Source organism: Limimaricola hongkongensis DSM 17492 (assembly GCF_000600975.2).
In the GTDB taxonomy this organism is placed as follows: Bacteria; Pseudomonadota; Alphaproteobacteria; order Rhodobacterales; family Rhodobacteraceae; genus Limimaricola; species Limimaricola hongkongensis.
In genome coordinates this window covers 300695-356119 of record NZ_KK088649.1, presented here as the reverse complement: position 1 = coordinate 356119, position 55425 = coordinate 300695, and the positions used below count along the sequence as shown (strand labels likewise).

Annotated in this window: 54 protein-coding genes, 1 tRNA gene and 1 pseudogene (2 of these 56 only partly in view); 22 read left to right on the top strand and 34 right to left on the bottom strand. The window is 69.4% G+C overall.

The genetic code is table 11. From position 1 onward, the window contains the following. Positions 1-2581: the 5' portion of a preprotein translocase subunit SecA gene (gene secA / locus LOKHON_RS03755; RefSeq protein ID WP_017927736.1), read on the bottom strand. It extends 233 nt beyond the left edge of the window; 2581 of the gene's 2814 nt are visible here — the first part of the coding sequence; it begins with the start codon at positions 2579-2581; its stop codon lies off the left edge, out of view. A 186-nt stretch (positions 2582-2767) separates the two neighbouring features. Between secA and LOKHON_RS03750 the strand changes: the two genes are divergently transcribed. From LOKHON_RS03750 to LOKHON_RS16290, 4 genes are all read left to right on the top strand, one after another. Continuing rightward, positions 2768-3610, top strand: coding sequence for a peptidylprolyl isomerase (locus tag LOKHON_RS03750; protein ID WP_017927737.1), 843 nt, complete (start codon positions 2768-2770; stop codon positions 3608-3610). Positions 3611-3612: 2 nt separating this feature from the next. Then, positions 3613-4830 carry a bifunctional glutamate N-acetyltransferase/amino-acid acetyltransferase ArgJ gene (argJ, locus tag LOKHON_RS03745; protein ID WP_017927738.1) on the top strand — a complete coding sequence of 406 codons (1218 nt, stop codon included), beginning with the start codon at positions 3613-3615 and terminating at the stop codon, positions 4828-4830. Further along, positions 4827-5225: a (deoxy)nucleoside triphosphate pyrophosphohydrolase gene (locus LOKHON_RS03740; protein ID WP_026147386.1), complete on the top strand. Its 399-nt coding sequence runs from the start codon at positions 4827-4829 to the stop codon at positions 5223-5225. The genes argJ and LOKHON_RS03740 overlap by 4 nt, the downstream gene beginning before the upstream one ends. A 131-nt stretch (positions 5226-5356) precedes the next feature. Continuing rightward, positions 5357-5500 carry a hypothetical protein gene (locus LOKHON_RS16290; protein ID WP_017927740.1) on the top strand — a complete coding sequence of 48 codons (144 nt, stop codon included), beginning with the start codon at positions 5357-5359 and terminating at the stop codon, positions 5498-5500. 86 nt (positions 5501-5586) lie between these two features. Here the strand turns inward: LOKHON_RS16290 and LOKHON_RS03730 are convergent, their stop codons facing one another. The 12 genes from LOKHON_RS03730 to pip form a co-directional block, all read right to left on the bottom strand. Further along, positions 5587-6132 (bottom strand): P-loop NTPase family protein, encoded by a 546-nt coding sequence (locus tag LOKHON_RS03730; protein WP_017927741.1) that lies wholly within the window; start codon positions 6130-6132, stop codon positions 5587-5589. Positions 6133-6227: 95 nt separating this feature from the next. After that, on the bottom strand, positions 6228-8729 hold the full coding sequence (gene infB / locus LOKHON_RS03725; protein WP_017927742.1) for a translation initiation factor IF-2: 2502 nt from the start codon (positions 8727-8729) through the stop codon (positions 6228-6230). Between the two features lie 5 nt (positions 8730-8734). After that, complete coding sequence (locus tag LOKHON_RS03720; RefSeq protein ID WP_026147387.1) at positions 8735-9358, bottom strand: RNA-binding protein; 624 nt, start codon at positions 9356-9358, stop codon at positions 8735-8737. Between the two features lie 7 nt (positions 9359-9365). Next, on the bottom strand, positions 9366-10988 hold the full coding sequence (gene nusA, locus LOKHON_RS03715) for a transcription termination factor NusA (protein ID WP_017927744.1): 1623 nt from the start codon (positions 10986-10988) through the stop codon (positions 9366-9368). Further along, positions 10988-11566, bottom strand: a complete 579-nt coding sequence (gene rimP / locus LOKHON_RS03710; RefSeq protein ID WP_017927745.1) for a ribosome maturation factor RimP — start codon at positions 11564-11566, stop codon at positions 10988-10990. Before rimP ends, nusA begins: the two co-directional genes overlap by 1 nt. Before the next feature lie 158 nt (positions 11567-11724). Then, entirely contained in the window at positions 11725-12219 is a 495-nt protein-coding gene (locus LOKHON_RS03705; RefSeq protein WP_017927746.1) for a DUF2165 family protein, read from the bottom strand. Positions 12220-12480: 261 nt separating this feature from the next. Continuing rightward, positions 12481-12954: a DNA starvation/stationary phase protection protein Dps gene (gene dps, locus LOKHON_RS03700; protein ID WP_017927747.1), complete on the bottom strand. Its 474-nt coding sequence runs from the start codon at positions 12952-12954 to the stop codon at positions 12481-12483. A gap of 146 nt (positions 12955-13100) precedes the next feature. Then, positions 13101-14645: an ABC transporter substrate-binding protein gene (locus LOKHON_RS03695; protein ID WP_017927748.1), complete on the bottom strand. Its 1545-nt coding sequence runs from the start codon at positions 14643-14645 to the stop codon at positions 13101-13103. Between the two features lie 47 nt (positions 14646-14692). Next, positions 14693-16336, bottom strand: a complete 1644-nt coding sequence (locus LOKHON_RS03690) for an ABC transporter ATP-binding protein (RefSeq protein WP_017927749.1) — start codon at positions 16334-16336, stop codon at positions 14693-14695. Next, positions 16333-17505, bottom strand: coding sequence for an ABC transporter permease (locus LOKHON_RS03685; RefSeq protein ID WP_017927750.1), 1173 nt, complete (start codon positions 17503-17505; stop codon positions 16333-16335). The genes LOKHON_RS03690 and LOKHON_RS03685 overlap by 4 nt, the downstream gene beginning before the upstream one ends. Next, entirely contained in the window at positions 17502-18494 is a 993-nt protein-coding gene (locus tag LOKHON_RS03680) for an ABC transporter permease (RefSeq protein ID WP_017927751.1), read from the bottom strand. The genes LOKHON_RS03685 and LOKHON_RS03680 overlap by 4 nt, the downstream gene beginning before the upstream one ends. A gap of 125 nt (positions 18495-18619) precedes the next feature. Further along, entirely contained in the window at positions 18620-19612 is a 993-nt protein-coding gene (gene pip / locus LOKHON_RS03675) for a prolyl aminopeptidase (protein WP_017927752.1), read from the bottom strand. 64 nt (positions 19613-19676) lie between these two features. On the opposite strand from pip, the gene ubiG reads away from it, so the two are divergent. After that, complete coding sequence (gene ubiG / locus LOKHON_RS03670; protein ID WP_017927753.1) at positions 19677-20444, top strand: bifunctional 2-polyprenyl-6-hydroxyphenol methylase/3-demethylubiquinol 3-O-methyltransferase UbiG; 768 nt, start codon at positions 19677-19679, stop codon at positions 20442-20444. A 24-nt stretch (positions 20445-20468) separates the two neighbouring features. Here the strand turns inward: ubiG and LOKHON_RS03665 are convergent, their stop codons facing one another. The 4 genes and pseudogenes from LOKHON_RS03665 to LOKHON_RS03650 form a co-directional block, all read right to left on the bottom strand. Further along, positions 20469-20912, bottom strand: coding sequence for a MarR family winged helix-turn-helix transcriptional regulator (locus LOKHON_RS03665; RefSeq protein WP_017927754.1), 444 nt, complete (start codon positions 20910-20912; stop codon positions 20469-20471). Further along, positions 20909-21743, bottom strand: a pseudogene (locus tag LOKHON_RS03660) (carbon-nitrogen hydrolase family protein). The gene LOKHON_RS03665 and the pseudogene LOKHON_RS03660 overlap by 4 nt, the downstream one beginning before the upstream one ends. Then, a complete protein-coding gene (grxC, locus tag LOKHON_RS03655; RefSeq protein WP_110549208.1) occupies positions 21743-22000 on the bottom strand; it encodes a glutaredoxin 3 in 258 nt (85 codons plus the stop codon). The pseudogene LOKHON_RS03660 and the gene grxC overlap by 1 nt, the downstream one beginning before the upstream one ends. Positions 22001-22048: 48 nt before the next feature. Next, complete coding sequence (locus tag LOKHON_RS03650) at positions 22049-22750, bottom strand: ComFC family protein (RefSeq protein WP_017927757.1); 702 nt, start codon at positions 22748-22750, stop codon at positions 22049-22051. Between the two features lie 37 nt (positions 22751-22787). On the opposite strand from LOKHON_RS03650, the gene LOKHON_RS03645 reads away from it, so the two are divergent. Further along, on the top strand, positions 22788-23621 hold the full coding sequence (locus tag LOKHON_RS03645) for a methyltransferase domain-containing protein (protein WP_036082294.1): 834 nt from the start codon (positions 22788-22790) through the stop codon (positions 23619-23621). Positions 23622-23736: 115 nt separating this feature from the next. Next, a complete protein-coding gene (gene hemH, locus LOKHON_RS03640) occupies positions 23737-24789 on the top strand; it encodes a ferrochelatase (protein ID WP_017927759.1) in 1053 nt (350 codons plus the stop codon). Between the two features lie 53 nt (positions 24790-24842). Here hemH and LOKHON_RS03635 read toward each other — a convergent pair whose 3' ends face one another. Next, positions 24843-25442, bottom strand: a complete 600-nt coding sequence (locus LOKHON_RS03635) for a L,D-transpeptidase (protein ID WP_017927760.1) — start codon at positions 25440-25442, stop codon at positions 24843-24845. Positions 25443-25606: 164 nt separating this feature from the next. On the opposite strand from LOKHON_RS03635, the gene dalA reads away from it, so the two are divergent. Continuing rightward, positions 25607-26116, top strand: coding sequence for a divisome-associated lipoprotein DalA (gene dalA / locus LOKHON_RS03630; RefSeq protein ID WP_017927761.1), 510 nt, complete (start codon positions 25607-25609; stop codon positions 26114-26116). A 57-nt stretch (positions 26117-26173) separates the two neighbouring features. Here dalA and LOKHON_RS03625 read toward each other — a convergent pair whose 3' ends face one another. From LOKHON_RS03625 to hslO, 7 genes are all read right to left on the bottom strand, one after another. Further along, positions 26174-26668 (bottom strand): L,D-transpeptidase family protein, encoded by a 495-nt coding sequence (locus tag LOKHON_RS03625; protein ID WP_017927762.1) that lies wholly within the window; start codon positions 26666-26668, stop codon positions 26174-26176. A gap of 89 nt (positions 26669-26757) precedes the next feature. Further along, positions 26758-28008, bottom strand: coding sequence for a class I SAM-dependent RNA methyltransferase (locus LOKHON_RS03620; protein ID WP_017927763.1), 1251 nt, complete (start codon positions 28006-28008; stop codon positions 26758-26760). A gap of 18 nt (positions 28009-28026) precedes the next feature. Then, the gene (locus LOKHON_RS03615; RefSeq protein WP_017927764.1) at positions 28027-29859 is read right to left on the bottom strand and encodes an ABC transporter ATP-binding protein; all 1833 of its coding nucleotides are present in this window, start codon (positions 29857-29859) and stop codon (positions 28027-28029) included. After that, complete coding sequence (locus LOKHON_RS03610) at positions 29856-31736, bottom strand: ABC transporter ATP-binding protein (protein WP_017927765.1); 1881 nt, start codon at positions 31734-31736, stop codon at positions 29856-29858. Before LOKHON_RS03610 ends, LOKHON_RS03615 begins: the two co-directional genes overlap by 4 nt. A gap of 81 nt (positions 31737-31817) precedes the next feature. Then, on the bottom strand, positions 31818-32975 hold the full coding sequence (locus LOKHON_RS03605) for a CCA tRNA nucleotidyltransferase (RefSeq protein ID WP_017927766.1): 1158 nt from the start codon (positions 32973-32975) through the stop codon (positions 31818-31820). Further along, complete coding sequence (locus LOKHON_RS03600; protein ID WP_017927767.1) at positions 32972-33580, bottom strand: CoA pyrophosphatase; 609 nt, start codon at positions 33578-33580, stop codon at positions 32972-32974. Before LOKHON_RS03600 ends, LOKHON_RS03605 begins: the two co-directional genes overlap by 4 nt. Then, positions 33567-34610: an Hsp33 family molecular chaperone HslO gene (gene hslO / locus LOKHON_RS03595; protein ID WP_017927768.1), complete on the bottom strand. Its 1044-nt coding sequence runs from the start codon at positions 34608-34610 to the stop codon at positions 33567-33569. Before hslO ends, LOKHON_RS03600 begins: the two co-directional genes overlap by 14 nt. A 70-nt stretch (positions 34611-34680) precedes the next feature. Here hslO and LOKHON_RS03590 point away from each other — a divergent pair, with 70 nt between their 5' ends. The 3 genes from LOKHON_RS03590 to msrA all read left to right on the top strand — a co-directional run bounded on the left by LOKHON_RS03590 (position 34681) and on the right by msrA (position 37241). Beyond that, positions 34681-35133, top strand: coding sequence for an NUDIX domain-containing protein (locus tag LOKHON_RS03590; protein ID WP_017927769.1), 453 nt, complete (start codon positions 34681-34683; stop codon positions 35131-35133). A 79-nt stretch (positions 35134-35212) separates the two neighbouring features. Further along, positions 35213-36439 carry an argininosuccinate synthase gene (locus tag LOKHON_RS03585; RefSeq protein ID WP_017927770.1) on the top strand — a complete coding sequence of 409 codons (1227 nt, stop codon included), beginning with the start codon at positions 35213-35215 and terminating at the stop codon, positions 36437-36439. Between the two features lie 163 nt (positions 36440-36602). Then, positions 36603-37241 carry a peptide-methionine (S)-S-oxide reductase MsrA gene (gene msrA / locus LOKHON_RS03580; protein WP_017927771.1) on the top strand — a complete coding sequence of 213 codons (639 nt, stop codon included), beginning with the start codon at positions 36603-36605 and terminating at the stop codon, positions 37239-37241. A gap of 4 nt (positions 37242-37245) precedes the next feature. On the opposite strand, the gene LOKHON_RS03575 is transcribed toward msrA, so the two are convergent. After that, the gene (locus LOKHON_RS03575) at positions 37246-37839 is read right to left on the bottom strand and encodes an HD domain-containing protein (RefSeq protein ID WP_081610554.1); all 594 of its coding nucleotides are present in this window, start codon (positions 37837-37839) and stop codon (positions 37246-37248) included. After that, positions 37836-38786 carry a glycosyltransferase family 8 protein gene (locus LOKHON_RS03570; RefSeq protein WP_017927773.1) on the bottom strand — a complete coding sequence of 317 codons (951 nt, stop codon included), beginning with the start codon at positions 38784-38786 and terminating at the stop codon, positions 37836-37838. The genes LOKHON_RS03575 and LOKHON_RS03570 overlap by 4 nt, the downstream gene beginning before the upstream one ends. Positions 38787-38937: 151 nt before the next feature. On the opposite strand from LOKHON_RS03570, the gene ahcY reads away from it, so the two are divergent. Beyond that, positions 38938-40329, top strand: coding sequence for an adenosylhomocysteinase (gene ahcY / locus LOKHON_RS03565; protein ID WP_017927774.1), 1392 nt, complete (start codon positions 38938-38940; stop codon positions 40327-40329). Positions 40330-40547: 218 nt separating this feature from the next. On the opposite strand, the gene LOKHON_RS03560 is transcribed toward ahcY, so the two are convergent. The 5 genes from LOKHON_RS03560 to tsaD are packed head-to-tail and all read right to left on the bottom strand — an operon-like array spanning position 40548 to position 43746. Next, positions 40548-40943 carry a DUF1761 domain-containing protein gene (locus LOKHON_RS03560; RefSeq protein WP_017927775.1) on the bottom strand — a complete coding sequence of 132 codons (396 nt, stop codon included), beginning with the start codon at positions 40941-40943 and terminating at the stop codon, positions 40548-40550. 52 nt (positions 40944-40995) lie between these two features. Beyond that, positions 40996-41421 carry an EVE domain-containing protein gene (locus LOKHON_RS03555; RefSeq protein WP_017927776.1) on the bottom strand — a complete coding sequence of 142 codons (426 nt, stop codon included), beginning with the start codon at positions 41419-41421 and terminating at the stop codon, positions 40996-40998. Beyond that, positions 41421-41693: a YciI family protein gene (locus LOKHON_RS03550; RefSeq protein WP_017927777.1), complete on the bottom strand. Its 273-nt coding sequence runs from the start codon at positions 41691-41693 to the stop codon at positions 41421-41423. The genes LOKHON_RS03555 and LOKHON_RS03550 overlap by 1 nt, the downstream gene beginning before the upstream one ends. After that, a complete protein-coding gene (locus LOKHON_RS03545; RefSeq protein ID WP_017927778.1) occupies positions 41690-42658 on the bottom strand; it encodes an NAD(P)H-dependent glycerol-3-phosphate dehydrogenase in 969 nt (322 codons plus the stop codon). Before LOKHON_RS03545 ends, LOKHON_RS03550 begins: the two co-directional genes overlap by 4 nt. Beyond that, positions 42655-43746, bottom strand: a complete 1092-nt coding sequence (gene tsaD / locus LOKHON_RS03540) for a tRNA (adenosine(37)-N6)-threonylcarbamoyltransferase complex transferase subunit TsaD (RefSeq protein WP_017927779.1) — start codon at positions 43744-43746, stop codon at positions 42655-42657. Before tsaD ends, LOKHON_RS03545 begins: the two co-directional genes overlap by 4 nt. 75 nt (positions 43747-43821) lie before the next feature. Between tsaD and LOKHON_RS03535 the strand changes: the two genes are divergently transcribed. The 4 genes from LOKHON_RS03535 (at position 43822) to LOKHON_RS03520 (ending at position 47847) form a co-directional block, all read left to right on the top strand. After that, entirely contained in the window at positions 43822-44553 is a 732-nt protein-coding gene (locus tag LOKHON_RS03535) for a uroporphyrinogen-III synthase (RefSeq protein ID WP_017927780.1), read from the top strand. Positions 44554-44638: 85 nt separating this feature from the next. Continuing rightward, positions 44639-46141 carry a hypothetical protein gene (locus tag LOKHON_RS03530; protein WP_017927781.1) on the top strand — a complete coding sequence of 501 codons (1503 nt, stop codon included), beginning with the start codon at positions 44639-44641 and terminating at the stop codon, positions 46139-46141. A gap of 10 nt (positions 46142-46151) precedes the next feature. Then, positions 46152-47729: a heme biosynthesis protein HemY gene (locus tag LOKHON_RS03525; protein WP_017927782.1), complete on the top strand. Its 1578-nt coding sequence runs from the start codon at positions 46152-46154 to the stop codon at positions 47727-47729. A 42-nt stretch (positions 47730-47771) separates the two neighbouring features. Next, positions 47772-47847, top strand: a tRNA-Thr gene (locus tag LOKHON_RS03520). Positions 47848-47919: 72 nt separating this feature from the next. Here LOKHON_RS03520 and LOKHON_RS03515 read toward each other — a convergent pair. Together LOKHON_RS03515 and LOKHON_RS03510 are read right to left on the bottom strand one after the other, a co-directional pair. Next, positions 47920-48471, bottom strand: a complete 552-nt coding sequence (locus tag LOKHON_RS03515; protein WP_017927783.1) for an ActR/PrrA/RegA family redox response regulator transcription factor — start codon at positions 48469-48471, stop codon at positions 47920-47922. A gap of 52 nt (positions 48472-48523) precedes the next feature. Further along, entirely contained in the window at positions 48524-49150 is a 627-nt protein-coding gene (locus LOKHON_RS03510; RefSeq protein WP_017927784.1) for an SCO family protein, read from the bottom strand. Positions 49151-49241: 91 nt separating this feature from the next. On the opposite strand from LOKHON_RS03510, the gene regB reads away from it, so the two are divergent. From regB to addB, 6 genes are all read left to right on the top strand, one after another. Next, positions 49242-50615, top strand: coding sequence for a sensor histidine kinase RegB (gene regB, locus LOKHON_RS03505; RefSeq protein WP_017927785.1), 1374 nt, complete (start codon positions 49242-49244; stop codon positions 50613-50615). 122 nt (positions 50616-50737) lie between these two features. After that, positions 50738-52315, top strand: coding sequence for a PAS-domain containing protein (locus tag LOKHON_RS03500; RefSeq protein WP_162561751.1), 1578 nt, complete (start codon positions 50738-50740; stop codon positions 52313-52315). 48 nt (positions 52316-52363) lie between these two features. After that, a complete protein-coding gene (gene tsaE, locus LOKHON_RS03495) occupies positions 52364-52831 on the top strand; it encodes a tRNA (adenosine(37)-N6)-threonylcarbamoyltransferase complex ATPase subunit type 1 TsaE (protein WP_017927787.1) in 468 nt (155 codons plus the stop codon). Beyond that, positions 52824-53771: an aminoglycoside phosphotransferase family protein gene (locus tag LOKHON_RS03490; RefSeq protein ID WP_017927788.1), complete on the top strand. Its 948-nt coding sequence runs from the start codon at positions 52824-52826 to the stop codon at positions 53769-53771. Before tsaE ends, LOKHON_RS03490 begins: the two co-directional genes overlap by 8 nt. After that, positions 53768-54466 (top strand): nucleotidyltransferase family protein, encoded by a 699-nt coding sequence (locus LOKHON_RS03485; RefSeq protein ID WP_017927789.1) that lies wholly within the window; start codon positions 53768-53770, stop codon positions 54464-54466. Before LOKHON_RS03490 ends, LOKHON_RS03485 begins: the two co-directional genes overlap by 4 nt. Continuing rightward, positions 54456-55425, top strand: partial view of a double-strand break repair protein AddB gene (gene addB, locus LOKHON_RS03480; RefSeq protein WP_017927790.1) — the 5' portion only. It continues 1988 nt past the right edge of the window; the window shows 970 of its 2958 coding nt (coding positions 1-970); its start codon is at positions 54456-54458; its stop codon lies off the right edge, out of view. Before LOKHON_RS03485 ends, addB begins: the two co-directional genes overlap by 11 nt.

Below are 55425 nucleotides of genomic sequence, written 5' to 3'. Positions count from 1 at the left end.
CCGTGGCGCCCGCGGCCCCGGTGGCTCCGGCAGCTCCGCCACCGGCCTTGGCCGCCTGCGCCTGCATCGCGCGCTGCAGCATCGCCTGCTGCTCTTCCTTGGAGATCGGCCGGATCTGCGCCAGCTTTTCCGTCACCTCGCTGCGCAGCCCGTCGAGCAGGCCTTCGAACAACTGGAAGCTCTCGGTCTTGTACTCGTTGAGCGGGTCGCGCTGCGCGTAGCCGCGGAAGCCCACCACCGAGCGCAGATGTTCGAGCATCAGCAAATGATCGCGCCACTTGGCGTCGATGGTCTGCAACAGCACCTGCTTCTCGATGCTCTTCATCGTCTCGGCGCCGAAGGTCTCGGTCTTTTCGGCCATCAGCTTGTCGGAGGCCTCTTCGAGCCGCTCGCGGATGTCGCCGTCGTCGACGCCCTCCTCATCGGCCCATTTCATCACCGGCACGTCGACGCCGAGCACCTGGATCGCCTGCGCGTAGAGGCCTTCGGTGTCCCACTGGTCGGCATAGGCCTTGGGCGGGATGTGGGTGGCGACGAGATCCTCGATCACTTGGTGGCGCATGTCGGCGACGATCTCGCTCAGGTCCTGCGCCTCCATGATCTCGCGGCGCTGGGAGAAGATCACCTTGCGCTGCTCGTTCATCACGTCGTCGTATTTCAGAAGCTGCTTGCGGATGTCGAAGTTGCGCCCCTCGACCTTGGCCTGCGCGCGCTCGAGCGACTTGTTCACCCAAGGGTGCACGATCGCCTCGCCTTCCTTCATGCCCAGACCCGCGAGCACCTTTTCCAGCCGCTCCGAGCCGAAGATCCGCATCAGGTCGTCTTCGAGGCTCAGGAAGAAGGACGACCGCCCCGGATCGCCCTGACGACCCGAGCGGCCGCGCAGCTGGTTGTCGATGCGCCGGCTTTCGTGCCGCTCGGTGGCCAGCACGAACAGGCCGCCCGCCTCGAGCACGGCCTTCTTCTCGTCGGCATGCTCGGCTTCGATCCGGGCGCGGATCTCGTCGGGATGGGCCTCGGGATCGGCGGCCAGCGCCTCCAGCACCTTCAGCTCGACATTGCCGCCAAGCTGGATGTCCGTGCCGCGCCCGGCCATGTTGGTGGCGATGGTCACGGCGCCGAGCTTGCCGGCATCGGCGATGATCTGCGCCTCCTGCTCGTGCTGGCGGGCGTTGAGCACGTTGTGCTTGATGCCTTCCTTTTCGAGCATCTGGCTCAGGAATTCGGATTTCTCGATCGAGGTGGTGCCGACGAGGATCGGCTGACGCTTTTCATGCGCCTCCTTGATCGACGTCACCACGCCCTCGAACTTCTCGCGCGCGGTGCGGAACACCTGGTCGTGCTCGTCGCGCCGCTGGATCGGCCGGTTGGTCGGCACCTCGACCACGCCGAGGCGGTAGATCTCGAAGAATTCGTCGGCCTCGGTCAGCGCGGTGCCGGTCATGCCCGCGAGCTTGTCATAAAGCCGGAAATAGTTCTGGAAGGTGACGCTGGCCAGCGTCACGTTCTCGGGCTGGATGTCGAGCTCTTCCTTGGCCTCGATCGCCTGGTGCAGCCCGTCCGACAGGCGGCGGCCATGCATCATGCGGCCGGTGAACTCGTCGATCAGCACCGCCTGCCCGTCGCGGATGATGTAATCCTTGTCGCGGGTGAACAGCTTGTGCGCGCGCAGGCCCTGGTTGACGTGGTGCACGATGGTCGTGCTCTCGGGGTCATAGAGCGTCTGGCCCTCGGGCAGGATGCCCGCCGCCTGCAGCCGCTCCTCGAGGAACTCGTTGCCCTCGTCGGTATAGGTGACCGAGCGGGTCTTCTCGTCGAGGGTATAGTGCTCCTCGGTCAGCTCGGGGATCACCCGGTCGATCTGGCGATAGAGCTCCGAGCGGTCCTGCGACGGCCCCGAGATGATCAGCGGCGTGCGCGCCTCGTCGATCAGGATGCTGTCGGTCTCGTCGACGATCGCGAAGTTGTGGCCGCGCTGGTTCATCTGCGCCAGCTCCGACTTCATGTTGTCGCGCAGGTAGTCGAAGCCCAACTCGTTGTTGGTGGCATAGGTGATGTCGGCGGCGTAGGCGCCCTTCTTCTCGGCCTCGGGCTGCTGCGGATAGACCACGCCCGTGCTCAGGCCGAGCGCGCCATAGACCTTGCTCATCCATTCGGCATCGCGCTTGGCGAGGTAGTCGTTGACGGTGACGACATGCACGCCCTTGCCCGACAGCCCGTTGAGATAGGCCGGGAAGGTCGCGACCAGCGTCTTGCCCTCGCCAGTCTTCATCTCGGCGATGTTGCCCTGATGCAGGAAGATGCCGCCCATCAGCTGCGTGTCGAAGGCGCGCAAACCGAGCGCCCGGCGCGCCGCCTCGCGGCAGTTGGCAAAGGCCTCGGGCAGCAGGTGATCGAGGCTTTCGCCCTTTTCGATCCTGTCCTTGAATTCCGCGGTCTTGGCCTTGAGGCCCTCATCGTCCAACGCCTGGAACTCCGGCTCCAGCGCGTTGATCTTCTCGATCAGCGGTCGCGTGGACTTGATCTTGCGGTCGTTCGGCGTGCCGAAGACCTTCTTGGCCAGCGATCCGATACCCAGCATTGGCGATTGTCTCCTGCCGTCGTTCTTTGATCTGCAAGGAGGTCGCTTGTCGCCCCCGCATGTGGGGCATAGATAGGGCGCAAGTGCCGCCCTTTGCCAGCCCATCAGGCGATGTAAGGGGCGGGGGACCGAGTGTCAACGTCGCGCCCGGGACGCGTTCCCCGCGCGGCAAGGGAAGGAAACCACATGATCCGCACGCTGCCCGCCGCCGCCCTGATGGCCGGCCTGTCCACCATGGCCTCCGCGCAGCAGGCCTCGGATGTCGTCGCCACCGTCAACGGCACCGAGATCACGCTGGGCGAGATGATCATCACCCGCAGCCAGCTGCCGCAGCAATACCAGCAATTGCCGCCCGAGACGCTGTTTCAGGGCATTCTCGACCAGCTGATCCAGCAGCAGGTGCTGGCCGACACGCTCGACGAGACCCCCGCGCGCGTCGAATACGCGCTCGAGAACCAGCGCCGGTCGCTGATGGCGGGCGAGGCGATCAACATGATGATGGGCGAGGCCGTCTCCGACGAGGAGCTGCAGGCCGCCTATGACGAAGCCTTCGCCGACGCCGAACCGGTGCAGGAATACAACGCCAGCCACATCCTCGTGGAGACCGAGGAAGAGGCCAAGGCCGTGATGGAGCGGCTCGAGGCGGGCGAGGACTTCGCAGAGGTGGCCAAGGAGGTCTCGACCGATCCCGGCTCGGGCGCCAATGGCGGCAGCCTCGGCTGGTTCGCCGACGGCATGATGGTCGCGCCGTTCCAGACCGCCGTGGCGGAGCTGGAAAAGGGCGAGATGACCGAAGCGCCGGTCGAGACGCAGTTCGGCTTCCACGTGATCCGGCTCGACGACACCCGCACGCAGGAGGCGCCCGCGCTCGAGGATGTGCGCGAGGATCTCGCCAGCCAGATCCAGCAAGGCAAGATCGAGACCCGCCTGACCGAGCTCGAGGGCGAGGCCGACGTCGCCCGGCCCGAGGACGGCGCCTTCGACCCGGCGCTGCTCACCGATCTCGACCTGCTCGAAGAGGGCAACTGATCATGGCCGGTCCGGTCTCGCCTCTGGCGCCCGCCGCCTTTCCCGCCCTGCCCGAGATCGCGGGGGTGCGCTTTGCCTCCCTCGCGGCCGGGGTGCGCTATGCGAACCGGACCGACGTGATGCTCGCGGAGCTGGCCGCGGGCTCGGCGGTGGCGGGGGTGTTCACGCGCTCCTCCACCCGCTCGGCCCCGGTCCGCGACTGCGAGGCCAAGATCGGCGCGGGCACGTCCCGCGCCGCCTTTCTGGTGAATTCGGGCAATTCCAACGCCTTTACCGGCGCGGCGGGCGAACGCTCGGTGGCCGAGATCTGCGCCGCCGTGGCGCGGGCCACCGGCATCGACGAGGGCCGCGTCTTCACCTCCTCGACCGGCGTGATCGGCGAGCCGCTGCCGCATGAGCGGATCGTGGCGAAGCTCGACGCGCTGAACGCCGCCCTCGACCCATCGGGCCTTGAAGGCGCCGCGCGCGCCATCATGACCACCGACACCTTTCCCAAGGGCGCGGCCGAGACGGTCACGATCGACGGGCGCGAGGTGAAGATCGCCGGCATCGCCAAGGGTTCGGGCATGATCGCGCCCGACATGGCGACGATGCTGGTCTACATCTTTACCGACGCGCGACACGACCAGCCCCGCCTGCAGGGCCTGCTGCGCGAGATCACCGACCGGACCTTCAACTGCATCACCGTCGACAGCGACACCTCGACCTCGGACACGCTGCTGATGGCCGCGACCGGGGCCTCGGGCGTGGACGCCACCGGCAACGACGATTTCGCCGCCGGGCTGGAGCGGGTCATGCTCGACCTCGCGCATCAGGTGGTGCGCGACGGCGAGGGCGCGACCAAGTTCGTGGAGATCCGCGTGACCGGCGCGGCCTCCGAGACCGACGCTCGCAAGGTCGCCATGGCCACCGCCAATTCGCCGCTGGTGAAGACCGCCATCGCCGGTGAGGACCCGAACTGGGGCCGCGTCGTGATGGCCGTGGGCAAATCCGGCGCCGAGGCCGACCGCGACCGGTTGTCGATCCGCTTCGGCGACATCCTCGTGGCCGAAAACGGCTGGGTCAGCCCGTCCTACAGCGAAGAAAAGGCCGCCGCCTACATGAAGGGCCAGGAGATCGTCATCGCCGTCGATCTGGGGCTCGGCGCGGGCGAGGCCGTGGCCTGGACCTGCGATCTCACGCATCGCTACATCGACATCAACGCCGATTACCGCTCGTGAAGACGGTTCTCGTGTCCGCGGTGGCGCTGATCGACGCCGATGGCCGGGTGCTGCTCGCGCAGCGCCCGGAGGGCAAATCCATGGCCGGGCTCTGGGAGTTTCCGGGCGGCAAGGTCGAGCCGGGCGAGACGCCGGAGGCCGCGCTCATTCGCGAGCTGCACGAGGAGCTTGGGATCGACACGCAGGAAAGCTGTCTCGCGCCGCTGAGCTTTGCCAGCCACAGCTATGACGGCTTTCACCTGCTGATGCCGCTCTTTGCCTGCCGCCGCTGGCAGGGCGTGGCGCATGGGCGGGAGAATCAGGCGCTCGAATGGGTGCGGCCGAACCGGCTGCGCGATTACCCCATGCCCGCCGCGGACCTGCCGCTGATTCCCGTCATCCGCGACTGGCTGTAAATCATGACGCGAAACCTTACGTCATTTCGGTGCTGAAGCGCCGCAATTTTGCTCAAATATATGTCAAGTCAGTGTTTCATTCAGACAAAAGCGATAGGTAGTGGCCCAGTGAACCATCACTGGAGTCCATCATGTTGCAAACGATCCTGATCGGAAGCTGCATCTCGGTGCAGGGCCTGTTGGTGAAAAAGCTGGCCAATGGCCGGATGCAGGTTCGCGTCGGCAAGCGCCTCTACGAAGGCCGCCCCGCCAATGCGAGCCCGAAAGCCGCCTGACACCCCTTTCGCGTTCCAAGGTTTCACGAGTATTCAGACGCGAGAGGGACGGCCCCGGGCCGTCCCTTTTTTCATGCGCGCGGGCCCTAGCGGTGCGGCAGCCCGAGATTTCCGGCGCTCACCGCTTGGGACAGGCCGGACAGATAGGCCGCGACCTCGCGCCGGCTGCGCAGGCGGTGGCGGTCCTTTTCCGGCGGCACCCGTTCATAGAACCACGAAAGCTTCGAGCGCATCGTGCGGCGCGTGCGCCAGATGAACCGCAAGAAGGCCGGGTCGAACCGTTCCGGGCATCCGGGCGGCAGCTCGGGGCGGCTGCGTCCCCAGTGACGCAAACTCCGCCAGGCCACCCGCCCCAGCCGCAAGCCCGTCGGCAGGTCCAGCCAGATCACCGTGTCGGCCCGGGCCAGCCGTTCGCCCCATGTCGTCGAATGCCCGCCCTCGAAGATCCATTCGGGCCGGGCGTGGATCTCGGCGCAAAGCCGGTCCTTCTCGCTTCGCGACCGCTCCACCCAGCCAGGCGCCCAGTGGATGGCGTCGATATGCGCCACCGGCAGATGCGTGATCTCGCCCATTCGCCGCGCCAGCCACGATTTGCCGGCGCCCGGCTGCCCGATGATCATCACCCGTTTCATCGCTCCTGCGTCGCGGCCCCGGGCGCGTCTGTCAACGCCGCAAACGCGAAGGGGCGGCCCGAAGGCCGCCCCTTTTGTCCTGTGCGGTGACCGGATCAGAGCGAGCGCTCGACCGATTCCCGCTCGAAGATCTCGATGACGTCGCCGGGGCGGACATCTTCGTAGTTCTCGAAGGCCATGCCGCATTCCTGGCCCGACTGCACCTCGGACACCTCGTCCTTGAAGCGCTTGAGCGTCTTCAGCGTGCCTTCGTGGATCACCACGTTCTCGCGCAAGAGGCGGACACCGGCGGAGCGGCGCGCCACGCCTTCGGTGACGAGGCAGCCCGCGACCTTGCCGACATTGGAGACCTTGAAGACCTCCTTGATGTTGGCATAGCCGATGAACTTCTCGCGGATCTCGTTCGACAGAAGACCCGAGGCCGCCTGCTTCACGTCGTCCACGAGGTCGTAGATCACGCTGTAATAGCGGATCTCGACGCCCTTCTGGTTCGCGGCCTGACGCGCGGGCGCGTTGGCCCGGACGTTGAAGCCGAAGACCGGCGCACCCGACGCCTCGGCAAGGCCGATGTCGCTTTCGGTGATGGCACCCACGCCCGAATGCAGCACCCGGACCCGGACCTCGTCATTGCCGATCTTCTCCATCGCCTGAACGATGGCCTCTGCCGAACCCTGCACGTCGGATTTGACCAGGATCGGCAGCTCGGAGACGTTCTTGTCGTCCTTGGCCTTGGCCATGAGCTGCTCAAGGGTCGTCGCGGCACCGGCGGCGGCGCGCTTTTCCTTGGCGGCGTTGGCGCGGTACTCGGCGATCTCGCGGGCCTGTGCCTCGGTCTCGACGACGTTGAGCACGTCGCCCGCCTCGGGCGTGCCGTTGAGACCCAGCACCTCGACGGGCACCGACGGGCCGGCTTCCTCGACGCGGTCGCCCTTGTCGTCGACCAGCGCGCGGACCTTACCCCACTGCTCGCCCACGACGAAGATGTCGCCGCGCTTGAGCGTGCCGTTCTGCACGAGGACGGTCGCGACCGGGCCACGGCCCACGTCGAGCTGCGCCTCGATCACCGCGCCCTGCGCCGGACGGTTCGGGTTCGCCTTCAGTTCGAGGATCTCGGACTGCAACGCGATCGCTTCGAGCAGCTGGTCGAGACCCTTGCCCGAGATCGCCGACACCTCGACGTCCTGCACGTCGCCGGACATCTTCTCGACGATGACCTCGTGCTGGAGCAGGTCGGTGCGGACCTTGTCGGGGTTGGCGTCGTACTTGTCGATCTTGTTGATCGCCACGATCATCGGCACCTTCGCCGCCTTGGCGTGGTTCAGCGCCTCGATGGTCTGCGGCATCACCGCGTCATCGGCCGCGACCACCAGCACCACGATGTCCGTCACCTGCGCGCCGCGGGCGCGCATCGAGGTGAAGGCCGCGTGGCCGGGCGTGTCGAGGAAGGTCAGCCGCGTGCCGCTCTCGGTATCGACCTGGTAGGCGCCGATATGCTGGGTGATGCCACCGGCCTCGCCCGAGACGACCTTGGTCTTGCGGATCGCGTCGAGCAGCGAGGTCTTGCCGTGGTCGACGTGCCCCATGACCGTGATGATCGGCGCGCGATCCTTCAGGTCCTCGGGCTTGTCGGCGGTCTGCTCGATCACCTGTTCGACATCGGCGTCCGAGACGCGGACGACGCGGTGGCCGAAATCCTCGATGATCAGCTCGGCGGTGTCGGCGTCGATCGACTGGTTCTGGGTCGCCATGATGCCGTTCTGCATCAGCGACTTCACCACGTCGGCCACGCGTTCGGCCATGCGGTTCGCCAGCTCGCCCACGGTGATCACCTCGGGCAGCTGCACGTCGCGCGTCACCTTCTCGCGCTGGACGGGGCCGCCCATCGCCTTCTGGCGCGCCCGCTCCTGCTTGCGCTTCATCTGCGCCATGGAGCGCTGGCGTCCGCCTTCGCCCGACAGCGCCTGGTTCAGCGTCAGCTTGCCGGAGCGGCGGTTGTCGCCACCGCCCTTGCCGGCGGGCTTGGCCTTCTTGTCGGCGCGGTCGCGGTCGCCGGCCTTGCGCGGGCCGGAACCGGGGCGCGGGCCGCCTGCCGGGGCTTCGCCGGGCACGGCGGGGGCCGCCGCGGCGGGCTGCTGCGGGCTGGGCTGGGACGCCTTGCGCGCGGCCTCGGCGGCCTCGCGCTTCTTGCGCTCCTCTTCCTCGGCCTTGGCCTTCAGCGCCTCTTCGCGCTCGCGGTCCTCGCGTTCCTTGGCCTCGATCTCGGCGCGGCGGCGCTCACGCTCCTCGGCGCGGGCGGCCTCTTCGGCGGCGCGCTTCTCGGCCTCTTCGGATTCGCGGGCGCGGGCCAGGGCAAGCGCGCGCATCCGGCGCTCGAGCTCGGCCTCGCTGATTCCCGCCGGACGCTTGGAGGGGTCGCCCCGCACCGCGCCGGTCGCAGCCGTGCCTTGGGCCGCGCCGCCCGGCTTGGGCACCACGACGCGCTTGCGTTTGGTCTCGACCACGACGTTCTTGGTCCGGCCATGACTGAAGCTCTGCTTGACGTTCCCCGGACGGGACCCGCGCAGACCAAGAGGTTTCTTGCCGTCGGTATCGCTCATCAGATTTACATATCCTTCCCGGAGGCCGTATCGCCGCCGTTGCTCTCTCGTAGACCGCGTAGTTTCGCGGCCTCCTCTACAACACGGTCGCTGAGTCCGCCAGCAGCGAGCGCGCCGTGTATCACACTTTGCCGGCCAAAAGCCAAACCCAATTCGTCGGAGGTCAGGCAGCCGTAATATCGCGCCCCCGTGGGGGTCCACAGCTTGGTCTTGCCGCGCTCGGAGCCGTCGGAGGCCTGCAGCAGCACGCGGACGTGATCGCCGGCAAGCGCCGACTTCACCTTTTCGAAGCCCGCGATCGCGAGCCCCGCCTTGCGCGCCAGCGCGATCAGGTCGACGACGCGGCGCGCCTGCTGGCGCTCCACCTCGGCGGCCAGACCGTCGGGCACCGTGACCTGCGCCTTGGCGGCGCGGGCGAACTGCCCGCGCTTGGCCGTCTCGATGACGGATTTTTCCGCCGTCACGTAGAGGCCCCGTCCCGGCAGCTTGCCGAGCACGTCCGGCACCACCTGGCCGTCGGGGGCGATCACGAAGCGGATCAGCCCGGATTTCGGCTGCACGTCACCCGTGACGATGCATTTCCGCTCCGGCCCGTCGGCCCGCTCCGCCTTCATTCCACCACGACCCATGCGTGCTTCAGACCTCTTCTTCTTCGTTCTGCGCGGCCTCGGCGGCCGCGGCCTCCTCGGCGGCCAGCTCGTCGGGATCGACCCAGCCGAGCGCCACGCGCGCGGTCATCACCAGCTCCTGCGCCTCTTCGAGGCTGACCTCGAAGGGCTCGAGCACGCCGTCATCCTTCACGCGCTCGCCGCCTTCGGTGGTCCAGCCGCCGGCCAGCTCCCAGTCGGCGCAGGTGGCGAAATCCTCGAGCGTCTTCACGCCGTCCTTGGCCAGCGCCTCGACCATCTGCGGGCTGAGACCCGGGAAGCCGATCAGGCTGTCCTCGGCGCCCAGCTCGCGGGCCCGCTCCAGCGCGGCCTTGTTCTGGGCGTCGATGTAATCGCGGGCGCGCGCCTGAAGCTCCGCGGCGGTGTCGCTGTCGACGCCGTCGATCACCAGAAGCTCGTCCTGATCGACATATGCGACCTCATCGAGATTTGTGAACCCCTCGGAGACGAGAAGTTGCGCAAAGAACTCGTCGAGATCGAGCGTGTCCATGAACAGCTTGGTGCGGGTCTCGAACTCGGCCTGGCGGCGCTTGCTCTCCTGTTCCTCGGTCATGATGTCGATGTCGAGACCGGTCAACTGGCTGGCAAGACGCACGTTCTGGCCGCGACGGCCGATGGCGAGCGACAGCTGCTCCTCGGGCACCACGACCTCGATCCGCTCGGCATCCTCGTCGAACACCACCTTGGAGACCTCGGCCGGCTGCAGCGCGTTGACGAGGAAGGTCGGCATGTCCTCGTTCCACGGGATGATGTCGATCTTCTCGCCCTGAAGCTCGCCGACGACGGCCTGCACGCGGGAGCCGCGCATGCCGACGCAGGCGCCGACCGGGTCGATCGAGCCGTCATGGCTGATCACCGCGATCTTGGCGCGCGAACCGGGGTCGCGGGCCACCGACTTGATCTCGATGATGCCCTCGTAGATCTCGGGCACTTCCATCTTGAACAGCTCGGCCATGAATTCGGGCGCGGTGCGCGACAGGAAGATCTGCGGGCCCCGCACCTCGCGGCGCACGTCCTTGACGTAGCAGCGGATCCGGTCGCCGGGGCGGTAGGCCTCGCGGCCGATCTTCTCGTTGCGGCGCAGCACGGCTTCGCCCGCGCCGGGCAGCTCGACGACGATGTTGCCGTATTCCTCGCGCTTGACGGTGGCGTTGATGATCGTGCCGGCGCGGTCCTTGAACTCTTCGTACTGGCGGTCGCGCTCGGCCTCGCGGACCTTTTGCAGGATCACCTGCTTGGCCGATTGCGCGGCGATGCGCCCCAGCTCGACGGGCGGCACCTCTTCCGAGAATTCCTGCCCGACCTGCGGGTCGTCCATGTACTGCCTGGCCTGCTCGACGGTGAACTCGGCCTGGTAATTCTCCAGCTCGTCATCGGCGACCACGGTGCGCACGCGGGTAAAGCGGGCGCGGCCGGTCTTGCGGTCGATGCTGACCCGGATGTCCATCTCGGCGCCGTAGCGCGACTTGGCGGCCCGCGCGAGGCTCTCTTCCATCGCCTCGACCACGAGCGCGGGGTCGATCATCTTCTCGCGCGCCACCGCCTCGGCGGTCTGCAGAAGCTCCAGCTGGTTTGCGGACGTGATGGCCATCAGTCGTTCTCCTCATCACCATCAATGATGGTTTCAACATCGTCGAATTGGGTCTCGTCGATCTGCCCCGCATCCTTGCGCGAGCGCAGCACGTCGCGGATCAGCTCGTCGGTCAGCACCAGCTTGGCGTCCGAGAGCCACTCGAACTTCAGCCCGATCGTGCCTTCCTCGATCTCGATCAGCACCTCGCCATCCTCGACGCCCGCGAGCTCGCCCTTGAAGCGGCGGCGGCCGTCGATCAGCTCCTCGGTCTCGATCTTGGCCTCGAAGCCCTTCCACCGCTCGAAATCCTTGAGCCGGGTCAGGGGCCGGTCGATGCCGGGCGAGGAGACCTCGAGCGTGTAGGCGTCGAGAATCGGATCCTCCACGTCGAGCACCGCCGAGACGGCGGTGGAGATCTCGCCGCAGTCGTCGACCTCGATCGTGCCGTCGGGCTTCTGCGCCATGATCTGCAGCGTCGAGGTCTTGCCCGACATCAGCCGCACGCGCACCAGCTCGAACCCCATGTCAGCGATGACGGGTTCGATGATCTCCTGGACGCGGCGGTCGATCGCGGCCTTGGCGATGAGGTCGGACATGAGGTCCTCCAAGCACAAAAAAACGGGCCAGCGGCCCGTCGATCTTTCCCGGTGGGCGCCGGTTGTGGAGGCCGGCGCGCCGCTGTTCTGAGGGGGATATAGAGGGCGCGCCCCGAGTCTGCAAGGGTGCTGTGTCCAGACGTGCCCCCGGCCCGGTGTCAGCGGGTTTCGGGCTCGGGCTGCGTCACGAAGATGATCACCGCCAGAAGGCTGATATAGAAGCGGAAGGCGGGCTGCTGGCCGTTCCAGATCTCGGACTGCCACATCAGGAACCACTCCGCCCCGATCGCCATGAAGCCGACGAACCAGACCATGAAGCCAGTCGTCGCGCCCAGCACGGCCCAGCTTTTCGCGGCGGCGAAGTCCGGCGCGGGCGCGTGCCGCGCGGCGAACATCGCGACCGCCCCCCCGGCGAGCAGCAGGGCGGTCAGCCCTTCGCCCGCGATGATCAGCCAGTAGCCCGCGTGCCACATCCATTCGGTGGTGATCGCACGCCCCATCAGCGCGTTGCCCTCGAAGGTCGTGTCCATCGACAGCACGTGCTGCACGAAGGCGAAGTTCGAGCCGTAATCGACGATGTTGTTGAGCGTGACGAGGAAGGCGAAGACGGCGAGACCGAGAAGCATCGCGATCTTGCAAAGGCGGACGAGCATGGCGGACCTTTCGAGGGCTGGGCATCGCGGCGCGATGCCTCAGGTTGTGTTCGCCGACAGATAGGCCGCGACGGCGCGCGCCTGTCCATGCGCGAAAATCCTATCTTCTCTGAGTGTCACTCATCCGCCTCCGGCAACGCCAACACGCCCCACGCGAATCCAAAGGCCCACCGGGCCGTCAGCATCGGCGCATGCCCGAACGAAAAGCGGCCCGCCCCCGATCGGGGAGCGGGCCGCTTTCGTGGCGACGGATCGCGCGGATCAGCTATTGGCGCCGATGAACCACGCATCCTTGTCGACGGTGCGGCTGACTTCGGTGAACAGGTCGGCGGTGTCCTCGTCACCGGCGTCGCCCGCCTCCTCCATCGCCTTGCGGATCTCGCCGCCGACGAACATGTAGCGCGACTTCAGCTCCTCGACATGCTGCTTGATGTCGGTGATCTCGACCGGGTAGGCGTCCATCTGCGCCTTCTCGGCCGCCACCTCGACGGTGCCGCGGGCAAAGCCGCCCAGGATCACCGCGCGCTCGGCCATCAGGTCGGCGCCCTCGCGCAGCCGGTCGGCCGCGTCGTCCAGAAGCTCGTGCACGCCGATGAAGCCCGGCCCCTTGAGGTTCCAATGCGCCTGCTTCACCGCCAGCGTCAGGGCGAGCATGTTGGCGAGGTTCTTGTTGAGCAGGTCGACCATCTGGGTGCGGACGTCCTGGTTCAGCTCTCCTGCGAAATTCTCGGGCATGGGTATCCTCTCTCGTGCGAGATTGCGTTCGTTGCCTTGCCAACGCCCGCGCCGAAATGCGGTTCCTGCGCGCTCTGGTCGCAACGAAAAGGCGCGCCGCCCGAGGGGCGGCGCGCCGTCATGGATACACGCGGGGGGGTGGGCCGTCAGGCCATCCACCAGCGTTCGCAGATCCGGTTGCTGTCGAGATCGAACACGTTGCCGACCACCTCCGGGTGGCCGAGCTTGGTGTTATAGCCGTCGACGAAGTTGGCATACATCGGGATCGCCGTCGCACCCTCCTTGGAGCACAGCGCCTGCATCTCGTGATACATGTCGCGGCGCTTGTCGCTGTCGAGCTCGGCGCGCGCGTCCTTCAAAAGCGTCTGGAACCGCTGGTTCTCCCAATGCGTGTCGTTCCACGCCGCACCCGTCTCGTAGCCCAGCGTGAACATCCAGTCCTCGGTGACACGGCCCGACCAATAGGAGGCGCACCACGGCTTCTTGATCCAGACATTGGACCAGTAGCCATCCGCCGGCTCCTGCACGACGTTGATGTCGATGCCGCACTCCTTGGCGCTGGCCTGATACAAAAGCCCCGCGTCGATCGCGCCAGAGAACGCCGCCTCGGACACCGACAGGTCGATGCTGAGCCCGTCGAGACCGGCCTCCTTCAAAAGCGCCTTGGACTTCTCGGGGTCGTAGGCATTCTGCTCCAGATCGGCATGGTAATACTGGTTCGCCGGGCCGATCGGGTGGTCATTGGCGACCGCGCCGTGGCCGAGCAGGATCTTCTCGACCAGCTCCTCGCGCCGCACCGCGTGCTTGAGCGCCTGGCGCACCTTGAGATTGTCCATGGGGCTCAGGTCGGTGAGCATCGGGAAGGTGTAGTGCTGGTTGCCCGTCACCTCGTTGAGCGCAAGGTTCGGGTTGGCTTTCAGCAGCGGCTCGACCTGGAACTCGACATTGTTCACCGCGTCGACCTGCCCGGTCATCAGCGCCGTCATCCGCGCCGAGCCGTCATTGATCGCGATCACCTCGACCTGGTCGAACCAGCCGGCCTTGCCGTCCTTGTAATGCCCGTCGACGCGGGACAGGAGCGTGCGCACGCCGGGATCGAAGCTTTCGACCTTGTAGAGCCCGGTGCCGATGCCCTGCGCGATCGCCTCTTCGACGTTCTCATGCGGGTACATCAGCAGGTGATAGTCCGACATCAGGAACGGGAAGTCGGCATTGCCCGCCTCCAGCACGAACTGCACCTGATGCTCGCCGAGCTTTTTCATCTCGGTGATCGGCGCGACGATCGGACGGGCGGCGGATTTCGCGTCCTCGTCGAGATGCAGCTTGAGCGAGGCGATCACGTCATCGGCGGTGAAGGGCGCGCCGTTATGGAAGGTCACGCCCTGCCGCAGATCGAAGGTCCATGTCTTCGCGTCCGGCGTCGATTCCCAACCGGTCGCCAGCTCGCCCACCAGCTCGCCATTGGCGGCGATCTCGGTCAGGCAGTCGAACACCGCGCCATAGGCGGTGGTGATCATGTAGGTGTCGGAATGGGTGCGCCCGTCCCAGCTATCGGAGGTGTTGGCGCCTGCGAGGCCGAGGCGCAGCGTGCCCCCGCGCGACTGGGCGCGCAGCGGCAGGCCGGTGACGGACAAAAGGCCCGCGGCGGCCCCGCTTCGGAGCAGTCCGCGGCGGCTGATCTGTGGCAGCATGGTGGTCTCCCTCTTGGTTCCCTGCCCCTCTGCGGGGGCCGATTCGATCACATCTTATCAGCGGCCTGCTCGCCGAGTGCCTCAACTCCCCGTTCGGCCAGAAGCCGGTCGAGCCAGTCGGGGTCCATTTCGGGCACCGAGGACAAAAGCAGGTCGGTATAGGGGTGGTGTGGCGGCGTGAACATCGCGGTCTTGGGGCCCTGTTCGATCACCCGGCCTTCCTTCATCACGACGACCTCGTCGGCGATCGCCTTCACCGTGGCCAGATCATGGGTGATGAACATGTAGGACAGGCCCAGCTCGTCCTGCAGCCGCGCCAGCAGCCGAAGAATGCCTTCGGCGACCAGCTGGTCGAGCGCGCTCGTCACCTCGTCGCAGATGATCAGCCGCGGCTCGGCGGCCAGCGCGCGGGCGATGCCGACGCGCTGCTTCTGCCCGCCCGACAGCTCGCCCGGCAGCCGGTCGCGGAAGATGGCGGGGTCCAGCTCGATCTGCTCCAGCAGCTCGTCGACCCGCGCCCGCAAGCGGCGCCCCCTGAGCCCGGAATAGAACCGCACCGGCCGCCCGATGATCTGCGCGATGCTCTGGCGCGGGTTCAGCGCCGTGTCGGCCATCTGGTAGATCATCTGGATCTGCCGCAGCTGGTCCTTCGAGCGCTGGCGATAGCCCGGCGGCAATGGCGCGCCCTCGAACCGCACCGCCCCGCCGCGCGGCGGCAAGAGCCCGGTGATGACCCGCGCCGTGGTCGATTTGCCCGATCCGCTTTCGCCCACCACGGCGACGGTGCGGCCGGGGTGGATGTCGAAAGATACCTCTTCGAGCACCACCTGTTCGCCGTAAGCCGCCGTCACGCCATCGACCGAAAGGATCGGCACGCTGTCCGGCCCCGGCGCGGGCTTTTCGGGCCGCTCGAACCCGCGCACCGCCCAGAGCGATTTCGTGTACTCCTCGCGCGGATGCTCCAGCATCGCCCGTGTCGTCGCGGTCTCGACCTCGTCGCCGCGCAGCAGCACCTTGATGCGGTCGGCCATCTGCGCGACCACCGCGAGATCGTGGGTGATGTAGATCGCCGAGGTGCCGAACTGGTCAACGATGTCGCGGATCGCGGCCAGCACCTCGATCTGCGTGGTCACGTCGAGCGCGGTGGTGGGTTCGTCGAAGATGATGAGATCGGGGCGGCAGGACATCGCCATCGCCGTCATCGCCCGCTGCAACTGCCCGCCCGAGACCTGATGCGGGTAGCGAAAGCCGATCTCCTCGGGATTGGGCAGGCGCAGCTTGTGATAAAGCTCGATCGCGTCCTCGACGCTTTCGCCCCGGTCCTGCACGCCGTGGCGCACCGGCGCCTCGACATGCTGGTCGATCAGCTTGTGCGCCGGGTTGAAGCTCGCCGCCGCCGATTGCGCGACATAGGCGATGCGGCGGCCCAAGAGCGACCGCTTTTCCTCGGTCGAGGCGTGGATCAGGTCGAGCCCGTCGAACCTGACCGAGCCGCCCGAAATCCGCACCCCGTCGCGCACATAGCCCATCGCGGCGAGGCCGAGGGTGGATTTGCCCGCCCCGGATTCGCCGATCAGCCCGAGCACCTCGCCCCGGCCCAGCGTCAGGTCGACGCCGTTGATGATCGGGTGCCAATCCTCGTCCGAGCGGCCCTCGATCCACAGATCGCGGATTTCCAGAAGCGGGGTCATGATTTCAGCCCCGAGGAACGGTGCAGCATCCAGTCCACCACGAAATTGACCCCCACGGTCAGCACCGCGATCGACAGCGCCGGCAAGAGCGGCGCCAGAGCCACCATCGGCGCGAAGGCCGCGAAATTGATGAACTGCGCCAGATCGCGGACCATGGTGCCCCAATCCGCGAGCGGTGGCTGGATGCCGACCCCGAGGAACGACAGCGAGGCGATGGTCAGGAACACGAAGCAGAAACGCAGCCCGAACTCGGCCAGAAGCGGCGCCATGGCGTTGGGCAGGATCTCGCGGAACACGAGGTGCCCCATGCCTTCACCGCGCAGCTTGGCGGCCTCGACATAATCCATCACCACGATGCCGATCCCGACCGCGCGGGCAAGGCGGAACACGCGGGTGCTGTCGATCACCGCGATGATCAGCACCATGTAGAGCGTCATCAGGCCGCGCGCGCCCTCGGCCCAGACGCTCGCGATGGTGAGCAGCAGCAGCGCGAAGATCAGCGACGGGATCGCCATCAGCACGTCGACGCCCCGGCTCAGCACCTGGTCGAGCCAGCCGCCGACGACAGCGGCCAGAAGCCCCAGCGCGCCGCCAAGGAAAAACGCCAGCAGCGTCGTGGCGAAGGCGAGGCCCACGGTGTTCTGCGCCCCGTAGATGAGCCGCGAGAGGATGTCGCGCCCGATCCGGTCGGTGCCGAGCGGAAAGGCCGGGTCGCCCCCCATCGCCGGATCGCCGCCGGGCACGATGTTGGCCGCGCCCAGCACCGCCTCCTGCCCATGCGGCGCGATCCAGCCCGCGAAGATCGCGACGACGGCATAGAGGATGATCACGAGGATGCCGAAGGCGGCGGTGAGCGGCATCTTGCGAAACTGCCGCTTCAGGCTTTCGGGCCCGACATGCCGCCCCATGAGGCGAAACAGGTAGGCCGCGACCGCGCAGATCGCGAAGCCCATCACCGCCCAGCGGAAATACACCGCGCCGGGCTTCATCCACAGCCAGACGCCCGCCGCGATCGCCGCCAGCGCCAGCGCGTAGCCGAAGGCCACGCCATAAGACATGTCGCGAAAGCGCGGCGCGTTGCCGCTGAGCTTCCGCGCGGCCCAGAGGCCGACCCGGGCGAGCGCCGCGATGGCGACGAGCGCGGCGATGATCCAGAACCAGAGACTCATTTCGGGTGCCTCAGCCGCGGGTTGGACAGGATCGACAGGATGTCGGCGGTCAGGTTCAGCAGGATGTAGGCGGCGGCAAAGATCAGGCAGCAGGCCTGCACCACGGGGATGTCGCGCAGCTTGACGCTGTCGACGAAAAGCTGGCCGATGCCGGGATAGACGAAGACCACCTCGACCACGACGACGCCGGTGACCAGATAGGCGAGGTTGAGCGCGATCACGTTGACGATCGGCGCCAGCGCGTTGGGGAGCGCGTGGCGCAGGATGACATGCAGCGGCCGCATCCCCTTCAATCGGGCCATCTCGATATAGGGCTGAGCCATGAGGTTGAGGATCGCGGCGCGGGTCATGCGCATCATGTGCGCCGTCACCACCAGCGTCAGGGTGAGCGCGGGCAGCAGCGTCTTTTCCAGCCTTTCGCCAAAGCTCATGCCGGGAAAGATGTTGGACAGCGACGGCAGCACCGGGTTCACCACCGCCAGCAGCAGGATCAGGATGTAGGCCACGAAGAATTCGGGGCTGGAGATCGAGGACAGGGTCGCGATGTTGGCGCCCTTGTCGAAGGCCGTGTCGCGCCACAGCGCCGCGAGAATCCCGAGCCCCACCGCCAGCGGCACCGCGATCGCCGCCGTGACCCCGGCGAGGAACATGGTGTTGGCGAAACGCGGCGCGATCTGCGCCAGCACCGTGGCCGAGGGGTCGACCCGCCCCGTGAAGCTCGCGAAGTTGGCCTGCGCGAAGCTGACGCCGAGATCGCCGCGCGCCGCGTCCCACAGCCAGCCCGCGTAGCGGACGGGCAGCGATTGATCGAGCCCGAGCTGGGTGCGGATCGCGGCGACCGCCTCCGGCGTCGCGGATTGGCCGAGCACGGCCTGCGCGAAATCGCCGGGAAGCAGGTTCACCGCGCCGAAGATCACCGCCGAGACGATGAGCAGCGTCAACAGGCCAAGCGCCAGACGCTGCAGGACGATCCTGATCACGCTCCCCAAACTGTCGAGCTCTCCCCTGTGGCCCGTGATGGGCCGGGTTCGGTGCGGTTCGGCACCTTCTTGTTGGGGGATAGGTTAGCGATGCCCGGCAAGCTGTAAAGCCTTGCAAGGATTACCTTACGTCCTCAGCCGAAGATCGGCCCGTCATTGCCGCGCCCCAGCGCGTCGGTGGCGCGCACCAGCTCGGCCGAAATGCCCGGCTCCGACAGCGCATGGCCCGCGCGCGGGATCATCCTGAGCGTCACGGCAGGCCAGAGCGATGCCAGCCGGTGCGCGCCTGCGGGCGGGCAGATCATGTCGTAGCGCCCCTGCACGATCAGGCCGGGGATCCGCGCGATCCGGTCCATCCGTTCGAGAATGCCCTGCCCCGGCGCGAGAAAGCCGCGATTGTGAAAATAATGGTTCTCCAGCCGCGCGAAGGCGCGGGCATATTCCGCCGGGCCCTCGCCCAAGGGGCCGTCATTGTCGATCGAGGCCAGCGCGTTTTCCCACGCCGCCCAGACCCGCGCATGGCGCAGCTCGACGCCGCCATCGCCCGAGAACAGCCGCCGGTGATAGGCCGCGATCAGGTCGTCGCGCTCGGCCTCGGGGATCATCGAGACGAAGCGTTCCCACAGCTCGGGCCAGAACTGCCCGGCGCCGCCGCCATAGAACCAGTGCAGCTCGGGCTCGGTCATCAGGAACACGCCGCGCAGGATCAGCGCCGCGGCCCGCTCGGGGTGGGTCTGCGCGTAGATCAGCGCCAGCGTCGCCCCCCACGAGCCGCCGAACAGCGCCCAGCGATCAATGCCCAGCATCTCGCGGATCTGCTCCATGTCGGCGACGAGGTGCCAGGTGGTGTTGGCCTCGACGGCGGCATGCGGGCGCGACCGGCCGCAGCCGCGCTGGTCGAACAGGATGATGCGCCACACCGCGGGGTCGAAATAGCGCCGCATCGCCGGCGAGCAGCCCCCCCCCGGCCCGCCATGCAGCACCACGACCGGTTTGCCGTCGGGGTTGCCGCATTGCTCGACATAGATGCGATGCCCGTCGCCCACATCGACCATGCGCTGGTCGAAGGGCTCGACGGGAGGGTGAAGTTGCGCGATGGCGCGGCGGTGACCTGAGACCTTGTCCATTCCAGATCTATATAGTCACAAGCATCATGCCGTCACCCGCCCGCGACCAAGAAGGACCGAAACCATGCCAGAGCCCGATACCGCCCGCTCCACCGTCGACGCGCAGGAGGTCGCCAAGTTCGAGGCGATGGCCGCCGAATGGTGGGACGAGAGCGGCAAGTTCAAGCCGCTGCACATGCTCAACCCCTGTCGACTGGGCTACATCACCGAGCAGATCGCGGCGCAGTTCGGGCGCGACCTTTCGGCCAAGGCCCCGCTTCAGGGGCTGCGCCTGCTCGATATCGGCTGCGGCGGCGGGCTGCTCTGCGAACCGATGGCGCGGCTCGGCGCCACGGTGATCGGCGCGGATGCGGCGGCGCGCAACATCCCCGTGGCCAAGCTGCATGCCGAGCAGTCGGGGCTCGAGATCGACTATCGCCACACCACCGCCGAGGACATGGCGGCGGCTGGCGAGCAATTCGACGTGGTGCTCAACATGGAGGTGGTCGAGCATGTCGCCTCGCCGCTCGATTACCTCACCGCCTGCCACGACCTTCTGAAGCCCGGCGGACTGCACATCTGCTCCACGCTCAACCGCAACGCCAAGAGCTTCGGCATGGCGATCCTCGGGGCGGAATGGGTGATGCGCTGGCTGCCCAAGGGCACGCATGACTGGAAGAAGTTCATCACCCCCGACGAGCTTTACGACCTGCTCCGGCAGGCGGGGCTCACCCCGGTGGACCGCAAGGGCATGGTGTTCAACCCGATCTCGTGGAGCTGGTCGCTGTCGGAGCGGGATCTTTCGGTGAACTACGTCACCGCCAGCCTGCGGCCCGAGCGTGTCACGCTCTGAGCCCGGCCCCGCGCCGGTCGCGGCCTAATCCACGTCGGACAGCCGCAGCCGCAGCTCGCGCAGCACCGGCAGTGCCGCGCGGGCGCGCTCGGGGCCGACCCGTTCGACCACGTCCGACACGATCGGCGTGATCGCGGCCACGGCGGCGTTGCGCGCCTCGAGCCCGGCGGGGCTGATCGCGACCAGCTTGCGGCGCGCATCGTCCCAGTCGGGGCGGATATGCACCCAGCCGGCCCATTCCAGCTTGCCCAGCGTGTTGGTCATCGCGCCGCGCGTCAGGTGAAACGTCCGGGCCAGCTGCGCGGGCGTCCGCTCCGTGCCCGAAAAGGCGAGGTGGTTGAGCACCGAGAAATGCGACAGCTCCATGCCCTTGGGAAGCACCCGCGCCATGGTGTTGCGCGCCAGCTGGTCGACGGCGAGGATCTCGCTGAACAGCGTGATGGCGAGATTGTCGACGGGCTGGCTCATGTGGGTCCATCATAGGGGCGATCATGGGTGAGCGACGGCACCCTCTGCCGCGCTTGTGCCACCGCATCGAGGTCCAGATCAACGCATGTGACGCCGGGTGCCGTCCCGGCATCCGCGAGCACCGTGCCCCACGGATCGACGGCAAGGCTGTGGCCATGCGTCTCGCGCGCCCGGCCCTTTGCCGCGTCGTGCCGCCCGGTCTGGGCCGCGGCCAGCACGAAGCAGCCGGTCTCGATCGCCCGCGCGCGCAGCAGCGTCTGCCAATGCGCAGCGCCGGTGACCGGCGAAAAGGCCGACGGCACCAGCAGGATCCCGGCCCCCGCCTGCGCCAGGTCGCGGTAGAGATGCGCGAAGCGCACATCGTAGCAGATCGAAAGCCCGATCCCCCCCGAACGGCGTCTTCGCCAGCACCGCCCGGTCGCCGGGCCGGAACCCGGCGGATTCGCGGTAGGTCTCGGTCTCGCTCACCGCGACGTCGAACATGTGGATCTTGTCGTAGCGGGCGTGGATCTCGCCATCCGGCCCGATCAGCAACGAGCGGTTGGCGAAGCGCCCCTGCGGATCGCCGGTCTTCACCGCGATGGAGCCGAGCGCCATCCAGACCCCCGCCCGCGCCGCCTCGTCGCGCATCATGGCGCGCATCGGGTCGTCCGCTTCGCGTGTCAGCACCGCGCGTTGCCGCGCCCGGCTGGCCGAGACGCAGTTGGACACCTCGGGCGTGCAGACCAGATCCGCGCCCTGCGCCACGGCGTCCCGGACCATCCGGCGCAGAACTTCGGTGTTCCGCGCCGGATCGTCCGAAGCCGTGAGCTGCAAGAGCGCGGCGCGGATCACTTGCCCAGCATCGGGTCGAGACCGCCGCGGCGGTCCAGCAGCGCCATGTCGTCATAGCCGCCGACATGGGTGCCGCCGATGAAGATCTGCGGCACGGTGCGGCCGCCATTGGCGCGCTGGACCATCTCGGCGCGCCGCTCGGGCTGGGCCGCGACGTTGATCTCGTTGTAGGAGACGCCCTTGTGGGCAAGCAGCCGCTTGGCGGCGTGGCAGTAGCCGCAGGTGGGCGAGGTGTAGATTTCGATCTGCGGGATCGCGTCGGGCATGGATGAGCCTCCGGAAATTGCGGGTCTTTCCCTGATCTAGGCATCCGGGGCCGCGCGGGCCAGTGCGATCACGCAGATCTCTTCCGCGCCCGCCGCGCGGGCCGCGCGGGCGCAGGCCGCGAGCGTCGCGCCGGATGTCAGCACGTCATCGACAAGAAGCACCGGCCGCCCGCGCATCCGCGCGCCGCGCCGCGGATGCGGCGCGATCGCCCCGGCGAGTGCGGCATGCCGCGCCCCGGCATCGCCCGACAGGCTCGGGGTGGGGCGCCGCCGCCAGAGCGCGTCGGGGCATCGGTCGATCCGCAATTCGCGCGCGAGCCGCGCGGCCAGCAGGGCCGACTGGTTGTAGCGCCGCCGCCACAGCCGCCCGCGATGCAGCGGCACCGGCACCACCAGCATGCCGGGCCGCACCAGATCCGCCGCCGCGCGCGCCATCCAGCCGCCCATCGGCCGGGCGAGATCGGTGCGGTCGCCATGCTTGAGCGCGAGCACCAGCCGCCGCGCGCCGTCGCGGTATCGCAGCACCGCCCGCCCCGCGCCCCATGGCGGCGGCTGCGCGTGGCAGTCGTCGCAGACGAGCCCCGGCTCCGCCTCGCCCGGCAGGGGGCGCGCGCAAAGCCCGCACAGCGCCCCGCCCAGGAACGGCGTGTCGCGCCAGCAGCCGCCGCAGAGCGCGAAATCCGCCGCGGTCAATTCGCCGCACCCCATGCAGGCCGAGGGGTAGATCGCCCGCAACATGCTTTGCATTCGCAATCGCGCCCCCTATCTCGGGCGCATGTCACCGACCCCGGCCCAGCGCCCCGCCCTGTTCGATCGCCCCGCCATCGCCCGCAACCGCGCCCGCGCGGCGCGGGCGCCCGCCCTGTTTTTGCAAGACACCGTGGCCGACGACATCGAGGATAGGATCGCCGAGGTTAACCGCAGCTTTACCGACGTCGCGGTGGTGACGCCCTGGCCCGATCTCTGGGCCCGGCGGATGCCCGGCGCGCGGATCGTGCCCGATGCCGAAACCCTCGATCTCGCGCCGGGCGCGCATGATCTGGTGATCCACGCGCTGTCGCTGCACTGGGCCGAGGACCCGATCGGGCAGCTGATCCAATGCGCCCGCGCGCTGCGCCCCGACGGGCTGATGATCGCGACGCTGCTGGGCGGAGACACCCTGTCGGGGCTGCGCGCCGCGCTCACCGCCGCCGAAACCGCGATCACCGGCGGCCTGTCGCCGCGTGTCGCCCCGATGGGCGAAATCCGCGATCTCGGCGCGCTGTTGCAGCGCGCGGGTCTGGCGCTGCCGGTGGCCGACGGCACGCCCTACGACGTCAGCTACGAAACCCCGTTCCACCTGATGCGCGATTTGCGCGCCATGGGCGAAGCCAACGCCATGGCGGGCCGCCTGCGCCGCCCCACCCNCCGCGCCGTTCTTGCCGAAGCCGCGCGGCTCTATGCCGAAACCGACACCCGCGCGGACGGCCGCGTCGGCGCGCGGTTCGAGGTCATCACCCTGACCGGCTGGGCCCCCGCCGCCAGCCAGCCGCAGCCCAAGCGCCGCGGCTCGGCCACGCACAGCCTCGAAGAGGCCTTGCGCCGCGCCCGTGACGAAAGCGCCGATTGACCCCGCCGGGCCCCAGCCTATCCATTGCGTCGATCATGCGCCCGGCTTGCCGGGTGCGCATTCCGGCTACTTTGTTCCAAAAATACGCATAACCAGACGCCAGCCCCGAGGACAGATGATGCTCGACGCGACCCGCCCGACCCACGCCCCCGCCGACCACCCGGCGCTGCCGCGATCCCGCGTGGGCATCCTCGTGGCCAATCTCGGCACGCCCGACGGCACCGATTACCGCTCGATGCGGCGCTACCTGTCGGAGTTCCTCTCCGACCGCCGTGTCGTCGATGCCAACCCGCTGATCTGGCAGCCGATCCTGCAGGGCATCATCCTGTCGACCCGGCCCCAGAAATCCGGCGCGGCCTATCGCTCGATCTGGAACGAGGAGCTGAACGAAAGCCCGCTGCGCACCATCACCCGCCAGCAGGCCGACGCGCTGCGCGCCCGCTTCGCGGCGGAATACGGCGATGGCGTGCAGGTCGAATTCTGCATGCGCTACGGCAACCCGTCGACGAAATCCGTGGTGCAGAGAATGGTCGAGAACGGCTGCCGCAAGATCCTGTTCTTCCCGCTCTACCCGCATTACGCGGGCGCCACCTCGGCCACCGCCAACGACGCCTTCTTCAAGGCGCTGGGTCAGGAGAAATGGCAGCCCACGGCGCGCGTGGTCGACCCCTATTTCGACCGGCCCGACTATATCGAGGCGCTGGCCAATTCGATCCGCCGCGCGCATCCCACCCCCGAAAGCCGCCCCGAGGTGCTGGTCTGCTCCTATCACGGCCTGCCCAAGCGCTATCTGCTCGAGGGCGATCCGTATCATTGCCAGTGCCAGAAGACGACGCGGCTTTTGCGCGAGGCGCTGGGCTGGGAGGAGACGCGGGTGGTGAACACCTTCCAGTCGGTGTTCGGCCGCGAGGAATGGCTCAAGCCCTACACGGTCGAGGAGGTCGCGCGGCTGGCCAAGGAAGAGGGCGTGCGCAACATCTCGGTCTGCGCGCCGGCCTTTTCCTCCGATTGCATCGAAACGCTCGAGGAGATCAACGAGGAGATCCGCGAGAGCTTCGAGCATGCGGGCGGCGAGACGTTCACCTACATCCCCTGTCTCAACGATCACCCCGAGCATATCGACATGCTGGAGCGGGTGATCCGCGAGAATCTCTCGGGCTGGATCTGACACGAAAAGGGGGCCCGTGCGGCCCCCTTTTGCGCGTCATGGCCGCCGCGCTCTCAGATCAGCATGACCTGCGTGCCGATGGTCGAAAGCGCGAACAGCTCGGCGATGTGCTCGTTGTAGAGACCGATGCAGCCATTGGACGACCGCCGCCCGATCTTGCGCGTGTCATGGGTGCCGTGGATGCGGTAGTACTGCCAAGTCAGCCACAGCGCATGGGTGCCGAGCGGGTTGTCGGGGCCGGCGGGGATGTATTCGGGCCATTCGGGGTTGCGCTCGCGCATCGACGGCGTCGGGCGCCAGTCGGGGCCTTCGACCTTCTTGATGATCTCGGTCCGGCCCAGCTTGGTCAGGTCCGGCGTCAGCGGCACCGAGCTTGGATAGAGCCGGTAGACGCTTTCGTCCTCGCTCCAGAAATGCACCGCCCGGCTTTGGGTGTCGGCGAGGATCGCGCCGCCCCGCAGGTCCGAGAAATAGGGCCGCCAGTCGAGCGCGCGAAAGCTCGACAGGTTGCGGCTCACCGCCGAGGAGATCTCGCTCTCGACCTCGGTGGAGCCCGTGAGGGCCAGCGCCGGGCTGGCGAGAGCGGTGGCGCCGAGGGCGGCGGAAGCGGCGATGAAGCCGCGGCGGGTGGGCGCCTTGGGGTCGTGACCCATGCGAATCTCCGGCAAAGGGGGTGACGTCACGCAATTTTCGTAGTGCCCGGTCGCGGCGCGCGCAATCGCGGCGCGCGCGGCTTGGCGGGGCCTTGCCGATCCCGTTTGATCTGCGGCGCAGCTGCCGCTAATCAGGCCCACATTCTGGTTTTCACAGGTGACGCATGCAGCGACGCGAGCTGATACTCGGCCTTCTTCTCACCGGCCTTTCGGCCTGTGCCGCGCCCTCGGGCCGCATCGGCCCCGACGGGCTTCCGTTGCCGCAGGTCTACCGCATCAAGCCCGAGGACGAGGCGCAGATCCCGTTTCGGATGCTCGACGGCGTGAACACGCTGCGCCGGGCGCGCGGGCTGTCGCAGCTGTCTCTCGACGCACAGCTCAACGCCGCCGCCGCGACCCATTCGCGCGACATGAGCGTGCAGAACCGGCCCTGGCATTTCGGCTCGGACGGCTCCTCGCCGGTGGACCGGCTGCGCCGCGTCGGCTTCACCGGGCGTCTCGTGGGGGAGACGATCTCGGAGACCTACGAGACCGAGCTCGAGACCCTCGCCGCCTGGATGGAGGAGCCCGCCACGCGCGACGTGATCCTCGATCCCACCGCGACCCGGATGGGGCTCGCATGGTACCAGGAACCCGCGGGCAAGATCTGGTGGACGATGGTGCTGGCGGCCTGAACCGCCCCCCCCCCCGCCGGGCAGGCCGGGGGGCGCCTGTGCGCCCCCGCCCGGCGCTCAGGCCTTGACGAAGATCGGGGTGTAATCGCCGACCATGGCATAGATCTCCTCGACCTCGGGGTTGGTCACCGCGATGCAGCCCGCGGTCCAGTCCTTGCGACCCGCGACCACGTCCGGCGTGCCGTGGATGAAGATCTCGCCGCCGGGGCTGCGCCCATGCGCGGCGGCAAAGGCGCGGTCCCGCGCGTTCGGATAGGAGATTCCGACCGACAGGTGGTACTCGCTCTGCGGGTTGCGCCGGTCGATGATGTAGGTGCCCTCGGGCGTCTTGCCGTCGCCCTCGAACTGCTTGTGGCCCACCGGCGCGAAGCCGAGCTGGAACGGATAGGTCTTCAGCGCCTTGTTGCCATGAAGCAGGTACAGCTTGCGCTGCGATTTGAAGGCCATGATCGACGTCACCTTGGGGCCGTCATAGCCAAGCGTCTGCGGGCCTGCGCAGGCGGCGATGAGCGCCGGCGCGGCGAGGATGAACTTGCGTCTGTCGATGGTCATGATGCTCACTGCCCCGGTCTGATGCCGTTTGGCCGATTCTTACCGAACTTCGCAAATCCCGCCTAGGGGGAGAGCATCGCCGCACCGGGTTAGCGGCGCGTGAACCGTGTCGCCAACTCCAGATGCGGCGACCAGCGGAATTGGTCCACCACGGTGATCGGCCCCATGTCATAGCCCTGTTCCACAAGGGTTTTCGCATCGCGCGCGAAACTGGCCGGGCTGCAGGAAACCATCGCGATCACGGGGATGTGAGACGCGGCCAGCGCCGCCACCTGCGCCTGCGCCCCGGCGCGGGGCGGGTCGATCACGGCGGCGTCGAATCGCTTCAGCTCGTCGGGCAGCAGCGGGCGGCGGAACAGGTCGCGCGCCTCCGTGCTCACCCGCTTGAGACCCGCCGCGCCGCGCCAGCCGCGGTCGAGCGCGGCGAGCATGGCGGCCTCGCCCTCGACCGCGTGGATCTCGGCCCGCTCGGCGAGCGGCAGCGAAAAGGTGCCGCAGCCGGCAAAGAGATCGACGATGCGATCGGCACCCGCCACGGCGTCGCGCACGCATTTCAACAGCGCCGCCTCGCCATGCGCGGTGGCCTGCAGGAAGGCGCCCGGCGGCGGCACGACGCGGGCCCGGCCCATGCGCTGCACCGGCGGCACCAGCTCGGCCACGATCTCGTCGGCCCAGACCAGCCGCGCGAGCCCGGCCTCGCGCGCGATCTCGGGCAGCGACAGGCGCAGCTCTTCGGTCAGCGGCTTGTCGGTGTCGATATGCAGGTCCGGCCCGGCCTCGCTGTCGGTCACGGTGAGCCCGGCCTCGCCCTTGCGCGAGGCGGCGAGTGCCGCGATCCGCTCCAGCGCCGGGATCAGCGCGGTGAGCGCGGGCAGCATCAGCCGGCAGCCCGGCACCTCGATCACCGTGTCGGAGGCGCGGGCGTGAAACCCGACCAGCGCGCCCTTTTTCGTGCGCCGCCCCGCGAGACGGGCGCGGCGGCGGCTGTCGGCGGGCGAGGTTTCGACCCCCGCGATGTCACCGTCGAGCCCCTGCGCGCGCAGCGCCGTGCGCACGATCTCGGCCTTCCAGCCTTCGACGAAGCCATCGCTCGCATGCTGCATCGCGCAGCCGCCGCAGGCCTTGAAATGACGGCAGGGCGGCGCGACGCGCTCGGGCGAGGGGGTGATGATCTTCGGGCCGTCGGCGGCGATGGTCACCACCTCGCCGGGCAGCACGCGCGGCACCAGCGTGCCATCCGCCGTCCGGCCCATGCCGTGATGCGTCACCGCTTCGATCGTCACCTCGCCCTTCGGCGCGGGATCGGGCTGCGGGGTGTTCGGCGGCAGGGTCTCGGTCATGGCGTCATCCTCAGGCGTCTATTCCGCGGCCTCCTGCCCGAGGAAGCCGCCCGATTGCCGGGTCCAGTAGCGGGCATACACCCCGCCGCGTTCCAGCAGGTCGTCATGCGTGCCCTGTTCGACGATCCGGCCCCCCTCCATGACCACGATCCGGTCCATGCGCGCAATGGTCGACAGCCGGTGCGCGATGGCGATGACGGTCTTTCCCTCCATCGCCTGCTCCAGCGCGGTCTGGATCTGCGCCTCGACCTCCGAATCCAGCGCCGAGGTCGCCTCGTCGAGCACGAGGATCGGCGCGTCCTTGAGCATGGCGCGCGCGATGGCGATGCGCTGGCGCTGCCCGCCCGACAGCTTTACCCCGCGCTCGCCCAGATGCGCGTCGTATCCCCTGCGCCCCTTGGCATCGGCGAGATCGCCGATGAAGCCATGCGCCTCGGCCCGCGCGGCGGCGCGCTCGACCGCCTCCTGCGGCGCATCCGGGTATCCGTAACGGATGTTGTCGCGGGCCGAGCGGTTGAACATGGCGGTGTCCTGCGTGACCATGCCGATGCTGCGACGCAGGCTTTCCTGCGTCACGTCCGAGATGTCCTGCCCGTCGATCTCGATCCGGCCCCGCTCCACGTCGTAAAGCCGCAAGAGCGCCGCCACGAGCGTCGATTTGCCCGCGCCCGAAGCCCCGACGATGCCGATCTTTTCGCCCGGCGCGATGTCGAGATCGACGCCGCGCAGCCCCCCCGCGCCACCGCCATAGGTGAAGCGGACGTCGTGAAACCGCACCCTTCCCTCATGCAGCTGCAGCTCGCGCGCGCCCGTCCGGTCGGTCAGCCCATGCGCGGGCGACAGCGTGTGGATCGCGTCCTCGACCTCGCCGAGGTTGGAATACATCCCCATCAGCGTGAAGCTGACCCAGCCGGTCATCTGCGCCAGCCTGAGCGAGATGGTCCCGGCGGCGGCGATGTCGCCCGCGCTCGCGGCACCCTGGCCCCAGAACCACAGCGTCGCGCCGGTGACGATCACCGGCAGCACGCCCGCCAGCGCCATCAGCCAGAACCGGAACCCCGCCGAGACCACGCCGAAACCCAGCGCCCGCTCGCGGTATTCGTGCATCGCGCCCAGCGCCGCGCGGTCCTCGTGCTCGGAATGGCCGAACAGCTTCACCGTCTTGATGTTGGTGATCGTGTCGACGACCTGCCCCGTCACCATGGCGCGGGCCGAGGCGCGGGCGGTGGAACTGGCGCGAATTTTGGGCATGTAGAGTCGGATCAGGCCGAGATAGCCCAGAAGCCACAGCGTCAGCAGCCCCGCCGTCAGACCGTCGATGGTCAGCAGCAAGAGCGCCGAGCCGACCAGAGAGGCCAGCGCGAAGAACACGGTCTGGATCGTGTCGACGGTCAGCTCGGTCGTGGCGCGCGCGGCCTGCATCTGCTTTTGCGCGATGCGGCCCGCGAAGTCGTTGTCGAAGAAACTGACCGCCTGACCCAGCGTGTGGCGATGCAGCCGCGACAGCACCAGCGTGTAGACCGAAGGCTGCAGCACCACGCTCTGCATCAGCCCCGACAGGCCCATCACGATCGGACGCAGCAGGATGAAGAAGGCGATCACGCCGAGAAGCAGGCCGGTATGGCCCGAAAAGAACCCATCCGGCCCGGCGGCCAGCGCCGCATCGATCACCCGCCCAAGGATCAGCGCCGAGAGCACTTCGAGCACGCCGGCCAGCATCGACACGGCGGCGCTGACCCCCGTCACGGCAAAGCTGCCCGAGAGCGCCCAGCGCAGAAAGCGCCACAGCGTCGCGGGGGGCGGGCCGTTGGCGGGCCGGAACGGCGCGATCAGGCGCGAGATGTCGATCATTCGGCGGCCTCCGTGGGCTTTGATGCGGCGTCCTCGGCCCCATCGGCATCCATGCCGAGAAAGCCGCCCGACTGGCGGGCCCAGAACCGGGCATAGATGCCGCCGCGCTCCAGAAGGGCGTCATGCGTGCCATCCTCGACGATGCGGCCCTCCTCCATCACCAGCACCCGGTCCATCCGCGAAATGGTCGACAGCCGGTGCGCGATGGCGATGACGGTCTTGCCCTCCATCATCTCGTGCAGCGTCGACTGGATCGCGGCCTCGACCTCTGAATCGAGCGCCGAGGTCGCCTCGTCGAGCACGAGGATCGGCGCGTCCTTGAGGATCACGCGGGCGAGCGCGATGCGCTGCCGCTGCCCGCCCGAGAGCTTCACGCCGCGTTCGCCGACCTGCGCGTCGTAGCCCTGCCGCCCCTCGCCATCGACGAGGTCGAGGATGAAATCATGCGCCTCGGCCTGCCGGGCGGCGGCGATCATCTCGGCCTCTGTCGCGTCGGGGCGGCCATAGAGGATGTTCTCGCGCACGGAGCGGTGCAACAGCGCGCTGTCCTGCTGGACCATGCCGATCGCTTGGCGCAGGCTGTCCTGGGTGACGCGGGCGATGTCCTGGCCGTCGATCTCGATCCGGCCCCGTTCGGGGTCGTAGAAGCGCAACAGCAGCTTCACGAGGGTCGATTTGCCCGCGCCGGAGGCGCCGACGAGACCGACCTTCTGCCCCGCCGGGATTGTCAGCTCCAACGGCCCGACACCACCCGCGTCGCGGCCATAGCGGTGGTTGAGACCGACCGCGGCGATTTCGCCGCGCGCGACCTTCAATTGCCCGGCGCGGTCGTCATCGGTGAGCGTGATCGGCTGGGCGATGGTGCGCATGCCCTCGGAGATGACGCCGAGATTCTGGAAGAAATTGGTCACCGCCCACATGATCCAGCCGGTCATCGCGTTGAGCCGCAGGCACAGCGCCGTGGCGGCCGCCACCACCCCGACGCTCGCCGCCCCGGTGATCCACAGCCACAGCCCCCAGCCGACCACGCCGACGATCAACAACCCGTTGAGCACCGACAGCGACACGTCCATGATCGTGTAGAGCCGCATTTCGCGCTGGAAGGTGGCGCGGGCGTGCTCGATCACCGATTTCGCGCCCTGCAGCTCGCGGTCGTGATGGGCGAACATCTTGACCGAGTGGATGTTGGTATAGGTGTCGACCACACGGCCCGTCACGGCGCTGCGCGCGTTGGAGGACGCCTCGGAAGCCGGGCCGATCCGGCGCACGGTCCAGCGCATCAGCGCGGCGTAGAGCGCGAACCACAACAGCAGCGGCAAGAGCAGCAGCGGGTCGGCCTCGCCCAGGAGCACGGCGGCGCCGACCACATAGGCCAGCGCGAAGGTGATCGCGTCGAAGATCTGGAACACCACTTCGCCCGCGGCGGGCGGCGTCTGCATGATCCGGTTGGCGATGCGGCCCGCGAAATCGTTCTCGAACCAGCCGACCGACTGGCGCAGCACGTGCCGATGCGCGCGCCAGCGCACGGTGGTGCCGAAATTGGGCAGGATCGCGTTGTTCAACAGTAGCACATGCGCCGCCTGGAAGGCGGGCCGCAGGACCAGGATGAAGAGAGCGACGACCAGAAGCTCCAGCCCGTGCCGGGCCATGACATTGTCGGGCGTGGCCCGGCCCAGCAGGTCGACGAGACGGCCCATATAGGCGATCAGCCAGATCTCGACCACGGCGACGACCACCGACAGGATGCCGGTGATCCAGAAGATGCGCGAAAACGGCGCCGCGAATCCCTTCAGAAAGGGCCACAGCCGCGTCGGCGGATGATCGGTCTGCTCGTACTCCCCATAGGGATCGACGAGGCCTTCGAAAAAACGGAACATGGAATGTCTCGAATGCGTGCCACCGGCATATAAGCCGGATCGCGCCAAAGGAAAACGCGCATCGCCCCGATGCCGCGCAACCTAAGAGAGAAGCTCGGCCCGTTCCAAAGTGAAGCCGGAGGCGATCCAGCGCGCTTCGATCTCGCGCAGCTTTTCGCCCAGCGCCGGTCCGCTGAAATCCGGCATCAGGTCGGCGGCCTTCACCGGCAGCGCCGCCGCAGCGCCGACGAGGGCGGTTTCCCGTGAAACAGGATCGATCTCGCGGCCCGACAGCGCCGCGTTCAGCGCCAGAACGTCGAGCGCGCGCGCCCGGCCCAGCCGGTAGCCCAGCTCGCCCGGCCCCCAGCCCGCCTCCTGCGCGTCGCGCAGAGCCTGCAGCGCGCCCGCCTGCGCCCGGCTCAGCCGCAGCCGCTCGGCCACCTCGTCGCCCCCCACCAGCGCCAGCCGCCGGATCGGGTCGGGGTCGAGCCCAGCCTCCTCCTCGACATGCACCAGCACCGAGAGCGGATCCGACGCCCCGCCCGGCAGCACCCGCATCAGCACGCCCGACATCGCCATGGAGGCCACGGCGGGCGCCGGGTCGTCTGCCGCCATCAGCTTGAGCATCTCGGCGCCGACCCGCTCGCGCGACAGCCCGCCGATGCCTTCGGCCAACTCGGCGCAGGCGGCCAGCCCGTCGGGATCGATGCCGCCCTCGGGCGCGCCGTACCACGCGTGAAACCGAAAAAACCGCAGGATGCGCAGGTAATCCTCGCGGATGCGCTCATGCGGATCGCCGATGAAGCTGAGCCGCCGTGCCGCGAGATCGGCCTGCCCGACACCAAGCGGGTCGGCCACATGGCCACGCGCATCCGCATAGAGCGCATTCATCGTGAAATCGCGCCGCGCCGCGTCCTCGGCGATGTCGTCGGAAAAGGCCACCGTGGCGCGGCGGCCATCGGTGTCGACGTCGCGCCGAAAGGTCGTGACCTCGATCGGCGTGCCATGGGCCACCACCGTGACCGTGCCGTGATCGATGCCGGTCGGCACCGGCTTCAGCCCGGCGTCGCGGGCCAGTTCGACCACCCGTTCGGGCCGGGCATCCGTCGTCAGGTCGAGATCCGAGACCGGCGCGCCCAAAAGCGCGTTGCGCACGCAGCCGCCGACGAACCAGGCCTGGAACCCCGCCGCCTCCAGCATGCCGGTGACGGCACGCGCGGGCGCCGCCTCCAGCCACTCCGCCTCGATCCGCTCGCTCATCGGTTCATCCTTTCGGCCAGGCTGCGCAGCATCCGCGCCGTGGCGCCCCAGATGTAATACGGGCCCCACGGCACCACATAATAGTGCCGCCGCCGCCCCTGCCAACGCCGGCCCTCGATCCGAAACCGCGCGGGATCGGTCACGTGCGACAGCGGCACCGAAAAGATCTCGGCCACCTCGCCTGCCTCCGCCACCGGCGTGAAAGCCCCGCGCAACAGGCCGATCACCGGCGTCACCGAAAACCCCGTCACCGTCTCGTGCGGCGGCAGGGCGCCCAGCACCTCGACCCTGCCCGGCGGCAGGCCGATTTCCTCATGCGCTTCGCGCAGCGCCGCTCCGACCGGCCCGTCATCCATGGCCTCGACCTTGCCGCCGGGAAAGGCGATCTGGCCGGGATGATGGCGCAGCCTGGCCGAACGCTTGGTCAGCAAGAGCCGCGCCGCGCCGCCATCGAGATGGATCGCGGCGAGCACGCCGGCCTGGCGCAAACTGCGCCCCTCGGGCACCGGCAATCGCGGGTCGATGTCGTAATCCGACGAGGCATCGCCCGGATGCGCCAGCGCCCGGGCGAGCCGGGCTTCTATGCCCGCTTCAGCCCCGTCCACCGGCGGCCTTGCCCCCGGTGTCGGCCTCGGCGCCCTTGGCGTCCGGGCCCTCGGTCGCCTCGAAGCCGAGCGTGTTGGGCGCGAATTCGTAATGCGCGCCGCAGAACTGGCAATCGGCGGTGACGATGCCGTCCTCGGTGGTCATGTGCGCGATGTCCTTGGCCGAATAGATCGACAGGCTCTGGCGCACCTTGGCCTCCGAGCAGGTGCAGCCGAACTGCACCGGCTGGGTCTCGAACACCCGCGGCGCCTCCTCGTGGAACAGCCGCACCAGAAGATCGGTCGGCGCCACGCTCGGGCCGATCAGCTCCAGCTGGTCGACCGTGTCCAGAAGCACGTTGGCGCGGTTCCAGTTCTCGCCCTCATCCTCGTCGAGGATGTCGCGCGCCTCCAGCAAGCCGTCTTCGCCCGAGCCGCCCTCGGGGTTGGCCAGCGGCGAGGCTTTCGGCATCTTCTGCAGCATCACGCCGCCCGCGCGCCAGCTTTCGCCCCGGCCCGGCTCGGTCGATTTGCCGAAGCTCAGCGAAAACCGCGTCGGGATCTGCTCGGACTGCGCGAAATAGGTCTCGGCGCAGGAGGCGAGCGAGGCGCCGGTGATCGGCGTGATCCCCTGATAGGGCTGGTTGCCCTGGCCCTGATCGATCAGGATCGCGAAATAACCCTTGCCGATGAGCGCGTAAGGATCGGCGCTCTCGTCGAGACGGCTTTCGTCGAAGCTGGCCCAGGCGCGGATGCGGGCCGGGGCGCCGTCCTCGGTGGGCGCGTAGTAATCGGTGGCGATCAGCCGGGCGGGCCCGTCGCCGCGCACCTGAAGCGACAGCTTCCAGCGCAGCTTCATCGTCTGGCCGATCAGCGCGGTCAAAAGCGCCATCTCGGCGACCAGCGCCTCGATCGCGGGGGGATAGTCATGCTGTTCGAGAACCCGGTCGAGCACGCCGTCGAGACGCGCGACCCGGCCACGGATGTCGGACTGGTCGAGCTGAAAGGGCAGGACGGTGTCGTCCCAGGCAATGCGGGCGCCGAGGCTCATGGGGTTTCCTTGCGTGTCGGGGATGGGCATACCGCGACCATATAGGAAGCTTGTCCGGAGACAAAAAGGGATGATCCCGCGCTATGGCGAACAGGTAAGGCGCGGTCTGCGCTACAGGCACCGGGCCGGCGTCTACGCGCTGCTGGAGCGCGGCGGCGCGCTGCTTTTGACCTGCAAGGCCGACGACCCCGACGACATCCAGCTGCCCGGCGGCGGCATCGATCCGGGCGAAAGCCCGCTCGCCGCACTGCACCGCGAGGTGCTCGAGGAGACCGGCTGGCGCATCGGCGGCGCCCGGCGCCTGGGCGCGTTCCGGCGCTTTGTCTTCATGCCCGATTACGACATGTGGGGCGAAAAGCTGTGCCACATCTATGCCGCCCGCCCGGTGCGCCCGCACGGCGCCCCGACCGAGCCGGGCCACCGCGCGCTGTGGATGCCCGCGCAGGCCGCCGCGCCGCGCCTGGGCAATGCCGGCGACCGCGCCTTCGCCCAAGCCTATGCCCAGGGCCGGCTGCCGCGCTGACGCGGCCCCGCCACGCGCTTGCCCCAAGGGCCGAAAGCCAGTAACCCACGCCACTGAACGTCCCTTAGGAGAATTGCCCATGGCCGCCCAGCCCGCCCCGAAGAAGGTCGTCCTCGCCTATTCCGGCGGTCTCGACACCTCGATCATCCTGAAATGGCTGCAGACCGAATATGGCTGCGAGGTCGTCACCTTCACCGCCGATCTCGGCCAGGGCGAAGAGCTGGAGCCCGCCCGCAAGAAGGCCGAGATGATGGGCGCTACCTCGATCCACATCGAGGATCTGCGCGAGGAGTTCGTGCGCGACTTCGTCTTCCCGATGTTCCGCGCCAACGCGCTCTACGAGGGGCTCTATTTGCTCGGCACCTCGATCGCCCGGCCGCTGATCTCCAAGCGCCTGGTCGAGATCGCCGAGGCCGAGGGCGCCGATGCCGTCGCCCACGGCGCCACCGGCAAGGGCAACGACCAGGTCCGCTTCGAGCTCGCGGCCTACGCGCTCAACCCCGAGATCAAGGTCATCGCGCCGTGGCGCGAATGGGACCTGACCTCGCGCACCAAGCTCCTGGAATTCGCCGAGCAGAACCAGATCCCGATCGCCAAGGACAAGCGCGGCGAGGCGCCCTTCTCGGTCGATGCGAACCTGCTGCACACCTCCTCCGAGGGAAAGGTGCTCGAAGATCCGGCCGACGAGGCGCCCGAATACGTCTATCAGCGCACCGTCGCCCCCGAGGACGCCCCGAACGAGCCCGAGATCATCGAGATCGGGTTCGAGAAGGGCGACGCGGTGTCGATCAATGGCGAGGCGATGTCGCCCGCGACCATCCTCACCAGGCTCAACGAGCTGGGTGGCAAGCACGGGGTGGGGCGTCTCGATCTCGTCGAGAACCGCTTCGTCGGCATGAAGTCGCGCGGCATCTACGAAACGCCGGGCGGCACCGTGCTGCTCGAGGCGCATCGCGGCATCGAGCAGATCACGCTGGATTCCGGCGCGGGGCATCTCAAGGATTCGATCATGCCGCGCTATGCCGAGCTGATCTACAACGGCTTCTGGTTCAGCCCCGAGCGCGAGATGCTGCAGGCGCTGATCGACCGCAGCCAGGAGCATGTCACCGGCACCGTGCGGGTGAAGCTCTACAAGGGATCGGCCCGCACCATCGCGCGTTGGTCCGACCACAGCCTCTACTCCGAGGCGCATGTGACCTTCGAGGAGGATGCCGGCGCCTATGACCAGGTCGACGCCAAGGGCTTCATCCAGCTCAACGCGCTGCGCCTGAAGCTTCTGGCCGCGCGCGACCGCCGGGTGAAGTGACCGGTGCGGGCGCCGGGCCTTCGGGCGCGGCGTCCGCGGCGGCGGCGGGATCTGCGTATTTGGGGAACAAAGTGGCCATCGGTCACGCGCCGCTCACGCAGCCTTGTCTTGCGTCCAAGGACATCCGCGGCACTGTCGCGCGGTGACCAGAGGAGGAGATCACATGGCCCGTATCCCGTTCGCAGCCGCCGCATTCATCGCGCTTCTTTCCCCGGTGGCGCAGGCCCAGCAGACCGCGACCATCACCGTCGCGGGGGGCTGCTTCTGGTGCGTCGAGGCCGATTTCGAAAAGGTCGACGGCGTGATCGAGGCGGTGTCGGGCTTTGCCGGCGGCGACACCGCGAACCCGACCTATGAACAGGTGACCGGCGGCGGCACCGGCCATTACGAGGCGGTGCAGATCACCTATGACCCGGCGCGGGTCGAGGCGCGGCAGCTTTACGACCTGTTCTTCCGCTCGATCGATCCGACCGATGCGGGCGGGCAGTTCTGCGACCGCGGCCCCTCCTACCGCACCGCGATCTTCGCCGATGCGGGCGACAAGGCCGCCGCCGAGGCCGCCAAGCAGGCCGCGCAGGCCGATCTGGGCCAGAACATCGTCACGCCGGTCCTGGGCGACGCGCCGTTCTACCCGGCGGACGGCTATCACCAGGATTACTACAAGAGCAGCGAGCGGCTCTCGGTCTCGTCGGTCGGGCTCTTCGTGCCGAAATCCGAAGCCTACAAACGCTACCGCGAGGGCTGTGGCCGCGATTTCCGGGTCCGCGAGCTGTGGGGGGCCGACGCGCCCTTCGTGAACTGACGCCCTAGATCGCGGCGAGCAACTCCTCGTGCCGTGCCACGAAGGCCGCCCGCGTCTCGCGCGGCGGCCTGAGCCGAATCTCGAACCGCGCCGCGAGATCGCGCGCCTGCCGCCCGAACAGGCGGTCCGCCTCGGCCTCCGAGAACCCGGCGATCCGCACGGCCTCGATCCAGGCCGACACCTTGTCGGCGCGCTTGATGCGTTTCTTGACCATGGCGGGCAGGACGCTGGGCAGGCCGAAACGCAGGTGGATCGCCGCCGTCAGCCGCGCGTCGAGCGCGGCGTATCCCGGCCCCACCGCCGTCTTCACCGGCGAAATCATGTCGCCGATCACGTATTCGGGCGCGTCGTGCAACAGCGCCGCAAGCCGCCAGCGCGGCCCGGCATCGGGGTGGCAGGCGGCAAAGATCTCCTCGACCAGCAGCGAATGCTCGGCCACCGAATAGGCGAAATCGCCGCGCGTCTGGCCGTTCCAGCGCGCCACGAAGGCCAGTCCATGCGCGATGTCGGCGATCTCCACATCCATCGGCGTCGGGTCGAGCAGGTCGAGCCTGCGCCCCGACAGCATCCGCTGCCAGGCTCGCGGCGCGCGGCTCATGGCAGCACCGTCAGGTCGCCGGCGAACCGCCCGAGATAGGCTTCGGTGCGCCCGGCGCCGCGCAGATGGGTCCAGGCCAGCGCCCGCGCGGCCCCCGGCACGCCCATCGGCCCGCGCCCCGGCACGGGGCGCGAACGGTCGGGAAACCACCGCGCCATGAACCGCGCCAGCCCGGCGGCGAATTGCGGCGGCAGCCGGTGCTCGGGATCGGCCCATGGCTTGGCCGGGCCGATGAAATGCACCACATGCGTGTCGAGCATCGCCTCGAACAGCCGCGAGGCCCGCGTGTATTGCCAGTTCCAGACCGGGGCGATCTCGGCCCACTCCCCCTGCAGCACCGCGTTGAGCAGGGTCTGGTCCTTGTGGCGCATCCGGCCCGCGTTGTTTTGGCCGAACTCGAGCGCGCGCTCGAGCACCCGGCCCCCGCGCCACGCGGCGACGTCGATCAGCATCACGCCCGCGTTGAAATAGGCCCCGTTCGGCAGGCCCAGCGCCTTGAGATCCGCGGCATGGCGGCCCGGCGTGCGCCATTGCTGGTTGTCGCGCACCGCCGCCGCCGGGCGCCCGCCGAGATCCACGCGCAAAAGCGCGTCGAAATCGCCGCCCCGCACGAAGACGTCGCTGTCGAGATAGAGAATGCGGTCATAATCCCGCGCCAGCGCCTCGGGCACGGCAAGCCGCAGATAGGTCGACACGGTGCGCCGCGCGTCGAGCCCGAAGCCGTCGAACATGCCGCCCGCGTCGATCACGCAATGCCGCAGGCCGAGCGCGTCGGGCAATTCGAGCCGCGTGTCGGCGCAGATGACGATGTCGAAATCCCGTTCGGGCGCGAGCTGCGCGATCTGTGCCGCCGCGAAGGCGGCATAGGGCAGGTAATTATCGTCGCAGCAGAACACCACCGCATGGCGATGCCGCGCCGGCCGGTCGCTTTCGACCCTCACATCCATCCGCGCTCTCCTTCGACGGGCCCCGCCCCAAACGGCCCCGTTGCGCTACCACGCCGCGCCGCCCCGCTTCAATCGCGCCGCGATTGCCAGCGCGATGGCCCCGGTGCTAAGCCTGAGGCAAGGTTCCCTCGATCGCGCAAGGAGGCCACCGATGGCCAAGGACCACGTCGTCAAGGACATCTCGCTGGCCGATTGGGGTCGCAAGGAGATCGCGATCGCCGAGACCGAGATGCCCGGGCTGATGGCGCTGCGCGCGGAATACGGCGACACCCGCCCCCTGAAGGGCGCGCGCATCGCCGGCTCGCTGCACATGACGATCCAGACCGCCGTGCTGATCGAAACCCTGATCGCACTGGGCGCCGATGTCCGCTGGGCCTCGTGCAACATCTTCTCGACGCAGGATCACGCGGCGGCGGCGATCGCGGCGGGCGGCACACCGGTCTTCGCGGTCAAGGGCGAGACGCTGGCGGACTACTGGTCCTACACCGACCGGATCTTCGGCTTCGAGAACGGCGCCAACCTGATCCTCGACGATGGCGGGGATGCGACGATGTACATCCTCCTGGGCGCGCGGGTCGAGGCGGGGGAGGCCGATCTGATCGCGGTGCCGACCTGCGAAGAGGAAGCCGCGCTGTTCGACCAGATCCGCACGCGGCTCGACCAGAGCCCCGGCTGGTTCACCCGCCAGCGCGACGCGATCCGCGGCGTGTCCGAGGAGACGACCACCGGCGTGCACCGGCTGCACGAATTGCACCGCGCGGGCCGCCTGCCCTTTGCGGCGATCAACGTGAACGACAGCGTCACCAAGTCGAAATTCGACAACCGCTATGGCTGCCGCGAAAGCCTCGTCGACGGGATCCGGCGGGCCACCGACACGATGATGGCCGGCAAGGTCGCGGTGGTCTGCGGCTATGGCGACGTCGGCAAGGGATCGGCGGCGTCGCTGCGCGGCGCGGGGGCACGGGTGAAGGTGACCGAGGCCGATCCGATCTGCGCGCTGCAGGCGGCGATGGATGGCTACGAGGTGACGCTTCTGGAAGACGAGGTCGCCAGCGCCGACATCTTCGTCACCGCCACCGGCAACCGCGATGTGATCCGCATCGAGCACATGCGCGAGATGAAGGACATGGCGATCCTCGGCAATATCGGCCATTTCGACAACGAGATTCAGGTCGCCGCCCTGCGCAACCACAGATGGACACGGATCAAGGACCAGGTCGACATGGTCGAGATGCCCTCGGGCCACCGGATCATCCTGCTGTCGGAGGGGCGGCTTCTGAATCTCGGCAACGCCACCGGCCACCCGTCCTTCGTGATGTCGGCGAGCTTCACCAACCAGGTGCTGGCGCAGATCGAGCTGTGGACCCGTGGCGACACGCTGCGCCCCGGCGTGTCGGTCCTGCCCAAGTCGCTCGACGAAAAGGTGGCGCGGCTGCATCTCGAACGGGTCGGCGCCAAGCTCACCCCGCTGGCGCAGGCGCAGGCCGATTATATCGGCGTGCCCGTGGAGGGGCCGTTCAAGCCCGAGCATTACCGCTACTGATCCCGCGCGCGTATCCGACTTGCGCGGAGCTTAAGAAAACCGGGCGGATTGAAATCGAGTTCTCCGCGCAGAAACATTGCCTCGAATCGCGGTTCGGCCTATGGCTTTGCCTGTCGGTCAGGACGGCCAGACCCCATAGTTTCACGTATCCGCCGGGTGGGAGTCCGCGGGTGAGACGGGGGGTGCTGGTGCCCCGTGCCGCCCCCCCGATACCACGTTCAGAACAGCCCGAGCACCAGCCCCATCGCCGCGCAGCCCAGCGCCGCGTAGCCGCCATCGATCACCGCGAGCGACCAGGGCCGGCCCGCGTAACCGCAATTGAGCGTGATCCACGGCGCGATGAACAGCGCCCCCACCGCCAGCCCGCCGAACAGCCCGCCCACCGGCGTCGCGATCCCCGCCAGCCCGAAGCCATAGCGCATCGTCGCCGCGATGATCAGCATCGCGACGAAGGAGACGAGATAGGGCGTGGGCGAACTGCCATTGACCGGTTTGCCGTCCTCGCCCACCGGCACGCCCGACGCCGCCATCCACGGCTTGGCAAGGCTCATGTACCACACCGAGCCCAGCGCGAAGGAGGCCAGCGCCGCCAGCAAGATCGAGACTATCGCCATTCGAGATCCCTCCAAGGATTTTTCCCACAGTGACCCGAACGGCGGCAGCGCGCTATGCCTCGGCCAAAGATCCCGCGAGTTCGTGGATCACGCGCCACTCATCCTCGGCCACCGGCTGCACCGAGAGCCGCGAATTGTTGACCAGCACCATCTGCGCCAGACGCGGCTCGGCCTTGATCTCGTCGAGGCTCACCTCGCGCCCGAGCTTGTAGAGCGCGCGGATGTCGACGCATTCCCAGCGCGGATCATCCGCCTTGCTGTCGGGGTGCACGGTGGCGCAGACCTCGACCACGCCGACCGCCGCCTTGCCGATGTTGGAATGGTAGAAGAAGCCGCGATCGCCGATCTCCATCTCGCGCATGAAGTTGCGGGCCTGGTAGTTGCGGATCCCGTCCCACTCCTCGCCCTCGTCGCCCTTGGCGACCTGCTGGTCCCACGACCAGACGTTCGGCTCGGACTTGAACAGCCAGTAGCGCATCAGCCGATCACCTTCTTCCATGCGCGGATCTCGACGCGCTCGAACAGGCCTGCGCGGGCATAGGGGTCGTTCTCGGCCCAGTCGCGCGCGGCGTCCATGTCGGCCACGTCGAGGATGACGAGCGAGCCGTCCATGTCGCCATCCGCGCCGAGAAACGGCCCGGCCATGGTCACGACGCCGGTGTCGGCGATGTATTCGAGATGCGCCTCGCGGGTGTCGCGGCGGATCTGCAGCGCGCCGGGCTTGTCGCGGGTGATGACGGCGAATGTCATTCTCGTTCCTCCTTGAGGGGTCTGTTGATCAGCGCGTCGAGCGCCTGAAGCGGCGTGAGATCGCCCGCCACCATGCGCGCCGTCACCGCCGAAATCGGCAGGTCGAGCCCGCGGGCGGCCGCGAGATCGGTGACGGCGCGCGCGGTGGCCGCGCCCTCGACCGTGGTGTGGCTGTCGAACGCCTCGCCCCGGCCCAGCGCCAGACCGTAGCGGTAGTTGCGCGACAATTCCGACGAGCAGGTCAGCACCAGGTCGCCGAAACCCGACAGCCCCATCAGCGTCTCGGGCGCCGCGCCCAGGGCGGCGGCGAGGCGCTGCATCTCGGCAAAGCCGCGGGTCATCAGCGCGGCGCGGGCGCTGTCGCCGAAGCCTGCGCCGATGCAGGCGCCGCAGGCGATGGCGATGACGTTCTTGAGCGCGCCGCCCAGCTCGGCGCCGATCACGTCGGCGCTGCGATAGAGCCGCAGGGTCGGCGTCGAGAGCGCCTTTTGCAGCGCCGCGCCGCAGCCCGTATCCGTGCAGGCCAGCGTCAGCGCCGTGGGCAGGCCGCGCGCGATGTCGGCGGCAAAGCTCGGCCCGGTCAAAAGCGCGGGCGTGGCCGAGGGCACGGCCTCGGCGATGATCGCGGTCTGGCCGGTGAGGCTGTGCAGGTCGATGCCCTTGGCGCAGGCGACGAGCACCTTGCCCGCGAGCGCGCCCGCGTGATCGGTGACGAAGACCCGCGTCGCCTGCGCCGGCAGCGCCAGAAGGATCGTGTCGCAGGCGAACAGCGCCGAAAGCTCAGAGACCGGGTCTATGCCTTCCGGCAGGTCGATATCGGGCAGTCGCGCCACCCGGCGCTCGCTCCGCATCGTCTCGACCGCCGCCGCATCGCGCGCCCAGAGCGTCACCTGCTGCCCCGCCTGCGCCAGCGTCACCGCCAGCGCCGTGCCGAAGGCGCCCGATCCGGCGATCCCGATCCTCATGCCTTCGCCCCCTTCTTGCCCGACCCGATCATCGGCGCGGCGCGCGCATCGAGCGGCCAGCGCGGCCGGGCCGACAAATCGAGCCCGTCCGTCTCTCCCGCCGCGAGCCGCGCGAGGCCCGCATGGGCGATCATCGCCGCGTTGTCGGTGCACAAGGCCAGCGGCGGCGCCGAGAAGGCGACCCCACGCGCGGCGCACAGCGTCTGCAGCGCCGCGCGGATCGGCCCGTTCGCCGCCACGCCCCCCGCCACCGCGAAGGCCGGGCGCGCGGGCGCGGGATCGAGATAGAGATCGAGCGCGCGGCGGGTCTTTTCGTGCAGGATATCGACCACCGCCTTCTGGAAGCTCGCCGCCAGATCGGCGCGCGCGGCGCGGGTCAGGCCGCCGGCCCGCGCCATCTCGGCATCGCGGGCGCGCAAGAGCGCGGTCTTGAGCCCCGAGAACGACATGTCGCAGCCGGGCCGGTCCAGAAGCGGGCGCGGCAGCGCGATGCGATCCGCATCCCCCGCGCGCGCCTCTGCCTCGACGGCCGGGCCGCCGGGCTGCGACAGGCCCAGAAGACGGGCGGTCTTGTCGAAGGCCTCGCCCGGCGCGTCATCTATGGTCCCGCCCAGCCGGCGGAACCGGTCCTCGCCCTCGGCCACGAGAAACTGGCAATGCCCGCCCGAGACCAGCAGCATGAGATAGGGAAAATCGAGCCCGTCGGTCAGCCGCGGCGTCAGCGCATGGCCCGCGAGATGGTTGACCCCGATCAGCGGCAGCCCCGTGGCCGCCGACAGCCCCTTGGCCAGCATCACCCCCGACAGCACGCCGCCGATCAGCCCGGGACCGGCGGTCACCGCGATCCCGTCGAGATCATTGAGGCCGAGACCGGCCTCCTCCAGCGCCGCCTCGACGCAGTGATCGAGCACCTCGGCATGGGCGCGCGCGGCGATCTCGGGCACGACGCCGCCGAAATCCGCGTGCAGCTCGGCCTGTCCGCGCACCACCGAGGAGAGCACGCGCGCGTGCCCGTCCTCCTGGCGCACCACCGCCGCCGCGCTGTCGTCGCAGCTCGATTCGATGCCGAGAATGGTAAGTCTGGCCATGTCCGCCCCGCTTGCGCCCGCGCCTGTCGCAGCTACCATCCCCGCCGGGTCTGAACAATGCCGCGAGGGGACGAGATGGCCGAGCCGATCCTGCTTCTGACCCGGCCCGTGCCGGCGGCGCGGCGCTTTCTCGCGGAGCTGGAGATCGCGGCGGGGCGGCATCTGCAGGCGGTGATCGCGCCGCTCATCCGCATCGACGCGGTGACGCCGCCGCGCCCCGCACCCGATCCGGCCGCGCTGATCCTGACCTCCGAGCGCGGGGCCGAAGGGGCGGCGCGGATGGGCTATGCGGGCCTGCCCGCCTGGTGCGTGGGGCCGCGCACCGCCCAGGCGGCGCGGGCGGCGGGGCTCGTGCCGCGCGACGGCGGCGGCACCGCCGAGACGATGCTGCCCGCGATCCTCGCCGCCCCCGATGCGGGGCCGCTTTTGCACCTGCGCGGCGATCACCAGCGCGGCGACCTCGTGGCACGGCTGCGCGCGGCGGGGCGCGATTGCGCCGAGGCGGTGGTCTATGCCCAGACGGCGCAGCCGCTGCCGCCGCAGGGGCGGGCGCTGCTCGACGGGGCGGTGCCGGTGATCGCGCCGGTCTTCTCGCCGCGCAGCGCCGCGCTGCTGGCGGGATGCGGGCCGATCGCCGCGCCGGTCGCGGTGGTGGCGATCAGCGCCGCCGCCGCGCGGCCCTTTGCCGCGCCCGGCCTGACGGTCTCCATCGCCGCCCGGCCAGAGGCCTCGGCGATGATCGAGGCAACCCTTGGGGCGCATGCGGCGTTCGGTTCAAGGGATCGATGCCCGCCGAGCGGCGCTTGAGGCGCCGCACGGGCCGGGCTAGGGTCTGCAAATGCAGCGACGGCTTGGGAAATCCGCCGCGATCGGGGACGGAAGGGACAGGGTTTTGGCACGAAAGACGACAGGCACCCCCGGCAGGCCCGCCGGTGCAAGGACAGGCGCGGCGCCGAAATCGGCCAGCGCCCCCAAAAGCGACGCGACCGGACCGGCCACGCCCGAGACCGCAAAGCCCGCCCCCGGCGCCCCCGCCGCCGATGAAAAAGCCAAGACCGCGCCCTCCGAACCCGCGACCAAGCCCGCCGACCCGCGTCCGGCCACCGCCGCCGTCGACCTCGGCACCACCGGAAGCACCGGAAGCACCGGAAGCACCGGAAGCACCGGAAGCACCGGAAGCACCGGAAGCACCGGAAGCACCGCAGGCGCGATGCCCGCCGTCAAGCGCAACCCGCGGCCTGGCGAAAACGCGGCCTCCGACACCAAGCCCGACATTGCGCCCGATACCGACACCGGCCCCGACCCGGCGCCCGGCGCCAAGAGCGCCGCGCCCGCGGCGCAGGAGACCGTGCCCCCGCGCGAGACCGGCCCCCGCCACGGCGCGGGCCGTGGCCCGACCCCCGCCCCGCCGAGCAAGGCCTCGGGGCTCGGCGCCGGCCTGCTCGGCGGGCTGATCGCCGCGGCGCTCGGTCTCGGCGCGGGCTGGCTCTGGCTCGACCGCGATCCGCGCGGCGCGGAGTTCGACACCCGGCTGGGCGCGGTGGAGCGCGAGATCGCGCCGCTGGCCGACGGTCTCGACGCGCTGCGCGCCGAAACCGGAACCGGCCTGTCCGATCTGGACGCGCGGCTGGGCGCGACCGAAACCGGTCTTGCCGATCTGACCGCCCGGCTCGACGGCTTTGAAACCCGGCTGGCGCAGGCCGAAGCCAGCGCGGGACCGGATGGCACGCTGGCGCGCGAGGCCGTCGCCCGCTGGCAAGGCGAGGTCGACGCGCTGCGCGCCGATCTCGAAACCCAGGCGCAGGAGATCGCCGCCATGGCCGAGCAGGCCGCGCAGGGGGTCACGCAGGCCGAACGCAGCGCCGCGCAGATCGAGGCCGAGGCCGCCGCCGTCGCCGCCCGCGCCCGCGCCCGCGCCACGCTCGCCGAAATCGAGGCCGCTCTGGAAACGGGCGAACCCTATCCCGCCCTGCTCGAAGAGCTGCAGGCGACCTCTCCGGCCGAGATCCCCGCCGCCCTGGCCGGCCCCGCCGCCGATGGCGTGGCCAGCCGCTCCGCGTTGATCGAGAGCTTTGCCGAGCCCGCCCGCGCGGCGCTGGCCACGGCCCGGCGCGAGGGGCTTTCGGGCGAAGAGGGCGGGCGCGTCGCGGGCTTTTTCCGCGACACGCTGCAGCTGCGCTCCACCACCCCCGTCGAGGGCGCAACCACCGACGCCGTGCTGTCGCGCGCCGAGGCCGCGCTGCGCGACGGGCGGCTGCAGGAGGTGCTGTCCGAACTCGACGCCCTGCCCGAACCGGTGCGCGCGCCGCTCGAAGACTGGCTCGCCTTGGCGCGCGCCCGCGCCGAAGCGCTCGCCGCCGCCGACACCCTGTCGCAATCCCTGACCGAGAACTGAGGCGCCGCACATGCTCCTGTCCCTGATCAAGATCCTGGTCTTCGTCGCCGCCGTCGCCGGCCTCACCTGGGCCGCCGCGCGGCTGACCGACGTGACCGGCGGGGCCGAGATCGCCATGGCGGGCTACGAGGTCACGCTCGGCCCGCTGCAGCTGGTGCTGGCGATCGCGCTGCTGGCGCTGCTCGGCTGGCTGGTGTTCAAGGCGCTGGGCCTGACGCTCGCCCTGGTGAACTTCGTCAATGGCGACGACACCGCCCTCAGCCGCTGGTTCTCGCGCTCGCGCGAGCGCAAGGGCTACAAGGCGCTTGGCGAAGGCCTGATCGCGCTGGCCTCCGGCGAGGGCGACACCGCGGTGGCCAAGGGCCGCCGCGCCGAGCGCTACCTGCGCCGCCCCGAGATCACCTCGATCCTCGTGGCCCAGGGCGCCGAGCTGACCGGCGACCACAAGACCGCCGAAAGCGCCTATCGCACGCTGGTTCAGATCGACCGCACCCGTTTCGTCGGCGTGCGCGGCCTGATGCGCCAGCGGCTCGCCGAGGGCGACACCGCCACCGCCATGGCGCTGGCGCGCAAGGCGTTCGAGCTCAAGCCGCGCCACGTGGAGACGCAGGACACGCTGCTCAGGCTGCAGGCCGAGGCGCATGACTGGTCCGGCGCGCGCGCCACGCTCGACGCGAAACGCCGCTCTGGGGCGCTGCCGCGCAACGTCGCGCGCCGCCGCGACGCGGTGCTGGCATTGTCCGAGGCGCGCGACGTGATGGATGATACGCTCGACATCGAGGCGCGCGAAAAGGCGATCGAGGCGAACCGGCTGTCGCCCGACCTGATCCCGGCGGCGGTGCTGGCCGCGCGCAGCTATCTTGCCGTCGGCAACACCCGCTACGCGACCCGCGTGATCCGCAAGGCCTGGGAGGCCGAGCCGCATCCCGACCTCGCGCAGGTCTTTGCCGAAATCGCCCCCGAAGAGGACGCGCAGGCCCGGCTCAAGCGGTTCTCGACCCTGATCAAGGCCCGCGCCGACCACCCCGAGACGCGGATGCTCGAAGCCGAGCTCCTGATCGCGGCCGAGCAGTTCAACGAGGCGCGGCGCGCCCTGGGCGACCTGGTCGACACCGATCCCACCGCCCGCGTGCTGACGCTGATGGCGGCGATCGAGCGCGGCCGCGGCGCCGACGACGCGGTGGTGCGCGGCTGGCTGACGCGGGCGCTGACCGCGCCGCGCGGCCCGCAATGGGTCTGCGAGAACTGCCACAACGTGCATCCGCACTGGGAGCCGGTCTGCTCGAACTGCCACGCCTTCGACACGCTGGGCTGGACCCGCCCGACCGAGAGCGGCACGACGCTGCCGCGCGGCACCGAGATGCTGCCGCTGATCGTCGGCGGCGGTGTCGGCCGCGCCGAACCGTCGGTCCCCGCCCTGCGCGACGCCGCGCCGACCGCCTCGCCGCTGCCCGCGCACGAGGCCGCGGCCAAGGCGCCGGAACCGGCCAACGGCAAGCCGGTGGACGAGGCAGAGATCGTCGAGACGGACCCGTCCGCGCGGCCCGAAAAAACCGAGGCCGACGCCATGGCCGAAGGGCGAAAATAGCCCTTTCCCCGCCGCCGCCCGGGTGCTAAGAGGCGCCCGGGCGCCGCTGTAGCTCAGCTGGTAGAGCACGTCATTCGTAATGATGGGGTCGGGGGTTCGAGTCCCTTCAGCGGCACCACCGCCATCGCGGTCAAGAAAAAAGGCGCGCCCCGAGGGGCGCGCCTTTTTCGTTGCTCTCCGCCGTTCGGCGTCAGCGCGGGCTGCGCTTGGCGAGGATGCGCTGCAAGGTGCGGCGGTGCATGCCCAGACGGCGCGCCGTCTCGCTCACATTGCGGTCGCACAGCTCGTAGACCCGCTGGATGTGCTCCCAGCGCACGCGGTCGGCGCTCATCGGGTTCTCCGGCGGCGGCGGCAATGCGTCGCCGCGCGCCAGAAGCGCGTTGGTCACCTCGGTCGCGTCGGCGGGCTTGGACAGGTAATCGGTCGCGCCGATCTTCACCGCCGCCACGGCGGTGGCGATCGCGCCGTAACCGGTCAGCACCACGATCCGCGCTTCGGGCCGGGTGCCGCGCAAAAGCTCGACCACGTCGAGCCCGTTGCCATCCTCGAGCCGCAGGTCGACCACCGCATAGGCCGGCGGCGTCTGGCTGGCGATGCGCCGCCCCTCCTCGACCGTGCCGGCCATGGTCACGGCAAAGCCGCGCTTTTCCATCGCCTTGCCAAGCCGGCGCAGGAAGGCCTCGTCGTCATCGACGAGCAGCAGGCTCGGGTCGGGGCCGAGATCGATTGCCTCTGCGTTCATGAATGGCTCTCCTCTTGGACGTGCGCAGAGATTAGCCTTGACCCGCGCGGGGTCAATCCGCCGCCGCGACCAGGCAGGCGGTGCGGCGCGCCACCTCCTCGGGGCCGTCGTCGCGCTTGAAGAACTCCACCGTGCCCTGCCCCGGCAGCGCCAGATAGGTCATCGTCTGGTGGTTCATCAGGTAATAGTCCGGGTCGTCGTCGGCGCGCGCATAATAGGTCGAATAGGCTTTTGCGGCGGCCTCGATCTGCGCGTCGCTGCCCGACAGACCGACCATGCGCGGATGCATGTTGGCGGCGTAATCGCCCATCACCTCGGGTGTGTCGCGCGCCGGGTCGACGGTGATGAACACCGGCTGTGCCTCGATGCCGTGATCCTCGGCGAGAATGTCGACCGCGGCGGCGTTGCGGGCGTTGTCGACCGGGCAGACATCCGGGCAGGAGGTATAGCCGAAATAGACGAGGCTGGGTTCGGTGATGACATCGGCATCGGTGACCTCGCGCCCGCCCGCGTCGAGCAGCGTGAACGGCCCGCCGAGCTTGTCGAACCCGCCCGCGACATTGCCGGTGCGGCAGGCGGCGAGCCGGTCCGAGGGGGCGAGGATCGTGGTGGCCACGAGCGCGCCGCCGACGAGGGCGGCGACGGTGGCGGCGGCGGCGATGGCGATGGGACGCTGCATGCGAACTCCTGTGGGACGGGCCGCCGCATTGATGGCGGCGCGGGGGCTGCCTATCAATGGTGCTCATTGACGCACAAGCCGGAGCCACGCCTTGCCCCTTCACGATTCCGAATTGGCGATGCTGCGCGATTTCGGCCGCCGCAACCGCGTCCGGCTCAAGACCCAGATCCTGCTGCGCTGGATCGCCGTGGCGGGCCAGACCGGCGCGGCGCTGGTCGCCGCGCTGGTCTACGGCCTCGTCTTTCCCACCGGCCTCGTGGCGATCACCATCGGGGCGGCGGGCATCGCCAACCTGCTCGCCGCCTTCCTGATGCCCGCGACGCGGCGGCTGAGCGAGCGGGAATCCACCGCGATGCTGGTCTTCGACGTGGCGCAGCTGTCGGTGCTGTTGTGGCTCACCGGCGGGATCGACAACCCCTTCGCGCTCTTGATGCTGGCCCCGGTCACCATCGCGGCGACGATGCTGCGGTTGCCGGGCCTGCTGCTGGTGGGGGGGCTGGCGCTGGTGTCGGTGACGGTGCTGTGGCTGTGGGGCCTGCCGATCCTGTCGCCGCAGATGACCCAGCTGTCGCCCCCCGCCCTGCTGAGCTTCGGCGTCTGGCTGGCGCTGGCGGTCGGCATCATCTTCATCGGGCTCTACGTGCGCCGGGTGACGATCGAGATGCAGGCCATGGGCGACGCGCTGGCGGCGACGCAGCTGGCGCTGTCGCGCGAGCAGAAGCTGACCGATCTGGGCGGCGTCGTCGCCGCCGCCGCGCATGAGCTGGGCACGCCGCTGGCCACCATCACGCTCACCGCCGCGGAGCTGGCGGACGATCTTTCGGACAATCCCGAACTGGCCGAGGACGCGGCGCTGATCCGGGCGCAGGCGATCCGCTGCCGCGACATCCTGCGTTCCATGGGCCGCGCGGGAAAGGAGGACACCCACCTGCGGCAGGCGCCGCTGGAGGCGGTGGTGCGCGAGGCGGCGGAGCCGCATCTGGCGCGCGGGCGCGAGGTGGTCTTCGCGGTCGGGGCCGAGCCCGAAAACGGCGAGGAGATGGACGCGCAGCCGCTGATCCACCGCCGCCCCGAGATCGTGCACGGGTTGCGCAACCTCATTCAGAACGCCGTCGATTTTTCGGAAAGCCGGGTCGAGATCGACCTGTCATGGACCGCCGACAGCGTCATGGTGAAGATCGAGGATGACGGGCCGGGCTTTCCGCCGGGGCTGATCGGACGGATCGGCGATCCGTTCATGCGCTCGCGCCGCAGGCCGGGCTACGACGGCATGGGGCTGGGGCTGTTCATCGCGAAGACGCTGCTGGAACGCTCCGGCGCGCGGCTCAGCTTTGCCAATGGCGGCGCGCAGTTGCGCGCCAGCGGCGCGGCGGCCGGCGGCGCCATCGTGCTGCTGGCCTGGCCGCGCGACAAGATCGAGGCGGCGCCCGCCGCGGGCACGCCCAACCCGCATTTCCTGCCCTGAGACGCTGCGTCACGCCCCCGCGACGCCTCGTCACCGCGCCGCGGGGTTAACCCACGGTTAAGATTTGCTTTCCAATCTGGGACGCACCCGTAAAAGTTGCGTGCCATATGCCCTTTGCTCCCTTGTTCCTGCTCTTGATCGTGGCCTGCGTCTCGACCCTGTCGGCGACCATGATCGTGGCCCTGTCGGGCAGGATCATGGCCGCCGCCCGGCCCCGCGGCGTCGCCTCCGACGCGCGCAGCGTCTTTCTGTTCGACGGCGATTGCCTGATCGACGCCAGCCCGCCGGCCCGGCGCCTGCTCGACCGGATGGAGGGCGCGGGAACCGAGCGCGAGCTTCTGCTCGACCTTCTGGAGCACCGCTTTCCCGGCCTGCGCGACCGGCTGCGCGGGCTCGACGGCGATGGTCGCAGCTGGATCGAGGCGCGCGGCGGGCTCGGCCGGATCGAGATCGAACACTGGGACGGGCTCTTGCGGCTGACCCTGTGCCCGGACGGGCCGCACGGCGCGGCGCCGGGCCCGGTCGACCCGATCGCCTTCGCGGCGCTGCAGGACGAGCTGGAGACGCTGCGTTGCATCGGGGAAGACGCGCCGCAGCTGATCTGGAAGCTCGACCAGGACGGGCGGCTGAGCTGGGCCAACCGCGCCTATATGCGGCTTCTGGAGACGCAGGCCGCCACGGCGGCGGACGGATCCGCCGACCTGTTCGGCGCGAAGACCTTCGCGCCCGCCGGTTCCGACACCGAAAGCTGCCGTGTCAGCCTGCCGCCCGCCGGGGACGCGCGCCGCCGCTGGTTCGAGATCACCCGCATCCAACGCGGCACCGAGCATGTGCATTTCGCGCTCGACGTGACCGGGATCGTCGAGGCCGAGCAGGCCCGGCGCAAATTCGTCCAGACCCTGACCAAGACCTTCGCGCAGCTCGCCATCGGTCTTGCCATCTTCGACCGCGACCGCAAGCTCGTCATGTTCAACCCGGCCTATCACGACCTCACCGGGCTGCCGATCGCCTTTCTCAGCTCGCGCCCGCAGGTGCAGACCGTGCTCGACCGGCTGCGCGACAGCAACATGCTGCCCGAGCCCAAGGATTACACCAGCTGGCGCGAACAGGTCGCCGCGCTCGAGGCGCAGGCCGCGCGCGGCACCTATTGCGAAACCTGGTCGCTGCCCGGTGGCCGGACCTTTCGCGTCACCGGGCGGCCGCACCCGGACGGGGCCCTGGCCTTCCTGTTCGAGGATATCAGCGCCGAGATCTCGCTCAGCCGGCATTTCAGGGCCGAGATCGACACCGCGCGGGCGGTGCTCGACACGCTGCCCGACGCGGTCGCGGTGTTTTCGGCCGGCGGCGTGCGGCTGTTGCACAACGCCGGCTACGACATGCTCTGGGGCGCGCCCGATCCCGGTCTCGCGGATATCGGGCTGAGCGACGAGATCGCGCGCTGGCAGCGCCTGCTCGCGCCGTCGCCGGTGCTCGGCGAGCTGCGCGATTTCGCCGGCGCCTTCGGCGAGCGGGCCGAATGGTCCGACCGGCTGCGGCTTCATGACGGGCGCGCCATGGGCTGCCGCTTCACGCCGCTGCCCGGCGGCGCGACGCTGGCCAGCTTCCAGCTCGATGCGCCGGACGCGCCCCGCGTCATCGCGCCGCTCAATGACGACACCGCGCCCGACGGTGCAGCGCAGCTTCGCGCAGGCGGCGGCTGACGGGGCGTTTCGGCTTGCAGCACACGGCCCAGCGCATAGGTTGCGGGCATGAGTTTCACCGCCGGTCCGATCCTCCTTCCCGACGAATCGCGCAGCCTTGATCTGGCAGCCCGGCTCGCTCCGCATCTGCGCGCGGGCGACACGCTGCTGCTGTCGGGCCAGATCGGCGCGGGCAAGAGCTTTTTCGCGCGCGCGCTGATCCGCGCCCGCACCGGCAATCCCGACGAAGAGGTGCCATCGCCCACCTTCACGCTGGTGCAAAGCTACGACGCGCCCGGCGCCGAGATCTGGCATTGCGACCTCTACCGGCTCGGCGACCCGTTCGAGCTGGTGGAGCTCGGTCTCGACGAGGCGATGGGCCACGCCATCTGCCTGATCGAATGGCCCGACCGGATGGGCGACATGGCGCCGCAGGGCGCGCTGTCGCTGGACTTCGAGGCGCGGCCCGATGGCCATGTCCTGACCTTCTCGGGGCCGGAGGCATGGCGCGCCAGGCTGGAGCCCGTCCTTGACTGAGACCTGCGCCTTTCTTGCCCGGCACGGCCTGTCGGATCACGCCCGAACGGCGCTGGCCGGGGATGCGTCGGCGCGCCGCTACGAACGGCTGACCGGCCCCGGCGGCGAAAGCCTGATCCTGATGATCTGCCCCGAGGACGGGCTGGCGGCGCTCGACGCCTTCGTGACAATCGCCCGGCACCTGACCGGGATCGGCCTGTGCGCGCCGCGCATCCACGCGCTCGACCGCGCGGCGGGGCTCGCGGTGATCGGGGATCTCGGTCCCGTGCAGGTGGCGCAATGGGCCGAGACGCATCCGGGCGACACCGCGCCCTATGCCGCCGCGATCGACGTGCTCGCCCGGCTTCAGGCCGCAGCGCCGCCCGACGGGCTGTCGCGGCTGACGCCCGGGATCGGCGCCGAGATGATCGCCCCGCTTGGCGAATGGTACGCCCCCGGTCTCGACCTCGCGGCGCTGCAGGCGGGTTTGCGCGCGGTGCTGGAGCGGCACGCGCCCGCGCCTTCGGCGCTCGCGCTGCGGGATTTTCACGCCGAGAACCTGATCTGGCGGCCCGACCGCGCGGGCACCGACCGGATCGGTCTTCTCGATTTCCAGGACGCGCTGCTGGCGCCCCCCGAATACGATCTCGTCTCGCTCTTGCGCGATGCGCGCCGCGACGTGCCGGACGACCTGCGCGCCGCGATGATCGCCCGCTTCGCCGCCAAGACGGGGCGTGATGCGGACACCGTCGAGGCGGCCTGCGCCGCGCTGGGCGTGCAGCGCAACCTGCGCATCCTTGGCATCTTTGCCCGGCTTGCCCGCCGCGACGGCAAGACCCGCTACCTTGCGCTGATGCCGCGCGTCCGGGGCCAGATCGCGGCCGATCTGCGCCACCCCGCGCTCGCATCGCTGGCGCCCCACGCCGCCGCCCTGCCCCAGCCCGAGGAGTTCGCCCCATGACGTCCCAAGCGCCCGGCGCCATCATGATCTTTGCCGCCGGTCTTGGCCGCCGCATGGGCCCGCTCACCCAAAGCCGCCCCAAGCCGATGGTCGAGGTGGCGGGCCGCCCGCTGATCGACCACGCGCTCGACCTGACCGCGCCGCTGATGCCGCTGCGCCGGGTGGTCAACCTGCACCACAAGGGCGAGGTGCTGCGCGATCACCTCGCGGACCGCGACGTGATCCTGTCGGATGAAAGCGACCGGCTTCTGGAAACCGGCGGCGGGCTGCGCCGGGCGCGGCCCCTGCTCGGCCCCGGCCCGGTCTACACGCTCAACTCCGACGCCATGTGGTCCGGGCCCAACCCGCTCCTGGCGCTGCGGCGCGCCTGGGATCCCGCGCGGATGGAGGCGCTGCTCTTGCTCTTGCCGCGCGAGAACGCGCTGGGCCATACCGGCGAGGGCGATTTCATCGTCGCCCCCGACGGGCGGCTTTCGCGCGGGCCGGGCCATGTCTATTCTGGCGCGCAGATCATCCTGCCCGACGGGCTCGACGCGATCCCCGAAGAGGCCTTCTCGCTCAACCTGCTGTGGAACGAGATCGCCGCGAGGGGCAGGCTGTACGGCGTGGTGCATGACGGACGCTGGTGCGATGTCGGCCGTCCCGACTGCATTCCGCTGGCCGAAGGCATGATACAGAACGACCATGTCGTCTGAGACCTTTCCCGATGCCGGGCCCGCCCATCTCTATGCCCTGCCCTGCGGCGTCGATTTCGCCGCAGGTCTGGTGGCCGGGCTGCGCGCGCGCTTTGGCGACAAGGGCCCCGAGGCGATGGCCCGCGTCACCGTCTATCTCAACACCAACCGGATGCGCCGCCGGGTGCGCGACATCTTCGACGAAGGTCCGCCGACGCTGCTGCCGCGGCTGCGGCTGATCACCGATCTGGCGCTCGATCCGCTCGGCCCCGAGCTGCCGTTGCCGGTGAACGGGCTGCGCCGCAGGCTGGAGCTGACGCAGCTCGTCGCCCGGCTGATCGAGGCGCAGCCCGATCTCGCCCCGCGCGCCGCGCTGTATGATCTGTCCGACAGCCTCGCGAGCCTGATGGACGAGATGCAGGGCGAAGGCGTGACGCCGGACGACATCGCAAAGCTCGACGTGACCGACCTGTCGGGCCACTGGGCGCGCAGCTTGCAATTTCTCAACATCGTCAATGTCTGGTTCGGCCCCGACGCCGCTCCCGACCGCGAGGCGCGCCAGCGCATGGCGGTGGAGCGGTTGGTCGACAGATGGGCCGACGCGCCGCCCGCCGACCCGGTGATCATCGCGGGCTCCACCGGGTCGCGCGGGGCGACGGCGCTGCTGCTCGACGCGGTGGCGCGGCAGGCCAATGGCGCGGTGGTGCTGCCCGGCGTCGACATGGACCAGCCGCAGGAGGTGTGGGAGCGGCTCGACGAGGCGCTCGCCGCCGAGGACCACCCGCAATTCCGGTTTCGCCGCATCCTGCGCATGCTCGACATGGAGGCCGCCGACCTGCGGCTGTGGCACGACACCCCCGCCCCGTCGGAGGCGCGCAACCGGCTGGTGTCGCTGTCGCTGCGCCCGGCGCCGGTCACCGACCAGTGGCGCGACGAGGGGCCGGGGCTTGGCGATCTCGGCCCCGCGACCGAAGCGCTGA

Excerpts from the sequence above, each read along its gene's own strand:
- LOKHON_RS03610 (WP_017927765.1), bottom strand. The coding sequence starts at position 31,736 with ATGTTCCGTTTTTTCGAAGGCCTCGTCGATCCCTATGGGGAGTACGAG.
- LOKHON_RS03575 (WP_081610554.1), bottom strand. The coding sequence starts at position 37,839 with ATGAGCCGCGCGCCGCGAGCCTGGCAGCGGATGCTGTCGGGGCGCAGG.
- dps (WP_017927747.1), bottom strand. The coding sequence starts at position 12,954 with ATGCCCGAGAATTTCGCAGGAGAGCTGAACCAGGACGTCCGCACCCAG.
- LOKHON_RS03615 (WP_017927764.1), bottom strand. The coding sequence starts at position 29,859 with ATGATCGACATCTCGCGCCTGATCGCGCCGTTCCGGCCCGCCAACGGC.
- LOKHON_RS03590 (WP_017927769.1), top strand. The coding sequence starts at position 34,681 with ATGATCCCGCGCTATGGCGAACAGGTAAGGCGCGGTCTGCGCTACAGG.
- LOKHON_RS03555 (WP_017927776.1), bottom strand. The coding sequence starts at position 41,421 with ATGCGCTACTGGCTGTTCAAGTCCGAGCCGAACGTCTGGTCGTGGGAC.
- infB (WP_017927742.1), bottom strand. The coding sequence starts at position 8,729 with ATGAGCGATACCGACGGCAAGAAACCTCTTGGTCTGCGCGGGTCCCGT.
- msrA (WP_017927771.1), top strand. The coding sequence starts at position 36,603 with ATGGCCCGTATCCCGTTCGCAGCCGCCGCATTCATCGCGCTTCTTTCC.
- LOKHON_RS03705 (WP_017927746.1), bottom strand. The coding sequence starts at position 12,219 with ATGCTCGTCCGCCTTTGCAAGATCGCGATGCTTCTCGGTCTCGCCGTC.
- LOKHON_RS03665 (WP_017927754.1), bottom strand. The coding sequence starts at position 20,912 with ATGAGCCAGCCCGTCGACAATCTCGCCATCACGCTGTTCAGCGAGATC.
- LOKHON_RS03625 (WP_017927762.1), bottom strand. The coding sequence starts at position 26,668 with ATGACCATCGACAGACGCAAGTTCATCCTCGCCGCGCCGGCGCTCATC.
- LOKHON_RS03690 (WP_017927749.1), bottom strand. The coding sequence starts at position 16,336 with ATGACCCCGCTTCTGGAAATCCGCGATCTGTGGATCGAGGGCCGCTCG.
- LOKHON_RS03525 (WP_017927782.1), top strand. The coding sequence starts at position 46,152 with ATGCTCCTGTCCCTGATCAAGATCCTGGTCTTCGTCGCCGCCGTCGCC.
- LOKHON_RS03535 (WP_017927780.1), top strand. The coding sequence starts at position 43,822 with ATGGCCGAGCCGATCCTGCTTCTGACCCGGCCCGTGCCGGCGGCGCGG.
- LOKHON_RS16290 (WP_017927740.1), top strand. The coding sequence starts at position 5,357 with ATGTTGCAAACGATCCTGATCGGAAGCTGCATCTCGGTGCAGGGCCTG.
- LOKHON_RS03635 (WP_017927760.1), bottom strand. The coding sequence starts at position 25,442 with ATGGGTCACGACCCCAAGGCGCCCACCCGCCGCGGCTTCATCGCCGCT.
- LOKHON_RS03515 (WP_017927783.1), bottom strand. The coding sequence starts at position 48,471 with ATGAACGCAGAGGCAATCGATCTCGGCCCCGACCCGAGCCTGCTGCTC.
- LOKHON_RS03545 (WP_017927778.1), bottom strand. The coding sequence starts at position 42,658 with ATGAGGATCGGGATCGCCGGATCGGGCGCCTTCGGCACGGCGCTGGCG.
- tsaE (WP_017927787.1), top strand. The coding sequence starts at position 52,364 with ATGAGTTTCACCGCCGGTCCGATCCTCCTTCCCGACGAATCGCGCAGC.
- LOKHON_RS03720 (WP_026147387.1), bottom strand. The coding sequence starts at position 9,358 with ATGGGTCGTGGTGGAATGAAGGCGGAGCGGGCCGACGGGCCGGAGCGG.
- LOKHON_RS03650 (WP_017927757.1), bottom strand. The coding sequence starts at position 22,750 with ATGTTGCGGGCGATCTACCCCTCGGCCTGCATGGGGTGCGGCGAATTG.
- LOKHON_RS03550 (WP_017927777.1), bottom strand. The coding sequence starts at position 41,693 with ATGACATTCGCCGTCATCACCCGCGACAAGCCCGGCGCGCTGCAGATC.
- ahcY (WP_017927774.1), top strand. The coding sequence starts at position 38,938 with ATGGCCAAGGACCACGTCGTCAAGGACATCTCGCTGGCCGATTGGGGT.
- LOKHON_RS03585 (WP_017927770.1), top strand. The coding sequence starts at position 35,213 with ATGGCCGCCCAGCCCGCCCCGAAGAAGGTCGTCCTCGCCTATTCCGGC.
- LOKHON_RS03730 (WP_017927741.1), bottom strand. The coding sequence starts at position 6,132 with ATGAAACGGGTGATGATCATCGGGCAGCCGGGCGCCGGCAAATCGTGG.
- ubiG (WP_017927753.1), top strand. The coding sequence starts at position 19,677 with ATGCCAGAGCCCGATACCGCCCGCTCCACCGTCGACGCGCAGGAGGTC.
- LOKHON_RS03685 (WP_017927750.1), bottom strand. The coding sequence starts at position 17,505 with ATGAGTCTCTGGTTCTGGATCATCGCCGCGCTCGTCGCCATCGCGGCG.
- dalA (WP_017927761.1), top strand. The coding sequence starts at position 25,607 with ATGCAGCGACGCGAGCTGATACTCGGCCTTCTTCTCACCGGCCTTTCG.
- LOKHON_RS03560 (WP_017927775.1), bottom strand. The coding sequence starts at position 40,943 with ATGGCGATAGTCTCGATCTTGCTGGCGGCGCTGGCCTCCTTCGCGCTG.
- LOKHON_RS03605 (WP_017927766.1), bottom strand. The coding sequence starts at position 32,975 with ATGAGCGAGCGGATCGAGGCGGAGTGGCTGGAGGCGGCGCCCGCGCGT.
- hslO (WP_017927768.1), bottom strand. The coding sequence starts at position 34,610 with ATGAGCCTCGGCGCCCGCATTGCCTGGGACGACACCGTCCTGCCCTTT.
- LOKHON_RS03510 (WP_017927784.1), bottom strand. The coding sequence starts at position 49,150 with ATGCAGCGTCCCATCGCCATCGCCGCCGCCGCCACCGTCGCCGCCCTC.
- LOKHON_RS03485 (WP_017927789.1), top strand. The coding sequence starts at position 53,768 with ATGACGTCCCAAGCGCCCGGCGCCATCATGATCTTTGCCGCCGGTCTT.
- LOKHON_RS03620 (WP_017927763.1), bottom strand. The coding sequence starts at position 28,008 with ATGACCGAGACCCTGCCGCCGAACACCCCGCAGCCCGATCCCGCGCCG.
- hemH (WP_017927759.1), top strand. The coding sequence starts at position 23,737 with ATGATGCTCGACGCGACCCGCCCGACCCACGCCCCCGCCGACCACCCG.
- argJ (WP_017927738.1), top strand. The coding sequence starts at position 3,613 with ATGGCCGGTCCGGTCTCGCCTCTGGCGCCCGCCGCCTTTCCCGCCCTG.
- LOKHON_RS03570 (WP_017927773.1), bottom strand. The coding sequence starts at position 38,786 with ATGGATGTGAGGGTCGAAAGCGACCGGCCGGCGCGGCATCGCCATGCG.
- tsaD (WP_017927779.1), bottom strand. The coding sequence starts at position 43,746 with ATGGCCAGACTTACCATTCTCGGCATCGAATCGAGCTGCGACGACAGC.
- LOKHON_RS03750 (WP_017927737.1), top strand. The coding sequence starts at position 2,768 with ATGATCCGCACGCTGCCCGCCGCCGCCCTGATGGCCGGCCTGTCCACC.
- pip (WP_017927752.1), bottom strand. The coding sequence starts at position 19,612 with ATGGACAAGGTCTCAGGTCACCGCCGCGCCATCGCGCAACTTCACCCT.
- LOKHON_RS03695 (WP_017927748.1), bottom strand. The coding sequence starts at position 14,645 with ATGCTGCCACAGATCAGCCGCCGCGGACTGCTCCGAAGCGGGGCCGCC.
- rimP (WP_017927745.1), bottom strand. The coding sequence starts at position 11,566 with ATGTCCGACCTCATCGCCAAGGCCGCGATCGACCGCCGCGTCCAGGAG.
- nusA (WP_017927744.1), bottom strand. The coding sequence starts at position 10,988 with ATGGCCATCACGTCCGCAAACCAGCTGGAGCTTCTGCAGACCGCCGAG.